General features: G+C 60.1%; 56 protein-coding genes (1 of these 56 cut by a window edge). 31 read left to right on the top strand and 25 right to left on the bottom strand.

Annotated elements, in window-relative coordinates; genetic code table 11:
• The 5 genes from JWU58_RS20660 to JWU58_RS20640 all read left to right on the top strand — a co-directional run.
• Positions 1-1,423, top strand: partial view of a phosphoethanolamine transferase gene (locus JWU58_RS20660; RefSeq protein ID WP_206420893.1) — the 3' portion only. It extends 227 nt beyond the left edge of the window; 1,423 of the gene's 1,650 nt are visible here — the last part of the coding sequence; its start codon lies off the left edge, out of view; the stop codon is at positions 1,421-1,423.
• 163 nt (positions 1,424-1,586) lie between these two features.
• Positions 1,587-2,720: a ribonuclease D gene (rnd, locus tag JWU58_RS20655; protein WP_024012017.1), complete on the top strand. Its 1,134-nt coding sequence runs from the start codon at positions 1,587-1,589 to the stop codon at positions 2,718-2,720.
• Positions 2,717-3,010 (top strand): YcgL domain-containing protein, encoded by a 294-nt coding sequence (locus JWU58_RS20650; protein WP_016771234.1) that lies wholly within the window; start codon positions 2,717-2,719, stop codon positions 3,008-3,010. Before rnd ends, JWU58_RS20650 begins: the two co-directional genes overlap by 4 nt.
• A 105-nt stretch (positions 3,011-3,115) precedes the next feature.
• Positions 3,116-4,048, top strand: a complete 933-nt coding sequence (locus JWU58_RS20645) for a D-2-hydroxyacid dehydrogenase (RefSeq protein WP_206420892.1) — start codon at positions 3,116-3,118, stop codon at positions 4,046-4,048.
• Between the two features lie 251 nt (positions 4,049-4,299).
• Positions 4,300-4,749: a YcgN family cysteine cluster protein gene (locus tag JWU58_RS20640; RefSeq protein WP_016771232.1), complete on the top strand. Its 450-nt coding sequence runs from the start codon at positions 4,300-4,302 to the stop codon at positions 4,747-4,749.
• A gap of 121 nt (positions 4,750-4,870) precedes the next feature.
• Here JWU58_RS20640 and JWU58_RS20635 read toward each other — a convergent pair whose 3' ends face one another.
• The 4 genes from JWU58_RS20635 to JWU58_RS20620 all read right to left on the bottom strand — a co-directional run bounded on the left by JWU58_RS20635 (position 4,871) and on the right by JWU58_RS20620 (position 7,077).
• Positions 4,871-5,248: a YgaP family membrane protein gene (locus JWU58_RS20635; RefSeq protein ID WP_016771231.1), complete on the bottom strand. Its 378-nt coding sequence runs from the start codon at positions 5,246-5,248 to the stop codon at positions 4,871-4,873.
• 81 nt (positions 5,249-5,329) lie between these two features.
• The gene (locus JWU58_RS20630; protein WP_046816778.1) at positions 5,330-5,800 is read right to left on the bottom strand and encodes an RNA methyltransferase; all 471 of its coding nucleotides are present in this window, start codon (positions 5,798-5,800) and stop codon (positions 5,330-5,332) included.
• A 169-nt stretch (positions 5,801-5,969) separates the two neighbouring features.
• Positions 5,970-6,341, bottom strand: a complete 372-nt coding sequence (locus JWU58_RS20625) for a YajD family HNH nuclease (protein ID WP_003222612.1) — start codon at positions 6,339-6,341, stop codon at positions 5,970-5,972.
• A 49-nt stretch (positions 6,342-6,390) separates the two neighbouring features.
• Entirely contained in the window at positions 6,391-7,077 is a 687-nt protein-coding gene (locus JWU58_RS20620) for a spermidine synthase (RefSeq protein WP_016771229.1), read from the bottom strand.
• A gap of 80 nt (positions 7,078-7,157) precedes the next feature.
• Here JWU58_RS20620 and JWU58_RS20615 point away from each other — a divergent pair, with 80 nt between their 5' ends.
• A complete protein-coding gene (locus tag JWU58_RS20615) occupies positions 7,158-7,442 on the top strand; it encodes a hypothetical protein (protein WP_016771228.1) in 285 nt (94 codons plus the stop codon).
• Here the strand turns inward: JWU58_RS20615 and JWU58_RS20610 are convergent.
• Both JWU58_RS20610 and JWU58_RS20605 read right to left on the bottom strand, forming a co-directional pair.
• Positions 7,439-7,912, bottom strand: a complete 474-nt coding sequence (locus JWU58_RS20610; RefSeq protein WP_016771227.1) for a cyclic nucleotide-binding domain-containing protein — start codon at positions 7,910-7,912, stop codon at positions 7,439-7,441. The two genes, JWU58_RS20615 and JWU58_RS20610, sit on opposite strands and share 4 nt — an antisense overlap.
• Positions 7,913-8,148: 236 nt before the next feature.
• Entirely contained in the window at positions 8,149-10,203 is a 2,055-nt protein-coding gene (locus JWU58_RS20605) for a S9 family peptidase (RefSeq protein ID WP_206420891.1), read from the bottom strand.
• A 234-nt stretch (positions 10,204-10,437) separates the two neighbouring features.
• Between JWU58_RS20605 and JWU58_RS20600 the strand changes: the two genes are divergently transcribed.
• The 3 genes from JWU58_RS20600 to JWU58_RS20590 are packed head-to-tail and all read left to right on the top strand — an operon-like array spanning position 10,438 to position 12,282.
• Positions 10,438-10,935, top strand: a complete 498-nt coding sequence (locus JWU58_RS20600; RefSeq protein ID WP_206420890.1) for an MFS transporter — start codon at positions 10,438-10,440, stop codon at positions 10,933-10,935.
• Between the two features lie 15 nt (positions 10,936-10,950).
• Positions 10,951-11,727, top strand: a complete 777-nt coding sequence (locus JWU58_RS20595; protein ID WP_041478844.1) for a class II glutamine amidotransferase — start codon at positions 10,951-10,953, stop codon at positions 11,725-11,727.
• Positions 11,728-11,739: 12 nt separating this feature from the next.
• Positions 11,740-12,282 (top strand): DUF2937 family protein, encoded by a 543-nt coding sequence (locus tag JWU58_RS20590; protein ID WP_016771223.1) that lies wholly within the window; start codon positions 11,740-11,742, stop codon positions 12,280-12,282.
• A 107-nt stretch (positions 12,283-12,389) separates the two neighbouring features.
• Here the strand turns inward: JWU58_RS20590 and JWU58_RS20585 are convergent, their stop codons facing one another.
• Complete coding sequence (locus JWU58_RS20585; RefSeq protein WP_123442906.1) at positions 12,390-13,304, bottom strand: LysR family transcriptional regulator; 915 nt, start codon at positions 13,302-13,304, stop codon at positions 12,390-12,392.
• 159 nt (positions 13,305-13,463) lie between these two features.
• On the opposite strand from JWU58_RS20585, the gene JWU58_RS20580 reads away from it, so the two are divergent.
• The 4 genes from JWU58_RS20580 (at position 13,464) to JWU58_RS20565 (ending at position 17,186) form a co-directional block, all read left to right on the top strand.
• Positions 13,464-14,750, top strand: a complete 1,287-nt coding sequence (locus JWU58_RS20580) for an MFS transporter (protein WP_071174695.1) — start codon at positions 13,464-13,466, stop codon at positions 14,748-14,750.
• A gap of 62 nt (positions 14,751-14,812) precedes the next feature.
• On the top strand, positions 14,813-15,565 hold the full coding sequence (locus JWU58_RS20575; RefSeq protein WP_206420889.1) for a 5-oxoprolinase subunit PxpA: 753 nt from the start codon (positions 14,813-14,815) through the stop codon (positions 15,563-15,565).
• Positions 15,562-16,266: a 5-oxoprolinase subunit B family protein gene (locus JWU58_RS20570; RefSeq protein WP_206420888.1), complete on the top strand. Its 705-nt coding sequence runs from the start codon at positions 15,562-15,564 to the stop codon at positions 16,264-16,266. The genes JWU58_RS20575 and JWU58_RS20570 overlap by 4 nt, the downstream gene beginning before the upstream one ends.
• The gene (locus JWU58_RS20565) at positions 16,263-17,186 is read left to right on the top strand and encodes a 5-oxoprolinase subunit C family protein (protein ID WP_206420887.1); all 924 of its coding nucleotides are present in this window, start codon (positions 16,263-16,265) and stop codon (positions 17,184-17,186) included. Before JWU58_RS20570 ends, JWU58_RS20565 begins: the two co-directional genes overlap by 4 nt.
• A 143-nt stretch (positions 17,187-17,329) precedes the next feature.
• On the opposite strand, the gene JWU58_RS20560 is transcribed toward JWU58_RS20565, so the two are convergent.
• Together JWU58_RS20560 and JWU58_RS20555 are read right to left on the bottom strand one after the other, a co-directional pair.
• On the bottom strand, positions 17,330-18,508 hold the full coding sequence (locus JWU58_RS20560) for a vWA domain-containing protein (protein ID WP_123442901.1): 1,179 nt from the start codon (positions 18,506-18,508) through the stop codon (positions 17,330-17,332).
• 12 nt (positions 18,509-18,520) lie between these two features.
• Positions 18,521-19,366, bottom strand: coding sequence for an AAA family ATPase (locus JWU58_RS20555; RefSeq protein ID WP_007911294.1), 846 nt, complete (start codon positions 19,364-19,366; stop codon positions 18,521-18,523).
• A gap of 226 nt (positions 19,367-19,592) precedes the next feature.
• Between JWU58_RS20555 and JWU58_RS20550 the strand changes: the two genes are divergently transcribed.
• Positions 19,593-20,090, top strand: a complete 498-nt coding sequence (locus JWU58_RS20550; protein ID WP_123442900.1) for a helix-turn-helix domain-containing protein — start codon at positions 19,593-19,595, stop codon at positions 20,088-20,090.
• Here the strand turns inward: JWU58_RS20550 and JWU58_RS20545 are convergent.
• Positions 20,087-21,163 (bottom strand): DUF748 domain-containing protein, encoded by a 1,077-nt coding sequence (locus JWU58_RS20545; RefSeq protein ID WP_206420886.1) that lies wholly within the window; start codon positions 21,161-21,163, stop codon positions 20,087-20,089. The two genes, JWU58_RS20550 and JWU58_RS20545, sit on opposite strands and share 4 nt — an antisense overlap.
• Before the next feature lie 141 nt (positions 21,164-21,304).
• Here JWU58_RS20545 and cysK point away from each other — a divergent pair, with 141 nt between their 5' ends.
• Together cysK and JWU58_RS20535 are read left to right on the top strand one after the other, a co-directional pair.
• Positions 21,305-22,279: a cysteine synthase A gene (gene cysK, locus JWU58_RS20540; protein WP_016771214.1), complete on the top strand. Its 975-nt coding sequence runs from the start codon at positions 21,305-21,307 to the stop codon at positions 22,277-22,279.
• Positions 22,280-22,463: 184 nt separating this feature from the next.
• A complete protein-coding gene (locus JWU58_RS20535; protein ID WP_041478836.1) occupies positions 22,464-23,402 on the top strand; it encodes an aspartyl/asparaginyl beta-hydroxylase domain-containing protein in 939 nt (312 codons plus the stop codon).
• 53 nt (positions 23,403-23,455) lie between these two features.
• Here JWU58_RS20535 and JWU58_RS20530 read toward each other — a convergent pair whose 3' ends face one another.
• On the bottom strand, positions 23,456-23,617 hold the full coding sequence (locus JWU58_RS20530; protein ID WP_016771212.1) for a hypothetical protein: 162 nt from the start codon (positions 23,615-23,617) through the stop codon (positions 23,456-23,458).
• Between the two features lie 35 nt (positions 23,618-23,652).
• Positions 23,653-24,075 (bottom strand): hypothetical protein, encoded by a 423-nt coding sequence (locus JWU58_RS20525; protein WP_338139253.1) that lies wholly within the window; start codon positions 24,073-24,075, stop codon positions 23,653-23,655.
• Between the two features lie 550 nt (positions 24,076-24,625).
• Here JWU58_RS20525 and JWU58_RS20520 point away from each other — a divergent pair.
• Positions 24,626-25,489 carry a DMT family transporter gene (locus JWU58_RS20520; protein WP_206420884.1) on the top strand — a complete coding sequence of 288 codons (864 nt, stop codon included), beginning with the start codon at positions 24,626-24,628 and terminating at the stop codon, positions 25,487-25,489.
• A gap of 113 nt (positions 25,490-25,602) precedes the next feature.
• Here the strand turns inward: JWU58_RS20520 and JWU58_RS20515 are convergent, their stop codons facing one another.
• Positions 25,603-26,511: a DMT family transporter gene (locus JWU58_RS20515; RefSeq protein ID WP_206420883.1), complete on the bottom strand. Its 909-nt coding sequence runs from the start codon at positions 26,509-26,511 to the stop codon at positions 25,603-25,605.
• 214 nt (positions 26,512-26,725) lie between these two features.
• On the opposite strand from JWU58_RS20515, the gene aceK reads away from it, so the two are divergent.
• From aceK to JWU58_RS20490, 5 genes are all read left to right on the top strand, one after another.
• A complete protein-coding gene (gene aceK / locus JWU58_RS20510) occupies positions 26,726-28,447 on the top strand; it encodes a bifunctional isocitrate dehydrogenase kinase/phosphatase (RefSeq protein ID WP_206420882.1) in 1,722 nt (573 codons plus the stop codon).
• Positions 28,448-28,586: 139 nt separating this feature from the next.
• A complete protein-coding gene (gene hrpA / locus JWU58_RS20505; RefSeq protein ID WP_206420881.1) occupies positions 28,587-32,498 on the top strand; it encodes an ATP-dependent RNA helicase HrpA in 3,912 nt (1,303 codons plus the stop codon).
• Positions 32,499-32,951: 453 nt separating this feature from the next.
• Positions 32,952-34,073, top strand: a complete 1,122-nt coding sequence (locus JWU58_RS20500; protein ID WP_016771207.1) for a beta-ketoacyl-ACP synthase III — start codon at positions 32,952-32,954, stop codon at positions 34,071-34,073.
• Between the two features lie 135 nt (positions 34,074-34,208).
• Entirely contained in the window at positions 34,209-34,820 is a 612-nt protein-coding gene (locus tag JWU58_RS20495) for an RNA polymerase sigma factor (protein ID WP_041478829.1), read from the top strand.
• Positions 34,814-35,050: an anti-sigma factor family protein gene (locus JWU58_RS20490; protein ID WP_130900119.1), complete on the top strand. Its 237-nt coding sequence runs from the start codon at positions 34,814-34,816 to the stop codon at positions 35,048-35,050. The genes JWU58_RS20495 and JWU58_RS20490 overlap by 7 nt, the downstream gene beginning before the upstream one ends.
• 143 nt (positions 35,051-35,193) lie before the next feature.
• Here JWU58_RS20490 and JWU58_RS20485 read toward each other — a convergent pair whose 3' ends face one another.
• On the bottom strand, positions 35,194-36,516 hold the full coding sequence (locus JWU58_RS20485) for a putative porin (protein ID WP_016771204.1): 1,323 nt from the start codon (positions 36,514-36,516) through the stop codon (positions 35,194-35,196).
• Between the two features lie 281 nt (positions 36,517-36,797).
• On the opposite strand from JWU58_RS20485, the gene JWU58_RS20480 reads away from it, so the two are divergent.
• A complete protein-coding gene (locus JWU58_RS20480) occupies positions 36,798-37,922 on the top strand; it encodes a GNAT family N-acetyltransferase (protein ID WP_206420880.1) in 1,125 nt (374 codons plus the stop codon).
• Positions 37,923-38,039: 117 nt separating this feature from the next.
• On the opposite strand, the gene JWU58_RS20475 is transcribed toward JWU58_RS20480, so the two are convergent.
• From JWU58_RS20475 to JWU58_RS20460, 4 genes are all read right to left on the bottom strand, one after another.
• Positions 38,040-39,872: an ABC transporter ATP-binding protein gene (locus JWU58_RS20475; RefSeq protein ID WP_206420879.1), complete on the bottom strand. Its 1,833-nt coding sequence runs from the start codon at positions 39,870-39,872 to the stop codon at positions 38,040-38,042.
• Between the two features lie 88 nt (positions 39,873-39,960).
• Complete coding sequence (locus JWU58_RS20470) at positions 39,961-40,524, bottom strand: peptidylprolyl isomerase (protein ID WP_016771201.1); 564 nt, start codon at positions 40,522-40,524, stop codon at positions 39,961-39,963.
• A gap of 3 nt (positions 40,525-40,527) precedes the next feature.
• Positions 40,528-41,331 (bottom strand): alpha/beta fold hydrolase, encoded by an 804-nt coding sequence (locus tag JWU58_RS20465; protein WP_206420878.1) that lies wholly within the window; start codon positions 41,329-41,331, stop codon positions 40,528-40,530.
• A 14-nt stretch (positions 41,332-41,345) separates the two neighbouring features.
• Entirely contained in the window at positions 41,346-42,269 is a 924-nt protein-coding gene (locus JWU58_RS20460) for a PA3225 family LysR-type transcriptional regulator (protein ID WP_016771199.1), read from the bottom strand.
• Positions 42,270-42,318: 49 nt separating this feature from the next.
• On the opposite strand from JWU58_RS20460, the gene JWU58_RS20455 reads away from it, so the two are divergent.
• The 3 genes from JWU58_RS20455 to JWU58_RS20445 all read left to right on the top strand — a co-directional run bounded on the left by JWU58_RS20455 (position 42,319) and on the right by JWU58_RS20445 (position 44,660).
• Entirely contained in the window at positions 42,319-42,633 is a 315-nt protein-coding gene (locus tag JWU58_RS20455) for a hypothetical protein (protein ID WP_016771198.1), read from the top strand.
• 232 nt (positions 42,634-42,865) lie between these two features.
• Positions 42,866-43,465, top strand: a complete 600-nt coding sequence (locus JWU58_RS20450; protein WP_024012038.1) for an FMN-dependent NADH-azoreductase — start codon at positions 42,866-42,868, stop codon at positions 43,463-43,465.
• Positions 43,466-43,793: 328 nt separating this feature from the next.
• The gene (locus JWU58_RS20445) at positions 43,794-44,660 is read left to right on the top strand and encodes a carboxylate/amino acid/amine transporter (protein ID WP_206420877.1); all 867 of its coding nucleotides are present in this window, start codon (positions 43,794-43,796) and stop codon (positions 44,658-44,660) included.
• Between the two features lie 106 nt (positions 44,661-44,766).
• Here JWU58_RS20445 and JWU58_RS20440 read toward each other — a convergent pair whose 3' ends face one another.
• Entirely contained in the window at positions 44,767-46,065 is a 1,299-nt protein-coding gene (locus JWU58_RS20440; RefSeq protein WP_056783642.1) for a mechanosensitive ion channel family protein, read from the bottom strand.
• Between the two features lie 191 nt (positions 46,066-46,256).
• Between JWU58_RS20440 and JWU58_RS20435 the strand changes: the two genes are divergently transcribed.
• A complete protein-coding gene (locus tag JWU58_RS20435) occupies positions 46,257-47,597 on the top strand; it encodes a DEAD/DEAH box helicase (RefSeq protein WP_024012040.1) in 1,341 nt (446 codons plus the stop codon).
• A gap of 51 nt (positions 47,598-47,648) precedes the next feature.
• Here JWU58_RS20435 and JWU58_RS20430 read toward each other — a convergent pair whose 3' ends face one another.
• Together JWU58_RS20430 and JWU58_RS20425 are read right to left on the bottom strand one after the other, a co-directional pair.
• Positions 47,649-47,924 (bottom strand): hypothetical protein, encoded by a 276-nt coding sequence (locus JWU58_RS20430; RefSeq protein WP_206420876.1) that lies wholly within the window; start codon positions 47,922-47,924, stop codon positions 47,649-47,651.
• Between the two features lie 88 nt (positions 47,925-48,012).
• Complete coding sequence (locus JWU58_RS20425; RefSeq protein WP_206420875.1) at positions 48,013-48,747, bottom strand: DUF899 domain-containing protein; 735 nt, start codon at positions 48,745-48,747, stop codon at positions 48,013-48,015.
• A gap of 172 nt (positions 48,748-48,919) precedes the next feature.
• Between JWU58_RS20425 and JWU58_RS20420 the strand changes: the two genes are divergently transcribed.
• Positions 48,920-49,312, top strand: coding sequence for a transcriptional regulator (locus JWU58_RS20420; RefSeq protein WP_122752047.1), 393 nt, complete (start codon positions 48,920-48,922; stop codon positions 49,310-49,312).
• A gap of 121 nt (positions 49,313-49,433) precedes the next feature.
• Here the strand turns inward: JWU58_RS20420 and JWU58_RS20415 are convergent, their stop codons facing one another.
• The 3 genes from JWU58_RS20415 to JWU58_RS20405 all read right to left on the bottom strand — a co-directional run bounded on the left by JWU58_RS20415 (position 49,434) and on the right by JWU58_RS20405 (position 51,489).
• Positions 49,434-50,303: a DUF6279 family lipoprotein gene (locus JWU58_RS20415; RefSeq protein WP_206420874.1), complete on the bottom strand. Its 870-nt coding sequence runs from the start codon at positions 50,301-50,303 to the stop codon at positions 49,434-49,436.
• 77 nt (positions 50,304-50,380) lie between these two features.
• Complete coding sequence (locus JWU58_RS20410) at positions 50,381-51,097, bottom strand: TorF family putative porin (RefSeq protein WP_136492168.1); 717 nt, start codon at positions 51,095-51,097, stop codon at positions 50,381-50,383.
• A 203-nt stretch (positions 51,098-51,300) separates the two neighbouring features.
• Positions 51,301-51,489 (bottom strand): hypothetical protein, encoded by a 189-nt coding sequence (locus JWU58_RS20405; protein ID WP_016985943.1) that lies wholly within the window; start codon positions 51,487-51,489, stop codon positions 51,301-51,303.
• Between the two features lie 338 nt (positions 51,490-51,827).
• On the opposite strand from JWU58_RS20405, the gene JWU58_RS20400 reads away from it, so the two are divergent.
• The 3 genes from JWU58_RS20400 (at position 51,828) to JWU58_RS20390 (ending at position 54,284) form a co-directional block, all read left to right on the top strand.
• Entirely contained in the window at positions 51,828-52,664 is an 837-nt protein-coding gene (locus JWU58_RS20400; protein ID WP_206420873.1) for a CvfB family protein, read from the top strand.
• 44 nt (positions 52,665-52,708) lie between these two features.
• A complete protein-coding gene (locus tag JWU58_RS20395; RefSeq protein WP_024012046.1) occupies positions 52,709-53,101 on the top strand; it encodes a DUF2177 family protein in 393 nt (130 codons plus the stop codon).
• A 253-nt stretch (positions 53,102-53,354) separates the two neighbouring features.
• Positions 53,355-54,284, top strand: coding sequence for a DMT family transporter (locus JWU58_RS20390; protein WP_041478962.1), 930 nt, complete (start codon positions 53,355-53,357; stop codon positions 54,282-54,284).
• On the opposite strand, the gene JWU58_RS20385 is transcribed toward JWU58_RS20390, so the two are convergent.
• Positions 54,232-55,413 (bottom strand): MFS transporter, encoded by a 1,182-nt coding sequence (locus tag JWU58_RS20385; RefSeq protein ID WP_206420872.1) that lies wholly within the window; start codon positions 55,411-55,413, stop codon positions 54,232-54,234. The two genes, JWU58_RS20390 and JWU58_RS20385, sit on opposite strands and share 53 nt — an antisense overlap.
• Positions 55,414-55,507 lie beyond the last annotated feature (94 nt).

The raw sequence follows: 55,507 nt of genomic DNA, 5'->3' as shown, positions 1-55,507 counted from the left end.
GTTGTTTTTAGTCAGCGCCGGCGTGGCTTATTTCATGAGCCAATATGGCGTGATGATCGATGCCGGCATGTTTCGCAACTTTGCCGAAACCAATGTGACGGAAGTGCGTGATCTGCTCTCGTTGAAGTTGTTCGCTTATATTCTCTTGCTGGGTGTTTTGCCGTGTTTGTTGTTGTGGAAAGTACCGGTAAGTTATCGGCGCTGGCATCGCGAGTTGTTCAGCAAAGTTATTGTCAGTGTTGCCTCGGCGGCGGTAATCGGTGTTGTGGCATTGGCCAACTATCAAGGTTTGTCGTCGCTGTTTCGCAATCACCACGAAATTCGCCTGATGCTGGTGCCGAGCAATTACATCGGCGCATCCATTGGTTATCTGCAAGAGCAAGTGGTTTCGGCGCAGCAGCCGTTCATCAAGATCGGCGAAGATGCCCAGCGCAATCCCGACCTGCAGCTACAGCCACGCAAATCCCTCACGGTGCTGGTGGTGGGGGAGAGTGCGCGGGCGCAGAACTTCGGCATTCTCGGTTATGACCGCGACACCACCCCGCAACTGGACAAAGAGGCTGGCCTGATCGCTTTTACTGACGTGCATTCCTGCGGCACGGAAACCGCAGTTTCGGTACCGTGCATGTTCTCCAATATGGGTCGCAAGGATTACAACGCCAGCAAGGCCAAGAATGAAGAAGGCTTGCTCGATGTGCTCAAGCGTGCCGGCATCGATGTGATCTGGCGCGATAACCAGTCCGGCTGCAAAGGCACTTGCGACCGCGTCAGGGTGCAGGATGTCAGCAAGTTGCAGGACCCTGCGTTATGCGCCAACAGCGAATGTCGCGATGAAATTCTCCTGCAAGGCCTGCAAAGTTTCATCGATCATCTGGACAAGGACACCGTGCTGGTTCTGCACCAGATGGGCAGTCATGGCCCGGACTACTTCAAGCGTTATCCCAAGGAGTACGAACACTTCACTCCGGTCTGTGAAAGTAACGCGCTGAACAATTGCAGCCGCGAAAGTATCGTCAACGGTTACGACAACACGCTGGTCTACACCGACCATGTGCTGGCGAGCCTGATCGATGTGCTGCGCAGCAATCAGGACAAAGTCGACACCGCCATGCTCTATCTGTCGGACCACGGCGAGTCGCTGGGCGAGTACAACCTGTTTCTGCACGGCACGCCGTACATGCTGGCGCCCGAGCAACAGAAGCATGTAGCGATGCTGGCGTGGTTCTCTGACAGCTATCAGAAGGCCTATTCGGTCGACACCCATTGCCTGCAACTGAGCCGGGACAAACCGCTGAGCCAGGACAATCTGTTTCACTCGATGCTCGGCCTGCTGGAAGTGCGCAGCAGCGTGTATCAGCCGGCGCTGGACATGTTTGCCGGTTGTCGCGGCGCGGTGATCGACGGCGTGTTGGCCAAGCAGTGAAGTGTTTCCTGCCCGTCGCGCCAATGCGACGGGCCTTTCTGTTTCTGCTGTCAGACTATTCTTGCTGACAGGCAAGACATTTCCTTACAGCTCTTGCCCTTCAAAGGCGCGTAAATCGTCGGTGGCGATATATACTGCGCGCCATTCTTCAAGGGAGAGCCGTGTGGCTATCGATATTCACTGGATTCGCGACAACGAAAGCCTCGCGCAGTTTTGCGCCGAGTGGCAGCAGCTGCCGTTCGTTGCCCTCGACACCGAATTCATGCGGGTCGACACCTTCTACCCGATTGCCGGCCTGTTGCAGATCGGCGACGGCAAACGCGCCTACCTGATCGATCCGCTGACCATCAACGCCTGGCAACCGCTGGCCGCGTTGCTGGAAAACCCGGCGGTGCTCAAAGTCCTGCACGCCTGCAGCGAAGACCTCGAAGTGCTGTTGCGCCTGACCGGCAGCCTGCCGGCGCCGCTGTTCGACACGCAACTGGCCGCCGCTTACCTGAACCTCGGTTTTTCGATGGGCTATTCGCGACTGGTGCAGGAAGTGCTCGGCATCGACCTGCCCAAGGGCGAGACCCGCTCCGACTGGTTGCAGCGTCCGCTGTCCGAAACCCAGATCAGCTATGCCGCCGAAGATGCCGTGCATCTGGCCGAGGTGTTCGTCGAGTTGCGGCCCAAGCTGTCCGACGACAAGTTCGCCTGGGTGCTGGAGGATGGCGCCGAACTGGTTGCCAACCTGCGCCGCGAGACCGATCCGTACGAGGTCTATCGCGAGGCGAAACTGGCGTGGAAGCTGTCCCGTGCGCAACTGGCCGTGCTGCGTGAACTGTGCGCCTGGCGCGAAAAAGAAGCCCGCGCCCGCGACCTGCCGCGCAACCGCATCGTCCGGGAACACTCGCTGTGGCCCCTGGCCCGCACGCAGCCGGATAACCTCGCGGCGCTGGGCAAGATCGAAGACATGCACCCGCGTACCGTACGTCAGGACGGTCAGTTTCTGCTTGATCTGATCAAGCGCTCTGGCAGTGTGGGGCCGGATCAATGGCCGCCGGCAGTGCCCGAGCCGTTGCCGATCGAAGCCGCTGCGTTGATCAAACAACTGCGCGCGCTGGGTCAGGCCGAGGCCGAACGCCTGGGTATTGCCCCGGAACTGATGCTGCGCAAGAAAACCCTCGAAGCGCTGGTCAAAAGCGGCTTCCCCGAGGGTCCTTACCAATTGCCCGATTCGCTGCGTGGCTGGCGCCGCGAATTGCTCGGCCAGAAGCTGCTCGACAGCCTGGCCACCGCCGGAGAACAGCCTTGAAACGTATTTGCTCCATCTACCAAAGCTCCAAGCGCAGCGGCATGTATCTCTACGTGCTCAAGAGCGATGCGCTCGAGCGCGTGCCGGATGCGCTGATGACGGCTTTCGGCAAAGCGAAGCATTCCTTCGATCTGGTGCTGTCGCCCGAGCGCAAGCTGGCCAGCGAAGACATCACCGTGGTTCTGGAAAACCTCGACAAGCAGGGCTATCACCTGCAGATGCCACCGGCCGAGGACGAGTACATCGAGCACTTGCCCGAAGAGTTGCTGCGACGCAACGACCCGGTCTGACCCGCGAGGCCCTGTCCTGGGCCTCGGTTAACCCTGGAACTGTTTTTACCGCGATGGCCGGCCCCAACCCGGCGGCTGTCTGCACGGTTTGCGAAAGGTTTGAAGATGCGCGTTCTGATTGCTGAACACGACCACGCGATATACGCCCGCCTGCTGCGTCAGGCACTGCCCGAGCTTGAAATCCTGACCAGCGGCGACTCCGCTGAACTGGCGCGGCAGGCCGCCGGTTGCCCGGTGTGGCTGGGCCAGCCGGATCTGCTCGCGACCCTGCTGCGCCAGGGCCATCAACCGCAATGGCTGCAATCGACCTGGGCCGGCATCACGCCGCTGCTCGCCGACGGCCTGCGCCGCGATTATCGCCTGACCCGCGCCGTGGGGATTTTCGGTCAGGTCATGGCCGAATACGTGCTGACCTACATCCTCGGCCACGAACGCGAAGTGCTGGCGCGGCTGGTCAGTCAGGTCGAGCGCAAGTGGGACAACCGCAGCGGCCAGAGTCTGGTCGGGCGCAAGGTGCTGATCGTCGGCACCGGTGACATCGGCCAGAGCGTTGCGCAGTTTCTGCGGCCGTTCGGCGTCGAGCTGTACGGTATCGCCAGCAGCGCCCGCGAACAGGCGCCGTTTGTCGAAGTCGGCGCGCTGGCGGATCTGCCGCGTCTGGTGGGCGAGGTGGACTACGTGGTCAATCTGCTGCCGAACACCGAACACACCCACGATATCTACGACGCGGCGCTGTTCAAGCAATTCAAACCGACCGGACTGTTCATCAACGCTGGACGCGGTGTGGCAGTGGTCGATGCCGATCTGGTTGAAGCTTTGAAAGAAGGGCACCTGGCCGGCGCGGTGATCGACGTCTGCCGCCAGGAACCATTGCCGCAACGCCATCCGTTCTGGACCGCGTGGGGCTTGCTCCTGACCGGCCACAGCTCGGCACCGACCTCGCCGGCGCTGATGGTGGATTTGTTTGTGCAGAATCTGAAAGCGTATGAGGCGGGTGAAGCGTTGCGCGGCGAGGTGGATTTCACCCGCGGTTACTGACTCACCCGATTTCGCTGTGGGAGCGAGCCTGCTCGCGAAGAGGGCGTGTCAGTCGACAACAGCGTGTCTGACACAGCGCTTTCGCGAGCAGGCTCGCTCCCACATTGGTTTCAAAGTGCAGCCACCAGTTTGCTCAGCGGGCGGCGCTGGCGCTGAAAGCGGATTTACCGACAGTCGCCAGCGCTTGGCCCTTGCGTCCGCTGGCACTAGACTGGCGGCCTTTTCACCACCTTGATGTTGATGCTTGAGCCATGGCCGCCATAGTCGAACCGTTCTGGAAACGCAAAACCCTCGATCAACTCGATCACGAGGAATGGGAATCGCTGTGCGACGGCTGCGGTCTGTGCTGCCTGCAAAAGCTCGAGGATGAAGAAGACAACAGCGTCTATTACACGCGCATCGCCTGCAAACTGCTGGATCTGAAAACCTGTCAGTGCAGCGATTATCCGAACCGGATCAAGTTTGTCCCGGACTGCATCCAGCTCACGCCGGGTCAGGCGGAAGAATTCAAATGGCTGCCGCCGACCTGCGGTTATCGTCTGGTCAGCGAGGGCAAGGATCTGCCGTTATGGCATCACCTGGTGTGTGGCGACCGCGATGCGGTGCACCATGAGCGGATTTCCCAGTCCGGGCGCATGCTTGCCGAAGGCAGCGTGCCGGAGGATGACTGGGAAGATCATCTGATTTTTCGCGCGGGCTGATGAGGTGGTGGGTTGTTGAACCCGTAAAGATCAAAAGACCGCAGCCTTCGGCAGCTCCTGCAATGGAAAACGTGATTCCGTGTAGGAGCTGCCGGAGGCTGCGATCTTTTGCTTTAAAGCCTCAGACGCCGGCCTTCGGCGAGACCAGCGAATCATTGCCGGTAACGGTTGCCGTTTCGGTGGCCACTTCGGCATTGGTCTTCAGCTTGCTCAGCTCTTCCCCGGCGCGTTCGATCTTCGCCCGCACATTGCTCATGTCCTGACGGCCTTTTTCCAGCAGGCTTTTCGCCGAGCAGTGCCCGGTAATGCCACGGGCCACGGCCATGCCGCCGAGCGCCACTTGAATCAGGCCGAACACGCCGCCACGGCGCAGGCCCTTGCCGACCATCAGCACGCCGCCGGTCAACGAGCCGACGCGCTCCCAACCATGCACGTTCTTGTGCGAAGGCGACTGGAACGGGGTGGATTCGATGCGTTCTACGCGTTTGAGCTCGCTCATGATCTATCTCCAGGCAGGGTGCGATTGATAGATAAGCTGACTGCCAGGGCGGTCAGCTTGTTCCATCGAATGTGCGACGCTTCAGCGGAATTTCGGCCCGGAGCGGGTGTTCAGGCCTTTGGCCATGCGGTCGTAGAGCACGACGTTGACGGTGGCGGCGAGGTTCATGCAGCCGGTGGTCGGGATGTACACGACGTCTTCGCACCAGTCGCGAATCTCTTTATCCAGCGAACCGTCCTCGGGGCCGAAGATGTACAGGGCTCGGTCGGGGTGGGTGTATTCGGGCAGCGGCCGGGCGCCGTCGACCAGTTCCACGGCGACCGGCACGCAGTTGAGCGGAAGGATTTTTTTCAGATCATCGATGCCGATCAGCGGGATGTCGTAGTGCACGCGCTTGGTGTCGGTGACGAAGTCGGCGGCGCGTTCATAACGCTTGCCGGTGTAGAACACCGACGCCACGCCGTAACAGCCTGCGGCGCGCATCACCGAACCGACGTTCTCCGGTGATTTGGGGTTATACAAACCAATGCAGCTGTACCGTTTGTCTGCCACGAGCGGGGTGCCTTCGGAAAAAGAGGGCGATTATACGGGGATTGGGGGAGGGCGGGCAGATTCGAGATTTGTGATGTCTGGCCGGCCGCTTTCGCGAGCAGGCTCGCTCCCACATCCCCTGTGGGAGCGAGCCTGCTCGCGAAAGGGCCAGCTCAGGCGATGAAGATCTTCAGTCTTCTTTTTTCATCAAGCCAGCGAGGGCCGCAAATGGATTATGCGTGGCCTTGGCGATCTTTGGTGTGCTCAGCGAGCCGTCGCCGAAATACTGCTGATCGGTATAACGCGAGTGTTCGTTGTCGTGGCAATACAGGCACAACAGCTCCCAGTTCGAGCCGTCCTGCGGGTTGTTGTCGTGGTTGTGGTCGCGGTGGTGCACGGTCAGTTCGCTCAGGCGCTTGCCGGAAAACTCGCGGGCGCAGCGGCCGCAGACGTGCGGGTACATTTTCAGGGCCTTGTCGCGGTAGCCCATTTCCTTGTCGCGCTGGTTGTCGGCGAGGATGCGGTCCAGCTTCGACGTGTTGGTGGGGGTGGACGAACTCATGGGTTCACCTTTGCAGAAAGACTGATGACGGTTATGCGCAGAGTTTAGCTCAGCCCTTGAGCTTCTCGGCAATCCAGATCGTGTGGCGGGTGCCCTTGTTGCCGTGGGCGAAGACCTGGACTTCTTCGGCCTTGAAACCGGCCTTCTTCAATTTGTCGGAAAACTGCCGGTCGGCGCTGGCCGACCACACCGCGAGCACGCCTTTGGGGCGCAGGGCCTTGGCGCAGGCATTCAGACCAGCGGCGGAGTACAGCCAACTGTTGGCCTTCTGGGTCAGACCTTCAGGGCCGTTGTCGACGTCGAGCATGATCGCGTCGAAACCGTTCGGCTCGCTTTGCAGCACGTTGGCCACATCTTCCATGCGGATCACCGTTCGCGGATCGAGCAATGGCCGACCGGATTTCTCCCCGAGCGGGCCGCGATTCCACTCGACCACGCCGGGCACCAGCTCAGCGACCACCACCTCGGCGGACTTGCCCAGATGCTTGAGTGCCGAGGCGAGGGTGAAACCCATGCCCAGGCCACCGATCAACACCCGCGAATTCGGCCGGCCGGCGACCTTGCGGCAGGGGATTTCCGCTAGTGCGTCCTCGGAACCGTGCATGCGCGTGTTCATCAACTGCCCGCCGTCGCCGCCCTGGATCTTGATGACGAAATCCTCGCCATACTCGAACAGGCACAGGGCACCGCCGTTTTCAGGGATCGGGGTGGTGTCGAGCAGAACGAAACGTTTCATGGAAATCTCTAAAGGGGGGAAGGCAAGCAGGCGCGTTGGGAGTAGCCTGAGCTCAGACTAAAGGCCAAACGGAGCCCTTGATGAAGCGCACCATTCTAACGGTCATTACCCTGGCCGCGCTTGCGATTACTGCAGTGCAGGCCCAGCAGAGCGTTCCGGTCAGCCCGACGCCGCAACCCGGTTCGCCCGGCACTGCGACGCCGACGCCGTATCCGCAGATCACCCCGATCACCCTGCCCAAGTCGGGCGCCGGCAGCGGCAGCCCGCCGCTGGTGCCGATCGAAATGCCCAGCCCGCCGAGCAAGGATCAACCGGTGCCGGGCATCGAGCCGAACGGCAACAAGGTCAAGTCCCCCGGCGGTTAAACCTGTTGTGCGGCGAGTTGGCCGTCGGCCATGCGCAGGCGTTTGGACAGCGAGACGGCGAGGGCGCGGATGATCTTTGCGGCGATTTTCGGTGCGTCGTTGAGCATTTTCTCCAGCGAGTCCTTGCCCAGGTTGAGCAACTGACAATTGCTCGCCGCGATACACGTGGCCGAACGGCGTTCGCCATCAAGCACGGCCATTTCACCGAAGGCCCGGCCGCTGCGCAGGGTGGCCATGGTGATCACCTGGCCGTCAGCGCCGGTTTTCTGCACGGCGACCTGGCCGGTGTGGATGATGCACATGAAACTGCCGGCATCACCCTCGCGAAAAATCGCCTCGCCCTCAGCCACGGTGCTGATGCTGAAGTAACCGGAAGCGGCCGCAAAGTCGGCCAGTTGCAATTGATCGAACAGGCCACAGTCCATCAGCCAGTCGCGAATTTCGTTGTTCAGAAAGGTCGGTTCAGACATGTCGATGCGGTCTTTTTGTTATCACATTTCAAGGCTATACACGGATCCCGTAGGAATGGGCTTTTGTGGCGAGGGGAATTATCCCCGCTCGGCTGCGCAGCAGTCGCAAATCCTGCCAACTCGGTGCTTCAGGAATACTGAGTTTGCAGGGTTTGGGGCCGCTTCGCAGCCCAACGGGGATAAATCCCCTCGCCACAAGGGTCTGCAGTTAAGACCCAAGCCACCCAAAGAGTTCCTCAGGCAATCTGCAAAACCTTGAACACAAATGCATATTCGAGCGCTACGTCACGTAATCCCTGATAGCGCCCGCTCATGCCGCCATGCCCGGCACCCAATTCAGTCTTGAGCAGCAGCACATTGTCGTCGGTCTTGGTCGCGCGCAATTTCGCCACCCACTTGGCCGCCTCCCAATACTGCACACGGCTGTCGTTGTAACCGGCGATCACCAGCAGTGGCGGATAAGCCTGCGCGGTGACGTTTTCGTACGGCGCGTAAGCCTTGATCCGATCATAGACGTCCGGTTCCTCCGGGTTGCCCCATTCGTCGTATTCAGTGACGGTCAGCGGCAGCTCGGGGTCGAGCATGGTGTTGAGTACGTCGACGAACGGCACTTCGGCAATCGCTACGCCGAACAGATCCGGGCGTTGATTGAGCACCGCGCCGATCAGCAGGCCACCGGCGCTGCCGCCGCTGATCGCCAGTTTTTCCGCCGTGGTGATGCCGTTGAGGATCAGAAACTCGGCGCAGGCGATAAAGTCGCTGAAGGTGTTGTGTTTGTGTTCCTGCTTGCCGGCGCGATACCAGGCTTCGCCCAATTCACCACCACCGCGTACGTGAGCGATGGCGAAGGCCATGCCGCGATCGAGCAGGCTCAGGCGTGCATGGGAAAACCATGGGTCGAGGCTGGAACCGTAGGCGCCGTAACCGTACAGATACAGCGGCACCGGTTTACCGACCATCTCGCGTTTCATCACCAGACTGATCGGCACTTGCGTGCCGTCGGGGGCGGTGGCCCATAGACGTTGGCTGACATAGGCGTCGGCATCAAATTGGCCGAGTACCGGGGTTTCCTTGAGCACCGTTTGCTCGCCGCTGGCGAGGATCAACTGACGCACCTGAGCCGGGCGATTCAACGCTTCGTAGCGCAAGCGAATGCGATCGCTCTCGAATTCCAGGCTGTTTTGCACATGCAGGCTGTAGGCCGCATCGGGCAATTGCACGCGATAAGACGCCAAGCCCTGCGGGTGAACCTCTATGATCGGCAGGCCACCTTCGCGCAAGCTCAAGGTCATCGCCTCTGCGTTGAGGCTGACGCCGTCGAGCATCACTTCTTCGTTGTGCGGGATCAGGTTCTGCCAGTCGGCCTCGCTCGGCGGCACGCCAGTGTCCGGGGCCTGATACAGAGCGAAGTTGATGCCGTCGCGGTTGGTGCGGATAAACCAGGTCCAGACGCCATCGAGCAGGCCGTGGTCGACGTCGTATTCGTGATCTTCGACCCGTGGCGCCAGGCAGCTGAACGGCAGATGCGGCTGATTGGCGTCCAGCGCCCAGACTTCACTGGTGGTCTTGCTGCCCAGCGACAGCAGCAATTGCTGTTCGGAGCTGGCGCGGTAGCAATGCAGGAAGAACCGCCCATCAGGCTCGTGAAAAACCTCTTCAGCGGCAGTGCCATCGAGGCGATAGCGGAACAGTTTATGCGGGCGATGGGTGTCGTCGAGCACGCCGAAAAACAGGGTCAGGCTGTCGTTGGCCCAGGTCATGCTGCCGTCGCAGTCCTCGAATTCCAGTTCGCTGACCCTGTCGTTGGACAGCTCTTTGACGAACAGCGTGTAGATCTCGTCGCCCGAAGCATCGACGCTGTAGGCCAGGCGCTGGTGATCGGGGCTGATGCTGAACGCACCGAGCGAGAAGAAACCGCCGTTGGCCAGCGCATTCGGGTCGAGCAGCAGCTGCTCGCGGCTTTCATCGAGGGTCAGGCTGTCGTCGGCAGGACGCGGGCAGCGGTAGTGCCGGGCGTATTCGTCACCGGCGGTGGTGCGCGTGTAATACAGATACGGGCCCCAAGGCGAGGGCAGGGACAGATCGGTCTCGAGAATCCGTCCCTTGATCTCATTGAACAGGCTTTCACGCAGTTCGGCCTGATCGGCGGTTTGCGCTTCCTGATAAGCGTTTTCAGCCTTGAGGTAGTCGAGCACCGCGTCGGTGTCGCGCTCCTGCAGCCAGGCATACGGGTCGGCGCCGGGCGCCCGCTGGGCAATCGGGGCAGTCATGACATTGGCGGATTCGGGCATGGGAGGCTCTCGGACAATATTCGGATAAAGGTTTCGCGTATTTTGAAACCGCCGCAGAGCCCTGTGGGAGCGAGCTTGCTCGCGAAGGCGTCCTGGCAGATGACTTTTGCTGCAATGACACACCGCATTCGCGAGCAAGCTCGCTCCCACAGGGATAACAGTGGCCGTCTGGTATTGGGACAAGCCGCATGGGCGAAAAGTCGTTACTATAAGCGCCTATTTGCCTGCCTTGCCATGGACACCATGACCGAGAACGACTATCTGATCGCCTGGGGCCTTTACGCCTTTGCCGCCGTGGGCTGCCTGCTGGTATGGATGCGCCTGACCACCTGGATGTGGCGCTGGCTGCGCGAGCCGCTGCGTGTGCTGATGGCGGTGTTGCTGTTCAGCCCGACCATCGTCGATCCGGTGAAAGCCAAAGTTGCACCGGCCATCGCCATCACCGCCCTGGACATGCTGTTCAAGGTCGGCAACAACGCCTGGCGCGCGGTTTCCGATCTGTTCATGTACGGCATGATCGCCTTCGGGGTGTATCTGGTTTTCGTCTTGATCCGCCTGCCGATCGAGCGCGCCTCGACAGCGCGGCGTGAACGCGCCGAGGCCGCCAAGGCCGCGGCCCGTGCCGAAGAGCGCGACGATGATCAACCGTTCGGCGGCGCCGGTAATGACCGCTACGGTCGCCCGCCAGTGCCGAACAATCCGCAGCGCATGCGGGTCGAGCCGCGTCTGTAACCCGAGAGTCCGCACATGTGTGAATTACTGGGCATGAGTGCCAACGTGCCGACTGACATCGTGTTCAGCTTCACCGGCCTGATGCAGCGCGGCGGCCGCACCGGACCGCACCGCGACGGCTGGGGCATTGCCTTCTACGAAGGGCGCGGTTTGCGTCTGTTTCAGGATCCGGCGGCGAGCAGCGAGTCGGAAGTGGCCAACCTGGTGCAGCGCTATCCGATCAAGAGCGAAGTGGTCATCGGCCACATCCGCCAGGCCAACGTCGGCAAGGTCTGCCTGTCCAACACCCACCCGTTCGTCCGCGAACTGTGGGGGCGCAATTGGTGTTTCGCGCACAACGGCCAGCTCGCCGATTTCACTGCGATCAAGAGTTTCTACCGCCCGGTCGGCGATACCGACAGCGAAGCGGCATTCTGCGACCTGCTCAACCGGGTACGCGCAGCCTTCCCCGAGCCGGTCGATATCGAAGTGCTGCTGCCGGATCTGGTCGCAGCGTGCGCCGAATATCGCAGCAAAGGCGTGTTCAATTGCCTGCTCAGCGACGGTGACTGGCTGTTCTGTTACTGCTCGACCAAACTCGCTCAGATCACCCGGCGCGCACCGTTCGGCCCGGCGCGGCTCAAGGATGTCGATGTGATTGTCGACTTCCAGGCCGAAACCACGCCCAACGATGTGGTCACGGTGATTGCCACCGAGCCTCTGACCGAAAACGAAACCTGGACCCGCTACGAACCGGGCCAATGGAGCCTGTGGCGACGCGGCGAATGCGTCAGCCAGGGCAAGACCGAATAAGGATTTGCATCCATGTTGCTCAGTTATCTACGGCTGGTGTTGTTTGCGGCGGGCCTGTTGATCGGTGTCCAGGTGCCGGGGTTCATCAACGATTACGCCCAGCGTGTCGAAGCGCACCTGATCGAAGCGCAGACCGGCCTGCGTGGTTTCCAGGGCACGGCCGATCAGTTTTTCAAAGGCGACATGCAGGCGCTGGTCGCACATTACCGTGCCAGCGAAGACCCGATTTTCCGCAGCGATGCCGACAGCCTGAACACCTTGCTCACCCGTCAGGTCGCGCTGGACAAGCAATTCCAGGCGATGCAAGGCCCGTGGTATGTGCGCTTCCTGCAAGTGGTCCTGGCTGCTGATCCGGACATTCGCAAGGAAACCTGGAACGGCTACAGCTACCAGATCCTGCTGACGCCAGAGGCGATGATCTGGGGCATGAGCGGCGCGTTGCTGCTGTCGTTCGGCATCGAATGCCTGTTCCGCCTGATCGACTGGGTCGTTCTCGGCGGCCGCCGCCTGCGCCAGAGCCGACCGATCGAAGATCGCGACGTCCGCGGCCTCTGATGATCGTTCCCACGCTCTGCGTGGGAATGCAGCCCGGGACGCTCTGCGTCCCCAAAGGCGAACGCAGAGCGTCCGTTGAGGCATTCCCACGCAGAGCGTGGGAACGATCATGACGTAAGGGAAATGTAATTTTTGCCGACTTTCTGCGCGTACTCTGCAAGCACCTGCTGACACAACGTCACAATCTCCTCGACCCACTCAACCCCGACCCGCCACGACACCACCACCGGCAGATTCGCCGGCCGCTGCTCGATGTCGAGCAAGATCAATTCGCCGCGCGCCAGCTCTTCGGCCACCAGCACCGGCGGCAGGGCGCCGACACCAAAGCCGTCACGCAATAACCGGGTGATCGCCGACACCGAATTTACACAATTCAAGCGGGGCGCCAGCACGCCGTTGGCTTGCATCAGGGCGACGATATCCTGATGCGGCCGTGAGTTTTTCGAGTAGGTGATGATCCGCTCCTGCGCCAGTTCGGCGAGGTCGGCGTAGTCGCGGTTGTAGATCGAATTGCTGGCGACAATCCAGCCCAGCGGATGGCTGGCCAACTCCAGGCTGCGCACGCTTTCGTGGCGGATCAGATCGGTTTGCAACACCAGATCGAGAAAGCCCTTTTGCAGCTGGTCGCAGAGGTTCAGCGCGGTATCTGCGACCAACTCGATCTCCACCCGTGGATACAGATCGGTCATCTGCGCCACCAGTGGGCTCAGCCAGGTATGAATCACCGTGTCCATCACGCCGATACGCACCCGGCCGACCTTGCTCGAACGGGTTTCGATCGATTGTTTCAGCGCCGCCATGGTGTCGAGCATCTGTTCAGCGTAATCGAGCACCTTCAAGCCTTCCGGGGTCAGGCTGACGCCGCGTGAATCGCGCAGGAACAGCTTCACGCCCAGCTCGCCTTCGAGCACTGCAATGCGGCTGGAAATCGACGCCTGGGTGGTGAACAGCTTGTCGGCGGTCAGGCGAAAACTCTTCAGGCGCGCGACCCAGACAAAGGTCTCGAGAAACTTCAGATTCATGGACAAGGCTCGGCTGACAAATTTTTCTTATGCCTAAGGCGGGTTTTTATTCGTTGGACGGCGCAGGGCAGGGCGACGAAAAATCGGCGCATCCGGTTCCCACGATAGGCGTCGTCGGAGCTTCGAACAAGACCAATAAAAGCCCTGCGGAGATTTGCCATGAGTGCTCCCGACACCCTCCCGTTATCCAAGCCTGTGACGCGCCCCGGGCCGTTCGACTGGTATCGCAACATCAACCAGCAGGAGCGCCGCACGTTCTGGAGCTGCAAGATCGGCTACGGTCTGGACGGCATGGACACGCAGATGCTCAGCTTCGTCGTGCCGACGCTGATCGCGATGTGGGGCATCACCACGGGCGAAGCGGGGCTGATTCACACCAGTACCCTGATCGCTTCGGCGATCGGCGGTTGGGTCGCCGGGATCCTCTCCGACCGCATCGGCCGCGTGCGCACCCTGCAACTGACGGTGCTGTGGTTCGCCTTCTTCACCTTCCTCTGCGGCTTCGCGCAAAACTACGAACAATTGCTGATCGCCCGCACCTTGATGGGCTTCGGTTTCGGCGGTGAATGGACCGCCGGCGCGGTGTTGATCGGTGAAGTGATCCGCGCCAAGGATCGCGGCAAAGCGGTGGGCATGGTGCAATCCGGTTGGGCGTTGGGCTGGGGCCTGACGGCGATTCTGTACGCGTTGCTGTTCTCGGTGCTGCCAGCGGAAGATGCCTGGCGGGCGCTGTTCATCCTCGGCATCGTGCCGGCGATATTCGTGATTTTCGTCCGTCGCCTGGTGAAAGATCCTGAGATTTATCGCGAAGCCAAAGCTGCGCAAACTCCGGAAAACCCGGCGAAGTTCTACGAGATCTTCGCACCGGGAATGCTCTTCACCACGTTTCGCGCTTCCTTGCTGACCACCGGTGCGCTGGGCGGCTACTACGCGATTACCTCCTGGCTGCCGACTTTCCTCAAGAACGAGCGCGGTTTGAGCGTGCTCGGCACCGGTGGTTATCTGGCGATGGTAATCGTCGGTTCCTACGTCGGCTATGTGATCAGCGCGTATCTGACCGACCTGCTGGGGCGGAAAAAGAACTTCATTTTGTTTGCCGTCGGCTCGTTCACCATCGTTCTGCTCTACACGCAGATGCCGGTCAGCAATGGCGTGATGCTCTGGCTGGGCTTTCCGCTGGGCTTCTTCGCCTCGGGGATTTTCAGCGGCATGGGCGCGTTTCTGACTGAATTGTTTCCTACGCGGATTCGCGGCTCGGGTCAGGGTTTCTGCTACAACATCGGCCGCGCACTGGCGGCGTTGTTCCCGCTGTTGATCGGCCTGCTCAGCCAGAAAGTGCCATTGAGCATGGGCATCGGCGCCTTCGCGGCGGTGTCTTACGGCGTGGTGATTCTGGCGGCGCTGAGCCTGCCGGAAACCCGTGGCAAGCAACTCGACGCGCAGTAACTGATACCCTGCGCAGAAGTCTCCTACAGATAAAAAGACCAGCAGCTACAGGAGTGTTCACCGTGAGCCGCCTGCTATTGAATTGCGACATTGGCGAGAGCTTCGGCAGCTGGACCATGGGTCTGGACGCCGAAGTCATGCCCTTCATCGATTGCGCCAACGTTGCCTGTGGTTTCCATGCCGGCGACCCGAGCATCATGCGCAAAACCGTGGCGCTGGCCCTCGAACACGGCGTGCAGATTGGCGCGCACCCGGCCTATCAGGATCTGGTCGGATTCGGCCGACGCTCCATGGCGTATTCCGCGCAAGAGCTGCAGGACATCCTGCATTACCAGATCGGCGCCCTCGACGGCATCTGCAAGGCGCAGGGCGGGCGTGTGAGTTACGTCAAACCCCACGGCGCGATGTACAACGACATGATGGCCAACCCGGCGCAGTTGCGCGCGGTGGTGCAGGCCGTGGCCGCGTATGACCGCAGCCTGCCGCTGATGTTGATGGCAACACGCGACAACGCTGCCGCGCAGCAGATCGGCGATGAATACGGCGTAACTCTATGGTTTGAAGCGTTCGCCGACCGTGCCTATGACAGTGGCGGTCGGCTGGTCTCACGGCAACTGCCGGACGCAGTGCATCACGATGCCGAAAAAATCATCGAGCAAGCGTTGACCATCGCCCGTGGCGGCGAACTCAGCGCCAGCGATGGCAGCGCCTTGATCCTGCGCGCCGACACCTTGTGCGTCCACGGCGACAACGCCAGTTCCGTGGCCGCCGTGCGGCGTATTCGTCAGGCCTTGCAGCAGTCGAGTGCGTCATGAATCCACGGGTTGAAGTGGTGGCGCTCGATTGCCTGATGCTGCGTCTGTTCGATGACATCGCCGAAGTCAACATGCCGTGGATGCTCGCCGCCAGCGAGCGCTTGCGCACGGCGTTTGGTGCACAACTGATCGATCTGGTGCCGTCCTATACGACGTTGATGGTGCATTACGATCTGACGCTGTTGAGTCCGGCGCAGGCGCGCGAATTGATCGCCGCAGCGCTGGTCGATCTGGCGCCGAATGCGCGAAGCGCTGGGCAGTGTCACGTCTTGCCGGTCTGGTACGACTTGAGTGTCGGCCCGGAACTGAGCCTGTTGGCCGAACGCAGCGGGCTGGCGGTGGAGGAGGTGATTCGTCGCCACAGTGCGCGGGAGTATCAGGTGTTCGCCCTTGGCTTTGCGCCGGGTTTTGCCTTCATGGGCCTGGTCGAAGAAATGCTCGCCGCGCCACGCTTGAGCACACCGCGCAAGAAAGTCGCCGCCGGCAGCGTCGGTATCGCCGAGCGGCAGACCGCGGCTTATCCGGTGGTCTCGCCCGGTGGCTGGAACCTGATCGGGCGCACCCCGGCGAAACTCTTCGATCGCCATCGCGACGGCTACAGTCTGATGCAACCCGGCGACACGGTGCGCTTCGAAGCGGTCGACCACGCCGAATTCATACGCTTGGGCGGCGATGACACACCACTGGAGGCGTTGGCATGAGTCGATTGACGATCGAAGCCAGCACACCGCTGTGCCTGTTGCAGGATGCCGGGCGGTTTGGCGTGCGACATATGGGCGTGACCCAGGGCGGCGCGGCGGATTGGTGCTCGATGAGCTGGGCCAATTGGCTGTTGGGTAATGAACTGAATGCGGCGGTGGTTGAAATCACCCTCGGCGGGTTTGCTGTGGTGGCTGAGGAGGATTGCCTGCTGGCGCTGGCAGGAGCGGATCTCGGCGCGCAGATCGACGGCCAGCCGCTGGCGCCGTGGCGCAGTTTCCGGTTGGCGAAAGGGCAGACATTGCGCTTCACCCAGCCTTTGCTCGGCGCCAGGGTTTATCTGGCCGCACCCGGTGGTTTTACTGCGCCCAAGGTACTGGGCAGCAGTGCCACGGTACTGCGAGAAGAATTGGGCGGACTTGATGGCATGGGCCTTCCGCTCGCCAAAGGGGCGGCGCTCGGTTACAGCGGCGAAGCGCCAGCGGTGCGCGAAATGCCTTCGGCGCTGCGGCCGGATTTCAAAATGCACGCGCCTTTGGACTTGGTGCTCGGCGCACAGATCGGCCAGTTCAGCGGGCAGAGCCTGTTTGATGTGTTCAACAGCACCTGGACCATCGACAGTCGCGCCGACCGCATGGGCATCCGCCTGCTCGGCGCGGCGTTGCAATATCAAGGCGCGCCGATGATCTCCGAGGGGATTCCGTTGGGGGCAGTGCAGGTGCCGCCGGACGGGCAGCCGATTGTGTTGCTCAACGATCGCCAGACCATTGGTGGCTATCCGCGCCTGGGCGCGTTGACGCCGCTGTCGTTGGCGCGGTTGGCGCAATGCCTGCCGGGAGCGAAGGTGAAATTGAGGCCGGTAGTGCAGGACGTCGCGCACCGCGAGCATGTCGAGTATTTGCAGCGCTTCAAAGATCGCTAAAAGCTTCGCGAGCAGGCTCGCTCCCACAGATGTTGATCGTTCCCACGCTCCGCGTGGGAATGCCGCCCGGGACGCTCCGCGTCCCTGTGACGCAGAGCGTGACTTGATGCATTCCCACGCGGAGCATGGGAACGGTCAGGTCGTCATTTGGAAAGAAACCGCATCCCTTCCTCAAGCCCGCGCAACGTCAGCGGATACATCTGATCCTCAATCAGATCGCGGACGATGTTGGTCGACGAGGTATAGCCCCACGTGTCCTTCGGATACGGATTGATCCAGATGAGCTTCTTGTATTTCTCCATGAAGCGCTGCATCCACACGTAACCCGGCTCTTCGTTCCAGTGCTCGACGCTGCCGCCAGCCTGGGTGATTTCGTACGGCGCCATGGCCGCGTCACCGATAAAGATAACTTTGTAGTCGGCGCCGTATTTGTGCAGCAGATCCTGGGTCGAAGTGCGTTCGGAAGTGCGGCGCATGTTGTTCTTCCACACTGATTCATAAATGAAGTTGTGGAAGTAGAAGTACTCCAGGTGCTTGAACTCGGTCTTGCAGGCCGAGAACAATTCCTCACAGATCTTCACGTGCGCGTCCATCGAGCCGCCGATGTCGAACAACAGCAGCAGCTTCACCGTGTTGCGCCGTTCCGGGCGCATCTGGATGTTCAGCAGGCCGGCGTCCTTGGCGGTGTGGTCGATGGTGCCGTCGATGTCGAGTTCTTCCGCCGCACCCTGGCGAGCGAACTTGCGCAGACGACGCAGGGCGACCTTGATATTGCGTGTGCCCAGTTCCACCGAATCGTCGAGGTTCTTGTACTCGCGCTGATCCCAGACCTTGACCGCTTTGCCCTGACGCTTGCCGGCGTCGCCAACCCGGATGCCTTCCGGGTTGAAACCGCCGGAACCGAACGGGCTGGTGCCGCCGGTGCCGATCCATTTGTTGCCGCCGGCGTGGCGTTCCTTCTGTTCTTCCAGACGCTTCTTGAATTCCTCGATGAGCTTGTCCAGCCCGCCAAGGGACTGGATCTGCGCGCGTTCTTCTTCGCTCAGCGAGCGCTCGAATTCCTTACGCAGCCAGTCTTCGGGAATCAGCGCCTGCAAGTGATCGTCGAGTTTCTCCAGGCCATTGAAATAGGCGCCGAACGCGCGGTCGAACTTGTCGAAATGGCGCTCGTCCTTCACCAGGATCGCCCGCGACAAGTAATAAAACTCGTCCATGTCGGCGAAGGTCACACGCTGTTTCAGCGCGTTGATCAGGTCGAGCAGCTCGCGCACCGACACCGGTACCTTGGCTGCACGCATTTCGTTGAACAGGTTGAGCAACATGGCAGCGGCCTCTTAGCGGGTGCCGCGCCGGCTCATGAACGCCAGGCGCTCAAGCAGTTGCACGTCCTGTTCGTTCTTCACCAGTGCACCTGCCAGTGGCGGAATGGCTTTGGTCGGATCGCGCTCGCGCAGCACCGCTTCGCCGATGTTGTCGGCCATCAACAGCTTCAGCCAGTCGACCAGCTCGGATGTCGAAGGCTTTTTCTTCAGGCCCGGTACCTTGCGCACGTCGAAGAACACATCGAGCGCTTCGCTGACCAGGTCCTTTTTGATGTCCGGGTAGTGCACGTCGACGATTTTCTGCAGGGTAGTGCGGTCGGGGAAGGCGATGTAGTGGAAGAAGCAGCGGCGCAGGAAGGCGTCCGGCAGCTCTTTCTCGTTGTTGGAGGTAATGATGATGATCGGGCGCTTCTTCGCCTTGATGGTCTCGTCGATTTCGTAAACGTAGAACTCCATCTTGTCGAGTTCTTGCAACAAGTCATTAGGGAACTCGATGTCGGCCTTGTCGATTTCGTCGATCAGCAGAATCACCCGCTCCTCGGACTCGAAGGCTTCCCAGAGCTTGCCTTTCTTCAGGTAATTGCGCACATCGTGGACTTTTTCATTGCCCAGCTGCGAGTCGCGCAAACGGCTGACCGCGTCGTACTCGTACAGACCCTGATGGGCCTTGGTGGTGGATTTGATGTGCCAGGTGATCAGCTTGGCACCGAACGACTCGGCCAGTTGCTCGGCGAGCATGGTCTTGCCGGTGCCCGGCTCACCCTTGACCAGCAGCGGCCGTTCCAGGGTGATGGCGGCGTTGACCGCCAGCTTCAGGTCATCGGTGGCGACGTAGGCCTGGGTGCCTTCGAACTTCATCTGCAAATCCTCGAACGGTAACGCTGACCTTACGGGCAGGGCGGGGCGAAATAATCGGATGCCCGACTATAACGCGCACGCCGGTCGACTGTGAACGCAGACGGCTTATTCAGTCTCTGAATGGAGCGTCACATGTTGACTCAGTCTCGGCGGATGGCCAGTATTCCGGTATCGCCGATTTGGCGATAGCCTTTCTTGCTCGGTTAGTAAAAAGGGCAGAAGATCGATGTTACCCATGAAACGGCCGCGTCTGCGATCTGCGCGCGTCCTGTCAGATTTCAGGTTGGCACTGACATTTATCAATGGTCAGGAACTGACAGTTGATTTGGGGACGGATATTCATACTTATCCAGGTCTGCGGCCACTGCTTGATCGCGAAGTCTTTGCGACTGCCGCAGTCGGGGACGAGGGTTGGATCGTTGAATGGATTGAACCCGACGTACAGATCGGTGCCGACACCTTGTATATGGATGCGCTAGCGCAAAATGCCCAGGATGAGAACACGCGCATTTTTATCGATTGGCGCGCCCGTACCGGACTTTCTCTCAATGATGCGGCCGAAGCGCTCGGTGTGAGCGCTCGCAGCATCAGCCGTTACAGCAATGGGCGTGAAGCAGTGCCACGTTCTTTGGCGTTGGCCTGTCTGGGCTGGGATTCGCTGCAACAGCGTTCATCGATAGCGGCCGAAGACACAGGTCGATATGTCGTCAACCGCAAAACTTAATCCTCATCTGGCTTCGGCCGTTCGTACCGCGCATTGAATGCCTGGATGAAGCCATTGCGCAAAATCTGCAAAAACGCTTCGAAGGCGTTGACGTTCTGCTGGTGAACATTGCCGCTGAGTTCGACGCGAGTGGCGAACTGGTTTTTGTTCTGGTTCTTCAGCACGGTCTCGGTGCCGCCGACCAGTGCTTCCCAGATTGAGCGGAACAGGCCTTTGTTCTTGTTTTCGACGTCTTGCTGCCAGTTGAATACGTCGACGTCGCGCAGCAGGGGTTTGATGTAGCCGGTGAGTCGGGCTTTCTCTGCCTTGGCTTCGATAACCACATCGCCGTGGCCGGCGTTGAAGTCGAATTTGCCGTAGGCGGCGGCGAAGTCGTTCATGCGTTTGAGCTCGATGTCACGGGCGCGCAGGCGGAATTCGAAGTCTTCGAAGTTGCTCAGTGGATCGAAGGTGGCGTTGGTTTCCAATGGCGCGTGCCCCAGCAGCAACGCCTTGCCTTCAAAGCGCGCGTCGCGTTTGCCTTCCTTGTCGACCACATTGGTCAGGTTGTAGATGCTGGCGTTGACGTTGCTGGCGTTCATGTTCACCGGCGGCTTGGAATTGAAGTTGCGGAAGGTGATACGGCCGTCGTTGATCTGCACCTCATCGAGGGTGATCGGCAGCAGCTTGCCCAACTGCTCACGCCAGTCGGTGCCCTGACCGGTCTGCGAGTTCTGCTTGTTGGGGCCGCCGTCGACGAAGTTGATTTCGGGGTTGAGGAATTGCACCTGCGCGACCACGGCATGGTCGTACCACAACGAATGCCAGCTCACCGACAGGTCGATCAACGGCGCATCGACGAACGGCACCGGTACTTTGCCGTCGACCTTGACGATCTTCAGGCCGTTGATTTTGTATGCGCCGCGCCACAGCGCGAGGTCGACATCGGTGATCTGGCCACGGTAATCGCCCATGTCCGCAAGTTTGTCATTGAGGTAGTCGCGTACCAGATAGGGCAGGGCGAAATGCAGGGCGACCAGCAGCACCACGACACCCGTCAGGGTCCAGAGCGGCCAGCTGTAACGACGTTTCATGCCATTGTTCCTTCAAGAGTGTGGCTTGACGATTCAAAGCGATTGACTCCGCGCGTTTGCAGACGTTCGACCCGACTGGACTGTGATCGGCAACGGGCTTACCTTGGAAGGCTGAATTCAACGCTGCATAAGGACCCAGCCATGAGCCGTATTTACGCTGACAATGCCCATTCCATCGGTAATACGCCGCTGGTCCAGATCAACCGCATCGCGCCGCGCGGCGTCACGATCCTGGCCAAGATCGAGGGGCGCAACCCCGGTTACTCGGTCAAATGCCGAATCGGCGCCAACATGATCTGGGACGCCGAAAGCAGCGGCAGACTCAAGCCGGGCATGACCATTGTCGAGCCGACTTCCGGTAACACCGGTATCGGTCTGGCCTTCGTTGCCGCTGCGCGTGGCTATAAATTGATGCTGACCATGCCGGCATCGATGAGCATCGAACGCCGCAAGGTTCTGAAAGCCTTGGGCGCGGAACTGGTATTGACCGAGCCGGCCAAGGGCATGAAGGGTGCCATCGAGAAAGCTGCGGAAATCGTCGCCAGCGATGCCGACAAATACTTCATGCCGGCGCAGTTCGATAACCCGGCCAACCCGGCAATTCATGAGAAGACCACCGGCCCGGAAATCTGGAACGACACCGACGGCGCCGTGGATGTGCTGGTGGCTGGCGTAGGTACCGGTGGAACCATTACTGGTGTCTCGCGGTATATCAAGAACACCGCCGGGAAACCGATTCTGTCGGTGGCCGTCGAGCCGGCGTCTTCGCCAGTGATTACGCAAGCGTTGGCCGGTGCCGAGATCAAGCCGAGCCCGCACAAGATTCAGGGCATTGGCGCCGGTTTTGTGCCGAAGAATCTTGATCTGTCGATGGTCGATCGCGTCGAACAGGTGACCGATGAAGAATCCAAGGCCATGGCTTTGCGCCTGATGCAGGAAGAGGGGATTTTGTGCGGGATTTCCTGCGGTGCTGCCATGGCGGTGGCGGTGCGTCTGGCGGAGAAACCAGAGATGCAGGGCAAAACCATCGTCGTGGTGCTGCCGGATTCGGGCGAGCGTTATCTGTCGAGCATGCTGTTCAGTGACCTGTTCACCGAGCAGGAGAACCAGCAGTAAGCCTGTTGATTCAGGTCAGCCGGGGTTCAGGCGCTGCATGTTAATAAAGGCTTTGTTGCGTAATGCTTAACACTGAATCTTGTGTCAGGCGGGTTTTTCCCGGAGCCGGTAGTGTTTATCATGGCCGGCTGCCATGCCGGGAAAAGGGCATTGCGCAGCGTTGTCTTTATTCAAGGAGTCGTTGATGACCGTTTCGTTTGCCGCCAAGGCGTTTGTGCTGTTGCTGTTTCTGGGCAGCACGCTCTATGTGCATTTGCGCGGCAAGGCGCGTTTGCCGGTATTGCGCCAGTTCGTCAACCACTCCGCACTCTTTGCTCCGTACAACGCGTTGATGTACCTGTTTTCCGCAGTGCCATCCAGACCGTATCTGGATCGCAGCAAGTTTCCGGAGCTGGATGTACTGCGCGACAACTGGGAAACCATTCGCGACGAAGCTATGCACCTGTTCGACGAAGGCTACATTCGCGCCGCCGAGAAGAACAACGATGCCGGTTTCGGTTCGTTCTTCAAGAAGGGCTGGAAGCGTTTTTATCTGAAGTGGTACGACAAACCGCTGCCATCGGCCGAAGCTCTTTGCCCGAAAACCGTGGCGCTGGTCAGTGCCATACCCAACGTCAAGGGCGCGATGTTCGCGCTGCTGCCGGGCGGCAGTCACCTCAATCCGCACCGTGACCCGTTCGCCGGCTCCCTGCGTTATCACCTCGGCCTGTCGACACCCAACTCCGATGATTGCCGGATCTTTGTCGACGGTCAGGTCTATGCCTGGCGCGACGGCGATGACGTGATGTTCGACGAGACCTACGTGCACTGGGTCAAGAATGAAACCGCTCAGACTCGGGTGATTCTGTTCTGTGACATCGAACGCCCGCTGAGCAACCGCCTGATGACCCGGATCAACCGCTTCATCAGCGGCTGGCTCGGCCGCGCCACCGCGCCGCAGAATCTTGATGATGAACGCGTTGGCGGCATCAACCAGGCTTATGCCTGGAGCAAGAACTTCAGCGACCGTTTCAGCGGCGTGGTCAAGCAGTGGAAGCGCCGGCATCCCAAGGCCTACAGGGTAATGCGCCCGGTGCTGGCGGTGCTGGTGCTGACGTTGCTGGGGTATTGGTTGTTTGGTTGACGCTGGCTCAGAAATAAAAAACCGCTCCTCAGGAGCGGTTTTTTTTGATGGGTTCAAGGACGGCCGGCGAGCAGGTTGGGCTCGGTCACGTCGGTTCCGTTTTCAAGGACCTGCAGAAAACGGCGCTGATTCGCGGATAACTCCAGTCGATCAAGCTTTTCCACCGGCTCGCGCAATTCCTTCTTGCTTGGGGATTTTCTTACGACTTTGCGCATACTCCCTCCCTCGCTGGTCATTAAATGAACAGATGTCACGATACTTTACTCTCCACTGGTAGAACAAGGCGACCTTGCACATCAAATGTGAAGCCGAGTTGTTGATAAACCGGAATGGCTCCCGGCATAGGTTCCTGAACTTCGATGACTTGGCTGCCAATAATTCGGGCGAATTCGTCGATGGCGAGCAATGCCAAAGCGGCTATTTGGTTTTTCAGCGGGTGAGCCTTTCCGGGTTTGCCCTCCAGTCGCACGATGCGAATCCGCTGGCGGCTATTGTTGGGATTTGCGAAGCATAGCCCGCAGAGCTCTTGTTCAAACCAGATTGCGATATCCAGAGACAGAGGTTCTCGAGCTTTCCAGACGACGACGTCTTCCCACGAGAAAATCGGGTCGTCCCAAGACTGATAAACTGCGAGTGCTTCAGCATCAATAGGCTCAAAGCGGACTTCAGACATGTCGGCTCCCGAAATGCATCGCATCTGCGCAGTCGCAACACCCGCCCGCTTCCTCGCCTCCGACCGATAAACCTGATACCGCAAATACGTCCGTTCCCTTGGCATATGATCTCTTGCATTCCATGTCTCCTGACAATCCGTTGCCGCGCCAATAACCCTAACCACCCGGCGCCAGACTGTCGCTACCGGCCCTTCGCCCAAGTCATTGCAATCTATGTCCCGGGCTGGTTATAGTCAGCCCGCGAGCCGCCTGGCTCGCGCGTTCATTTCCTCACTAAAGATCAGCATTCATGCCTGCATCCCTCATCAACGCGGTAGTCGATTCAGCGGTCAACGCTGGCGTCGTGCCGTGCGGGAATCGGCAGCCTGTGCAGATCAGTCATTACCCTCCACCTGTCAGTAGCACGCCGGTGTGCGCAGTCGTTTCGCCGCCGGGCGTTGGTGTGCGGGGTTGATCGGCAGTTTCTGCTGACCCCTGCGCCCGCCAGAACAACCTACTGAATTTCAGCTTCGGCTGAGTTGGCTTCTTGCCTGACTACAGGTGGTATTCATGTTTGTCCTTTCGAAACAATCCGCGCTCGCGGCGACGTCCACGAGCCTGTTCGTTCTGCTGTGGAGCAGCGGGGCGATTTTCTCCAAGTGGGGCCTCGCCCATGCTTCGCCCTTTGCCTTTCTGCTGATTCGCTTCGCCATCGCCCTGTGCGGGCTGGTGTTGCTGGCGCCGCTGCTGAGATTGAAGCTGCCCAAGGGTGGCAAGCCGATGCTGTTCGCGATCGCCACGGGACTGGTGTTGCTCGGGGCCTATCAGATCTTTTATCTGCTGGCGCTGGATTGCAAAGTCACGCCGGGGGTAATGGCGACGATCATGGGCGTTCAGCCGATCCTCACCGTGGTCTTGATGGAACGGCAGCGTTCGGCGAGCCGCCTGTTCGGCCTGGCGCTGGGCCTGGCCGGGCTGATCATGGTGGTTTATCAAGGGATCGGTCTGGCTGGAATGTCCTGGGCCGGCATGCTGTTCGGTTTGCTGGCGCTGGCGAGCATGACGCTCGGCTCGATCATGCAAAAACGCATCACCGACAATCCGCTCGGCACGCTGCCAGTGCAGTACCTGGCCGGCCTGTTGCTGTGCGCGATTTTCGTACCGTTCCAGCCGTTTCACTTCGAACACAGCGCAGGCTTCATTGTCCCGGTGTTATGGATGGGCCTGGTGGTTTCAATGCTGGCGACGCTGTTGCTGTATCGACTGATCGCGCGGGGCAATCTGGTGAATGTCACCAGCCTGTTCTATCTGGTGCCCGCGGTGACGGCAGTGATGGATTACCTGATTTTCGGTAATCGTCTGGCGGCGTTGGGTGTGCTGGGGATGCTGCTGATCATTGTTGGATTGGTATTTGTGTTCCGTAAAACCGGATAGCCGATAGGCAGGTGGCGCTTGTTGCGCCGCCGTTCGCGAGCAGGCTCGCTCCCACATTGGAATGTATTTTTCTGTCGGAGCGAGCCTGCTCGCGAATATCTGCGGCAGAAAATCTAACGGACTGACACCTTTGCAGGCTTCACCACCGCCGGCTTCAACACCAGCCACAACGCCGCCGCAATCAGCACCCCGCCGTAAATGTGCGCCATCGACAACGGCTCATCCAGCAACAACGCCCCCCACAACACGCCGAACGGCGGGATCATGAAGGTCACGGTCATCGACTTCACCGGGCCGATCGAGCTGAGCAGGCGGAAATAGATGATGTAGGCAAACGCCGTGCAGCCCAGGCCCAAGCCGAGCAGCGACAGCCAGACATGCCAGCCGCCCCAGCTGACCGGCGGCGCGGTAATGGTGCTGTAGGCGAACAGCGGCAGCAAAAACAACGTCGCCCCGAGCATGCTGCCCAATGCCGACAAACGGCTGTCCAGCCCGCCGGCCTGATCCAGCCAGCGCCGCGCGAGGAATCCGGCAAAGCCGTAGCAAGTGGTCGCCAGCAGGCAGGCGACCGCGCCCATCAGCAGTTGCAGATCGAAGGCTACGGGACCGGCGCGCGTCAGCACACCGACGCCGAACAGACCGAGGAACACGCCGCTGAGCTTGGCCGCTGTGAGTTTTTCGCTGAAGAACAAACCGCCAATCAACACGCCCATCAGCGGTGTCGTGGCGTTGAAGATCGCCGAATAGCCGGCCGGCAATACTTGCGCCGCCACCGAATACAACGTCGCCGGAATCCCCGAGTTGATCACGCCAAGCAGCATCACGGTTTTCAGCTTGCCCTTGAAGTCCCAGCTGATGCGCATCAGCCCGAGTATCACCAGCAGCCCGGCAGCCGCGATCGACACGCGAAAGAACCCGGTCGGGATCGTGCCGATCACCGGGGCAATGATGCGCATGAACAGAAAACTCGCGCCCCAGATAGCGGCCAGCGACAACATACGGAAAATATCGACAGGGCTCACGGCGGGCTCCTTGCTTGATCGGGACGAGAGTGTTGCCGAGCGTCCGGATCATGGCAACCGCTATTCGGGCTTTTAATTCTGCCTTGGGATTTACCTGCGCGAGAAACCCCGTCTACGGTCAACCCCGTATCGGTTTTGGCAGAAATTGCGCTTTTCCTGCGAGCGTTTCCGTGACTAAGCTCAGACCAACCGAATTCCCGCCGAGGTTTCATTTATGTCGCAGCAATGGCCAGCCACCGAGATCGCCCGGATGATCCTCGCCGGCTTCGACGATTACCGCGAGCATTTCCGCCGCATCACCGACGGCGCGCGGGAGCGCTTCGAACAGGCGCGCTGGCAGGAGGCGCAGGTCGTCTCGGCGGCGCGGATCAGTCTGTACGAAGAAAAGGTTGGCGAAACCGTCGCTCGCCTGCGCGAGTATTTCGACGAAGAAACCCTGAAGAACGTCAGCTGCTGGCCGCTGGTGAAAAGCGCCTACATCAGTGTGATCGACCTGCGCTTCGACGATGAGCTGTCCGAGACCTGGTACAACTCGATTTTCTGCGGGCTGTTCAGCCACGACCTGATCAGCGACGGCTGCATGTTCATCCACACCACGCGCCCGAGCCTGCGCCGGGCCCGCGCCGCGCAAACCCGCACATACAAGCCGCAGGGCCAGTTGTCCGGGATGCTCGCGAGTATTTTTTCCGATTACCGCTTCAGCGAGGATTACGCTGATCTGCCCGGCGACTTGCTGCGGCTCGAAGCGCAATTGCGTGAGAACCTGCCGGACTGGGTGTGCAAGGACCCGGAGCTGAGCGTCGAGCTATTTTCCTCGGTGCTCTACCGCAATAAAGGCGCGTATCTGGTCGGACGCATTTACACCCGCGATGAGCAATGGCCGCTGGTGATTCCGCTGTTGCACCGCGAAGGAAGGGGCATTCAGATCGATGCGTTGATCACCGACGAAGCCGATGTATCGATCATCTTCTCGTTTACCCGCTCGTATTTCATGGTCGATGTACCGGTGCCGGCGGAGTTCATCGGTTTTCTGCGACGCATTCTGCCGGGCAAGCACATCGCCGAGCTGTACACCTCGATCGGCTTCTACAAGCACGGCAAGTCGGAGTTCTACCGCGCGCTGATCAATCACCTGGCCAACACTGACGATCAGTTCATCATGGCCCCGGGCGTGCGCGGCATGGTCATGAGCGTGTTCACCCTGCCGGGTTTCAACACCGTATTCAAAATCATCAAGGACCGCTTTTCGCCGTCGAAAAACGTCGACCGCGCCACGGTGATCGAAAAGTATCGGCTGGTGAAAAGCGTCGATCGGGTCGGGCGCATGGCCGATACCCAGGAATTTGCCGACTTTCGTTTTCCGCTGAGCAAGTTCGATCCGGCGTGTCTGGAGGAACTGCTAGAGGTCGCGCCGTCGACGGTTTCGGTCGAAGGCGAAACCGTGCTGATTCGCCACTGCTGGACCGAGCGGCGGATGACCCCACTCAACCTTTATCTGGAAAATGCCAACGACGCCCAGGTACGTGAAGCGCTGGAAGATTACGGTCTGGCGATCAAGCAATTGGCGGCGGCGAATATTTTTCCCGGCGACATGCTGCTGAAAAACTTCGGCGTCACCCGTCACGGGCGCGTGGTGTTTTACGATTACGACGAAATCTGCTTCCTGACCGAAGCCAACTTCCGCCACATCCCGCAACCGCGCACGCCGGAGGATGAAATGGCCTCTGAGCCGTGGTACTCGATCGGACCGCTGGACGTGTTTCCCGAGGAGTTTCCGCCGTTCCTGTTTGCCGATGCCGGGCAGCGGAAATTGTTCGATCAATTGCATGGCGAGTTGTACAACGCCGATTACTGGAAGGGCTTGCAGGAGGCGATTCGGGCGGGGAAGGTCATCGACGTCTTCCCATACCGGCGCAAGGGCCTCGACAACGAATAACAAGACGCAGCTGCAAGCGGTAAGCTTCAAGCTGCAAGTTGAAAGCCGCAGTGACTTGCGGCTTGTAGCTTGGCGCTTGCAGCTGCTTTTCTGCGACAATCCGCCCCCCGCATAAATAGACGACCGAATTGCCTACCCGATGACCGACGAATCGCCCTCCATCGACAAACTGCTGAAAAACCTCGATCACGCCATGCTCGCCGACCGTCACCGGCTGCGGCGGCAGTTGCTTGAGCTGCGCAAGAAACCCGACGAGGCCAAACTGGCCCAGTGGGTGGCGCGGATGCAGGCGTCCTGTGATCAGGTACTGGCGCGTCGCGCGAGCCTGCCGGTGATTCGTTACGACGACAGTTTGCCGATCGCGGCCAAGCGCGACGAGATCAAAAAGGCCCTGGAGCAACATCAGGTGCTGATCATCGCCGGCGAAACCGGTTCGGGCAAAACCACCCAGTTGCCGAAGATCTGCCTGGAAATCGGTCGCGGCCAGCACGGTCTGATCGGCCATACCCAGCCGCGTCGGATCGCCGCGCGCAGTGTCGCCAGCCGTGTCGCCGAAGAGCTCGGCACGCCGCTCGGTGCGCTGGTCGGCTATCAGGTGCGCTTCGAGGATCAGAGCGATGCCAACACCCTGATCAAGCTGATGACCGACGGCATTCTGCTGGCGGAAACCCAGAACGATCGTTATCTGGAACGCTATGACACGATCATCGTCGACGAAGCCCACGAACGCAGCCTCAACATCGATTTCCTCCTCGGCTACCTGAAAACCCTGCTGCCACGCCGTCCGGACCTCAAGGTCATCATTACTTCGGCGACCATCGATCTGGAGCGCTTCTCCAAGCACTTCGATGACGCGCCGATCGTCGAAGTGTCGGGCCGTACTTTTCCTGTGGAAACCTGGTACCGGCCGCTGAGCCTGGAGCAGGACGAAGAGGGCAACCGGGTCGAGGACGACCTGACCGTCGATCAGGCGATTCTCGCCACCCTCGACGAAATCGCCGCCTACGAGCGCAGCGAACGGCGCAGCCCCGGCGATGTACTGGTGTTCCTGCCTGGCGAGCGCGAGATTCGCGACGCCGCCGACATGTTGCGCAAGGCCCAGCTCAAACACACCGAGATCCTGCCGCTGTACGCGCGCCTGTCGCCGGCTGAACAGCAGCGGATTTTCCAGTCGCATCCGGGCCGCCGCGTGGTGCTGGCGACCAACGTCGCTGAGACTTCGCTGACCGTCCCGGGCATTCGCTATGTGATCGACAGCGGCACCGCGCGCATCAGTCGTTACAGCTATCGGGCCAAGGTTCAGCGCTTGCCGATCGAAGCGATTTCCCAGGCCAGCGCCAATCAGCGTAAAGGTCGTTGCGGGCGGGTCGAGCCGGGTATCTGCGTGCGTTTGTACAGCGAAGAGGACTTCCTTGGGCGCCCGGAATTTACCGATCCGGAAATTCTGCGCACCAACCTCGCCGCCGTGATCCTGCAGATGCTCCATCTGCGCCTCGGCGAAATCACCGCGTTCCCGTTTATCGAACCGCCGGACGGCAAGGCAATCAGCGACGGTTTCAACCTGCTGCAAGAGCTTTCGGCGGTAGATCGCAACAGTCAGCTGACGCCGCTCGGTCGCCAGTTGGCGCGCTTGCCGGTCGACCCGCGCATGGGCCGCATGCTCCTCGAAGCGGCCAAGCTCGGCAGCTTGCAGGAAGTGCTGATCGTCGCCAGCGCCATGTCGATTCAGGACCCGCGCGAGCGTCCGCCGGAGCGTCAGCAAGCGGCGGATCAGGCCCATGCGCAATGGAAGGATCCGGATTCCGACTTCGCCGGGCTGGTCAATTTGTGGCGTGGTTTTGAAGAACAACGCCAAGCGCTGACCGCCAACCCGCTGCGTAACTGGTGCCGGAAGAACTTCCTCAATTACCTGCGCCTGCGCGAATGGCGTGATTCTCATCGCCAGTTGAGCCTGATCTGCCGCGACATGCAGCTGAGCCTGAACAAAGAGCCGGCGGATTACCCGAAGCTGCACAAAGCGGTGCTGGTCGGTTTGCTCAGCCAGATCGGCCAGAAAACCGAAGACGGCGATTACCTCGGCGCGCGGCAACGGCGCTTCTGGATTCATCCGTCGTCGGGCATCGGCAAGAAGCGCCCGCAGTGGCTGATGACTGCTGAGCTGGTGGAAACCACCAAACTCTACGCGCGGATGGTTGCCAAGATCGATGCCGACTGGATCGAGCCGCTGGCCGGGCACCTGATCAAGAAGAATCACTTCGAGCCGCATTGGGAGAAGAAGCGGGGCCAGGTCGTCGCCTACGAGCAGATCACCCTGTTCGGCCTGATCGTGGTCGGTCGCCGCCCGGTGCATTACGGCCCGGTCGATCCGGTGGTATCCCGTGAGCTGTTTATCCGCGAAGGCCTGGTGCGCGGCGAGATTCAGTCGCGGGCCAAATGCCTGAGCGCCAATCAGAAACTGCTCGAGCAGCTCGACGAACTGGAGGCCAAGGCTCGCCGTCGCGACATTCTCGCCGACGAAGAAACCCTCTACGCCTTCTACGATGCACGTCTGCCGGCCGAGATCCACCAGACCGCGACCTTCGACAGTTGGTACAAGGTCAACAGCCAGAAAGATCCGCAACTGCTGATCATGCGCGAAGAAGACGTGTTGGCCCGCGAGGCCAGCGAAGTCACCGCCCGTGATTACCCGGATACGTTGCACATTGGCGATCTGGAACTGGCGCTGACTTATCATTTCGAGCCCAATCACCCGCGCGACGGCGTGACCTTGCGCGTGCCGGCTCCGCTGCTGCCGATGCTGCCGCCGGAGCGTCTGGAATGGCTGGTGCCGGGGCTGATCGAGGCCAAGTGCATTGCTCTGGTGCGCAACCTGCCGAAAGCCCTGCGCAAGAACTTCGTGCCAGTGCCGGACTTCATCAAGGCCGCGTTGCAGCGCATGACTTTCGCCGAAGGTTCGCTGCCGCAAGCGCTCGGTCGCGAGCTGCTGCGCATGACCGGCGCGCGGGTCAGCGATGAAGCGTGGGCGGAAGCGGCGCAGCAGGTTGAGAGCCATCTGCGCATGAACCTGGAAATCGTCGATGGCCAGGGCAAGTTCCTTGGCGAGGGCCGCGATCTGGCTGAGCTGACCGCACGCTTCGCCGAAGCCAGCCAGGCCGCGCTGGCGGTGCCGCAGAGTGCGAAAAGTCAGCAACCGGTCGAGGCAAAAGTCTTTGCCCCAGTGGCGGAAAAGACCCAGCAGAAGATCGCCGGGCTGTCGATGACGGTGTACCCGGCGCTGGTGGAAGAGGGCGGCACGGTCAAGGAGGGACGCTTCTCTACCCCGGCCGAAGCCGAGTTCCAGCACCGTCGCGCCTTGCAGCGCTTGCTGATGCAGCAACTGGCCGAGCCGGCGAAATTCCTGCGCGGCAAGTTGCCCGGGCAGACTGAATTGGGCTTGCTGTATCGCGAACTGGGCCGGGTCGATGCGCTGGTCGAAGACATTCTGCTGGCCAGTCTCGACAGTTGCATTCTCGAAGGTGAAGACCCGTTGCCCCGCGATGGCGCCGGGTTGGCGGCATTGGCCGAACGCAAACGCGGCAACTGGACCGAGCACGCCGAGCGGGTTGCGCGGCTGACTCTGGAAATTCTCAAGATCTGGCACGGTCTGCAAAAACGCTTCAAGGGCAAGATCGATCTGGCGCAAGCGGTGGCACTCAACGACATCAAGCAACAGATCGGCAATCTGGTCTATCCGGGTTTCGTTCGCGAAACGCCGATGCAGTGGCTCAAAGAGTTGCCGCGTTACCTGAAAGCGGTCGAGCAGCGTTTCGAGAAACTCGGTGCGCAGGTGCAGAAAGATCGGGTCTGGAGCGGGGAACTCGCTGGCCTGTGGGCGCAATACCAGACCCGCGCGGCCAAGCATGCGCAGGAAGGCAAGCGTGATCCGCAGCTGGAGTTGTACCGCTGGTGGCTGGAGGAATACCGCGTGTCGCTGTTCGCCCAACAGTTGGGCACCAAAGTGCCGATCTCGGACAAGCGCCTGAGCAAACAGTGGAGCCAGGTCGAGCCCTGACCTGCCGCCATACACAATCCCTCTGTGGAAGCGGTCTTTGTGGCGAGGGGATTTATCCCCGTTGGGTGGCGAAGTCACCCCAAAACCTGCGACCTCGGTTCATCGATCGTTCCCATGCTCTGCGTGGGAATGCCTCTGGGGACGCTCCGCGTCCAGTGACGCGGAGCGTCACGGGCTGCATTCCCACGCGGAGCGTGGGAACGATCATCAAAAGATCGCAGCCTTCGGCAGCTCCTGCAGGGATCGAGTTGAGCAGGAGAAAGGCGCCAAAATCTCGGGTTTATGGCAAACTTCGCCACCATAACCCGCCGTTTCGCGACCCAGAGCCTTCGGCCGTGTCGCGCTGCGGAATAAAACGATGCCAGGTTTGCGTCCCCCGGATGGGAATAGACCCTTTGCGTGTTGGTACGACGGTTCCAGCACTTTCTGCCTGAACAGATTAGAGAAACGACCATGCATAACGTCGTCATCAGCGGCACCGGCCTGTACACACCGGCCAACAGCATCTCCAACGAAGAGCTGGTGCAGTCTTTCAATACCTACGTCGCCCAGTTCAACGCCGATAACGCCGAGGCGATTGCCAGCGGTGAAGTCCAGGCCCTGACCGAATCCAGCGCCGCGTTCATCGAAAAGGCCTCGGGCATCAAGAGCCGCTTTGTCATGGACAAGGACGGCATCCTCGATCCGCAACGCATGGCCCCGCGCCTGCCCGAGCGTTCCAACGATGAATGGTCGGTGCTCTGCCAGATGGCCGTTGGCGCTGCCGAACAAGCCCTGCAACGAGCCGGCAAAACCGCCGCCGATATCGACGGCGTGATCGTTGCCTGCTCCAACCTGCAACGCGCTTACCCGGCCATCGCCATCGAAGTCCAGGAAGCGCTGGGCATTGAAGGTTTCGGTTTCGACATGAACGTGGCGTGTTCTTCGGCCACCTTCGGCATCCAGGCCGCCGCCAACAGCGTACAGCTTGGCCAGGCGCGGGCGATCCTGATGGTCAACCCGGAGGTCTGCACCGGGCACCTGAACTTCCGTGATCGCGACAGCCACTTCATCTTCGGCGATGCCGCGACTGCGGTGATCATCGAACGCGCGGATCTGGCGACCTCCCCGTACCAGTTCGACGTGGTCAGCACCAAATTGCTGACCAAGTTCTCCAACAACATCCGCAACAACTTCGGCTTCCTAAACCGCGCGGCGGAAGAGGGCATCGGTGCCCGCGACAAGCTGTTCGTGCAGGAAGGCCGCAAGGTGTTCAAGGATGTCTGCCCGATGGTCGCCGAGCTGATTGGCGAGCATCTGGAAGAGAACCAGCTCAACGTCGGCGACGTGAAGCGTTTCTGGCTGCACCAGGCCAACCTGAGCATGAATCACCTGATCGTGCGCAAGCTGCTCGGCCGCGAAGCTACCGAAGAAGAAGCCCCGGTGATTCTCGACAGCTACGCCAACACCAGCTCGGCCGGTTCGGTCATTGCCTTCCACAAATACCAGGATGATCTGGCCTCGGGTTCGCTGGCGGTGCTCAGTTCGTTTGGTGCCGGTTATTCGATCGGTAGCGTGTTGCTGCGCAAGCGCTGAAACAGGTTAATTTCCCCTTAATCGCGTCGATCTTTCCTACATTCGAAGCGGCTGAAACGCTGTAATTTTTCGGACGTCGCGGCAGGTGCACACCTGCCGCGTTCATTTTCGAAGTCCGGACAAGGGGATTGATGGATGGCGGCTGACGACACCCAACTGCTCACGCGCTTGCTGGCGGGGGAGCAAAAGGCTTTCAAGGAACTGGTCACCACCTATCAGAGCGCCATGCGCGCGGTGGCTTACGCGATTGTCGGCCAGCGTCATGTCGAGGAAGTGGTGCAGGATGCCTGGCTGTCGGTGGTGCGCCATCTGGCCAGCTTCGAAGGCCGCTCCAGCCTCAAGACCTGGTTGCTGACCATCACCGCCAATTCGGCCAAGAGTCGCTACAAGCTCAATCGCCGGGAAGTGTTGCTCGATGACTTGCCATCACCTCACGGCACCATCGGTGACGATCGATTTTCCTCGAGCGACGGTCATTGGCTGGTCGCGCCATTTGCCTGGCATCAGGACACCCCCGAAGCGCTACTCACCGAAAACGAACTGCGCGAATGCCTCGAACACACCTTGCTGAGTCTGTCCGAGTTGCAGAGCAGTGTCCTGCTGTTGCGCGAACGCCAGGGCCTGGAGCTGGAAGAGATCTGTAATCTTCTGGAGATTTCGCTCTCCAATGTCCGCGTGCTGCTGCACCGGGCACGTTTGAAGGTCTTTGCGACCGTGGAACATTTTGAGGAGACAGGAGAATGTTGACCTGCAAGGAGCAAGTGGCACGATCCAGCGATTATCTCGATGGCCAACTGAGCTTTCGCGAGACGCTGATGGTGCGTCATCACCTGTTGTTCTGCCGCAACTGCCGGCGCTTCATGCGGCAGATGCGCGTGATGCAGGCAACCCTGAAGGCGCTGCCGGAACAACCGGAAGAGGGAGTGGATGCTTTGGCTGAGCGTCTGGCGACGCAGAGGCGCGACGACAGTCCTTGAAAGAGTCAGCCCGGGGCAGCGTCAGCGAACGGATGATGGGGATCGCTGGCATTGCACCGGGCTGCAGGACATCAGCTTCGAACGACAAGTCGCAAGGGGAGCGGTGACTTGCAGCTTGTCGCTCGAAGCTTGTAGCTGTTTTCTTAGAACTTCGCTTCAGCATCCAGCTGCAGGGTGTTGGCGTCTGCATCGCGCTGGCTGCGGCTGGCGAAGTCGGCCTTGGTCAGGAAGTACGTGGCGCCGACGGCGAAGTTCTTGTCGATGTCGTAACCGACCTTGAACTTGTGCCCGCGCGAACCGGTGGTGCCGTTGGCGAAGTCGGAGTCGGTGAAGGCGCCGACCACGGCATTGCGCTGCACGTCGCGATAGTTGTAATCGAGGTTGAAGCCGAACACTTTCGACTTGGCGCCGAGCAACCATGCGGTGTCCTGATCGGTCACGGCATCGTTGTTCTTCACGTACTGGCCGTAGAACGACAGCGGCATTGGCAGGCCGCCGATGTCGATCTGGCTGAACCCTTCATACAGACGGAATTCGTTATCGGCCGAGTTGCCGTTGACTGCCAGCGCGCACGGTGTCGAGGTGCCGGTGCAGCGGCTGTCATCGTCATTCTGGTAAGCGTAAACGCTGCCGCCGACGGTCATCTTCAGGTTGTCAGTGATGTTGAAACGGCTGCCCAACTGGCCAGCGGTCAGGCGCAGGTCGTGGCGGAATTGCACGCCGTCGCCGTCAACGTTGTCCTTGAGGTTGTAGTTACCCAGGCTGCCAAACAGTTCGGCGCTGCCGCCCAGTGGGTATTTGTAGGTAACGGCCAGACCTTCCGGGTTGATGTCGCTATCCCAGATCACGTCGCCCATGCTTACCCACGGTTGCAGCATCTTGCCGCCGATCACGTGCAGGTTCTTGATCTGATCCGGGTGGTAGTCGATGTAGCCGAGGTCGAGCCAGATCTGCTTCTTGTCGAAGTAGTTGTCCTGATCCTGGTTGGTCGAGCGCGCGTCGTCACCGCCGCCGGTGGCGATACGGATACCGGTGTCGACTTGCGGGTTGATCTCGGTATAGGCGCCCAGACGCGCACGGATGCGCTGGCGGTCCTTGTCGCGGCCGCCGTTGTTCGGCTCGCCGTCGATCTTGATGGTTTCCTGACGGATACGTACGTCGCCCTTGAACTGGGTCTTGGCCGCCCAGGCCAGTTTCTGATCGAACAGGCTCTGTTCGTTGGTCTTCTTCGCGACCGCCGCCACTTGTTCGTTGGTTTCCTGCTGCGCCTGTTGGGCGATTTGCTGAGCCTTCTGATCCTTGGCCAGTTCTGTTTGCAGCTCGATGTACTGCGCCTGGGAAATCGACCCGTTGGCCTTGAGCATGTCGAGCAGTTTGGCGTCGACTGCAGCACTGGCCGGAACGCTCATGGCCAGCAACAAGCCGCCGCACAGGGCCGCTGCAGTTTTCGTGGAAGCAAGACGCATAGCAATCTCCGAAGATGAAGGGGATGGCTGAACCATCCTGGGCACAACCGGCCTGAAGGCCGGAAAACTGTGTCCGGGTTAGAACCCGGCGCTCTAAAAACAGGCGCCAGTATCGCGATGGTTTATGACAGGGCGGTGGCACAGTGATGGCAGGTTGATGACGATGCGGATCAGGCGTGAACTATCGAGTTAGAGCGCTGTCGGCCGATTGAGCGTGTGCAACGGGGTCGCGATCAGCGATACTCGCCGGGCTTTGTCGCCAAGCTGTGGAGTGCCAGTGAATGCCGTTGCAACGCCTGCAAGACCTGTCAGAAATCGCCCCGGCAAGCTGGGATGCGCTGGTGCCGGACAACCAGCCGTTCCTGCGTCACGCCTTCCTCAGCGCGCTGGAAGACAGCGGCAGTGTCGGCCCGCATACAGGCTGGCAGCCGGAGCATTTGCTGCACATCGAAGATGATCGACTGATCGCCGCACTGCCCAGTTATCGCAAGTGGCACTCCTACGGCGAGTACGTCTTCGATCACGGCTGGGCCGATGCCTGCGCGCGTGCCGGCATCGATTACTACCCCAAACTGTTGACCGCCGTGCCGTTCAGTCCGGTCAGCGGTCCGCGCTTGCTGGCGGCAACAGTGGAGGACGGTTTCGAACTGCTGAAAAGCCTGCCGGGCTATTTGCAGATCGAAGAACTGTCCAGCGCGCACATCAACTTCACCGATCCGTTTACCGATGCGGCGATGGCCGAGCAACCGGGCTGGCTGCAGCGTATCGGCTGTCAATATCACTGGCAGAACCGTGAGTACCGCGACTTTCAGGACTTCCTCGACGCCCTCAGCTCTCGCAAGCGCAAGCAGATGCGCAAGGAACGCGAGCAGGTGGCGGGGCAGGGCTTTGAGTTCGAGTGGTTGGAGGGGCGTGAGCTGGGCGAGGCGCAGTGGGATTTCGTGTACGCCTGCTATGCCAACACCTACGCGGTGCGGCGTCAGGCGCCATATCTGACGCGCGAGTTCTTCAGTCTGCTGGCTGAACGCATGCCCGAAGCGATTCGCGTGGTCTTGGCCAAACAGGGCTCACGGCCGGTGGCGATGGCGTTCAGCCTGGTCGGTGGCGACAGTTTCTACGGGCGTTATTGGGGCTGCCTGGCCGAGTTTGATCGGCTGCATTTCGAGACGTGTTTCTACCAGGGCATGGATTACGCGATTGCCCAAGGCATCCAGCGTTTCGATGCCGGGGCACAGGGCGAGCACAAGTTGATTCGCGGCTTCGAACCGGTGATCACCCATTCCTGGCATTACCTGCGCCATCCGGGGCTGAAAGCGGCGGTGAAGGATTTCCTCCAGCAAGAGCGCGCCGGGGTTCTGGCCTATGCCGAAGAGGCCCGAACGGCGTTGCCCTATCGCCACACCTGACCATGATCGTTCCCACGCTCTGCGTGGGAATGCAGGCCGTGACGCTCCGCGTCACTGGACGCGGAGCGGCCCTTGAGGCATTCCCATGCGGAGCGTGGGAACGATCATATCGCGCGATCAGTCGATGCCGACAAAGCCTCCGGTCTGGTGCGCCCACAACCGTGCATACAAGCCTCGATGGGCGAGCAGTTCGGCGTGGGTGCCGCTCTCGGCGATCTTGCCGTTTTCCAGCACCACCAGACGGTCCATGCGCGCGATGGTCGAGAGACGGTGGGCGATGGCGATTACGGTTTTGCCCTGCATCAAGGTCTCGAGGCTTTCCTGAATCGCTGCTTCGACTTCCGAATCCAGTGCCGAGGTCGCTTCGTCCATGATCAGGATCGGCGCGTCCTTGAGCAGCACCCGCGCAATCGCGATGCGCTGGCGCTGACCGCCCGACAGTTTCACCCCGCGCTCGCCGACATGCGCGTCGAAACCGCTGCGGCCTTCAGCGTCGGACAGCAGTGGAATGAACTCATCGGCGCGAGCCTTGTGCACCGCCTCCCACAGTTCGGCGTCGGTGGCGTCGGGTTTGCCGTAAAGCAAGTTGTCACGGATCGAGCGGTGCAACAGCGAGGTGTCCTGAGTGATCATGCCGATCCGCGCACGCAGGCTTTCCTGGCCGACTTCGGCAATGTTCTGCCCATCGATCAGGATGCGCCCGCCCTCGACGTCGTACAGGCGCAGCAGCAGGTTGACCAAGGTTGATTTGCCGGCGCCGGACGGGCCGATCAAGCCGATTTTTTCCCCCGGTTTTATCGTCATATTGAGGTCGCCGATGATGCCTTTCTTCTTGCCGTAGTGAAAATCCACGTGCTCGAAGCGCACTTCGCCCGAGGCCACGGCCAGCGGTTTGGCCTGCTCGCGGTCGGTGACGCTGACCGGTTGCGAAATGGTGCGCAGACCGTCCTGGACCATGCCGATGTTTTCGAAAATGCCGGTGACTACCCACATGATCCAGCCGGACATGTTGACGATACGAATCACCAGGCCGGTGGCCAGGGCAATCGCGCCGACGGTGATCAGCGACTGCGTCCACAGCCACAACGCCAGCGCCGTGGTGCCGACGATCAGCAGGCCGTTCATGGTAGTGATCGCCACGTCCATGCTGGTCACCACGCGACCGGCCATCTGCGCTTTGACGGTCTGTTCTTCGATGGCTTCCTTGGCGTAGTGCTGTTCGAAGTTGGTGTGGGCAAACAATTTCAGCGTGGCGATGTTGGTGTAGCCATCGACGATGCGCCCCATCAGTTTCGAGCGCGCGTCAGAGGCTTCCACCGAGCGCTCCTTCACCCGTGGCACGAAGTAATACAGCGCGCCGATGTAGGCGACGATCCAGGTCAGCAAAGGGATCATCAGGCGCCAGTCGGCCTCGGCGAACAGCACCAGCGAGCTGATCGCATAGATCACCACGTGCCACAGCGCGTCGACCGCTTGCACGGCAGAATCGCGCAGCGAGTTGCCGGTCTGCATGATGCGCTGGGCGATGCGCCCGGCGAAGTCGTTCTGGAAGAAATTCAGGCTCTGCTTGAGCACGTAACTGTGGTTCTGCCAGCGGATCATGCTGGTCATGCCGGGGCTCAGGGTCTGATGCACCAGCAGATCGTGCAGGCCGAAGAAAATCGGTCGCAACACCAGGGCGACCACCAGCATCCAGGTCAATTCGAGGGCGTGGTCGCTGAAGAAATTCGGGTTGGGCGTGCCTTGGGCCAGATCGATGATGCGGCTCAGGTAACTGAACAGCGCTACTTCGATCAACGCGGCGAACAGGCCAACCACGAGCAGGGCGGCGAAGCTCGGCCAGACCTGCTTCAGGTAATAGGTATAGAAGGGCCAGACGCGGTCCGGCGGGGACGCCGTCGGGGCGTCGCGGAAGATATCGATCAGTTGTTCGAAACGGCGATAGAGCATCAGATAACCGCCCGGAATCCGGGCTCTCCTTTTATCAGTGCGAGCGGCGCAGGCTCAGCCCCACGCCGCTCGATATGCCCGGCGAAACTCAGTCGATGCGCTTGGCCGACTTGATGATCACAGGGTCGACAGGCACGTTCTGCATGCCTTGTTTGGTGGTGGTCTGCGAGTTGACGATGATGTCCACGACGTCCATGCCCTTGACCACTTTGGCGAACACCGCGTAACCGGCGTCGCGACCCGGGTCGAGGAACGCGTTGTCGGCGACGTTGATGAAGAACTGGCTGGTCGCCGAGTCAGGGTTGGAAGTACGCGCCATCGACAGGGTGCCGCGAACGTTGTGCAGGCCATTGCTGGCCTCGTTCTTGATCGGCGCCTTGGTTTCTTTCTGTTGCATCTGCTGGGTGAAGCCGCCGCCCTGAGCCATGAAGCCCGGGATCACGCGGTGGAAAATGGTGTTGTTGTAGAAACCGCTGTCGACGTATTCAAGGAAGTTCTTCGTGCTGATCGGTGCCTTGACCGGGTCCAGTTCGATTTCGATCTGGCCGTTGGTGGTGTCCAGCAGCACGTGGGGCGCCTTGGCCGGGGTAGCAGCCATCAGGTTGGCGGCAAACAGTACGGAGCCGGCGGCGAGGGCGAGTTTTTTCAGCATGGGTCAGTGATCCTGAGAGTGAAGGTCGGCTGTGGCGAGAAAATCCAGCAGCGTGTGATTGAAGCGTTCGGGTTGATCGAGCGGGGTGGCATGGCGCGAGTCGTCAATGACCACCAGCCGCGCATCCGGCAGCAGTTTTACATAGGTTTCCTTTAACGCCACCGGTGTGTAGTCACGGTCGGCGCTGATGACGAGCGTTGGACAGGACACCCGGGAAAGTCGTTCCTGAACGCCCCAGCCCACGATCGCATCGAAGCTGGCGAGATAAGCACGTTTGTCGTTTTTTGCCCAGCGTTCGGCCATTTTCCGTCGCAGATCGGCCTGTTCCGGATTGGGGAAAAGTTTGCTGCCGAGGGCTGTGCCGATGGTTTCCAGGCTGAGCAGGCGCATCAGGCTCCAGCGTTTGAACCACTGCCAGTAGTCGTCGCGGGTGCGCAATTTGACCTGTGGCGCGCTGTTGACGATGGTCAGGCTCTTGAGCGCCTGAGGCTGATCGACGGCCAGCTGAAAGCCGATCATCCCGCCCATCGACAGCCCGACGTAGTGCACCGGGCCGAGGCGCAGGTGCTCGATCAAGGCCAGCAGGTCGGCGCTGAACCCGGCAATACTGTAGCGTTCGCGGGGTTTGTCCGAGCGCCCGTGGCCGCGAATGTCCGGGACGATCACCCGGTAGTGCGCGGCTAGCGCCGGGATCTGCATTTCCCAGTCCAGGGTGCTCGAGCCGAGCCCGTGAACCAGCAGCAACGGCGCACCGTGGCCATATTCCTCGTAGTGCAGGTTGCAACCTTCGTGCTCGAAATACGCCATCGGTGAACTCCGTGTCAGGCTTGTTCGGGGGCGGCAAACGGTGCGTCCAGCGGCAAGGTGTCGAAGGTGCGCAACAATTCGATAAGGATTTGCGTGGCCGGGCCCAGGGGTTTGTCCTTGTTCGAATACAGATAGAAACTCGAATTGCGGCTGCCGCCTCGGTCCAACGGTAGCAGCTTGAGCGAACCATCCTTGAGTTCGCGGTCGATCATGTGCCGCGGTAGCCAGGCAAAACCCAAGCCGCTGCTGACAAAGGTCGCGGCGGTGGCGAGGCTGCCGACGGTCCAGCGCTGCTCGGCGCCGAGCCAGCCGACATCGCGCGGCTGCTGGCGGCCGGAGTCGCGGATCACCACTTGCATCTGGGTTTCCAGATCCTGAAAGCTCAGCTCGCGGTTGAGCCGATGCAGCGGGTGATCAGGATGGGCAACGGCGACGAACTCGACATCGCTCAACTCCGCACCCAGGTAGCCCGGAATGCTCAGGCCGGTGATGGCCAGATCCGCCACGCCTTCGAGCAGCACTTCCTCGACCCCCGACAACACTTCCTCGCGCAGACGCACGCGGCAGCCGCGACTCTGCGGCATGAACGCGGTCAGGGCGCGGACGATCCGCGCGCTCGGGTAGGCGGCGTCGACCACCAGCCGCACTTCCGCTTCCCAGCCTTGCTCCATGTGATGGGCAAGGTCTTCGAGTTGGCTGGCCTGTTTGACCAATTGCCGCGAACGGCGCAGCAATACGCCGCCGGCTTCGGTGAGCACAGCTTTGCGCCCGTCGATGCGCAGCAATGGCACGCCGAGCTGATCCTGCATGCGGGCGACGGTGTAGCTCACCGACGATTGCGAACGGTGCAGGGCCTCGGCGGCCTGGGCGAATCCGCCGTGGTCGACCACGGCCTGCAACGTTCGCCATTGATCAAGGGTCACGCGGGGCGCTTTCATCAATAGCTCCTCTTGTCCTAAGCTGGCCGTCCCTCATGGAGACTGCCGAATGAAAAAATTCTGTTGTGTGGTGCTGGCGCTGCTGCCGTTGACCGCGTTTGCCTATCCGATCGACGTGCAAAAGGATCTCAACGGCATGAAGATCGACTACGAGACTTACGACACGGACAACGACATCGGCTCGATCCGCGTGGCCAACTACGGTGATGTCGATGCGACCTGCCGTGCGGTGTTCAGCAACGGCCCGGAAGCACCACGCACGCGCAGCATCGATGTCCCGGCAGGCAAGCATAAAAACGCCACGGCCAAGTTCACCCGCGAGATCATCAAGCTGCGCATCAAACTGACCTGCACCCCGAAATAGCACCGCGAACCCTTGTGGGAGCGAGCTTGCTCGCGAAGGCGGTATGTCATTCAACAATGATGTCGACTGATACGGCCAATTCGCGAGCAAGCTCGCTCCCACAGGGTATGTGTCAGCATCTAAACTAATTATTCGATGCTTTGCAGCAATTATTTGCGCTTTTTCATCGATTCGACTCTGTTTAACCTTCACTCCATCGACTTACAACATATTCGGATGGAGGCTACACACCATGTCCCGCGTTCTGATCATCGAAAGCAGTGCCCGCCAGCAAGACTCGGTTTCCCGTCAACTGACCCAGACCTTCATCGCTCAGTGGAAAGCCGCGCACCCTGCCGATCAGATCACCGTGCGTGACCTCGCCGCGAACCCGGTGCCGCATCTGGACGCCAACTTGCTGGGTGGCTGGATGAAGCCCGCCGAACAGCGCAACGACAGCGAACAGGCGTCGCTGGACCGCTCCAACCTATTGACTGATGAGCTGCTTGCCGCCGACGTGTTGGTGCTGGCGGCACCGATGTACAACTTTGCGATCCCGAGCACGCTCAAGGCCTGGCTGGATCATGTGCTGCGCGCCGGGGTGACCTTCAAGTACACCGAAACCGGTCCGCAAGGTCTGCTCAACGGCAAGCGTGCCTTTGTCCTGACTGCTCGCGGTGGTGTGTATGCCGGTGGCCCGGCGGATCATCAGGAACCGTACCTGCGTCAGGTGATGGGTTTCATCGGGATCAACGACGTGACCTTTATCCATGCTGAGGGCATGAACCTGGGCGGTGACTTCCAGGAGAAGGGCCTGAATCAGGCCAACGCCAAACTGTCTCAGGTCGCTTGATCGGTTAATCGCCAGATAATCGCTGGATGGTCTAGTGACTTGGCGCAACCCCTTCAAGGTTCCACGCGCATCGAACCTCCCTTTGCACTTTTGCTCCTGAGTGCTGTAGCCCGATTGAACGCTTTAGCGAGATCGGGCTTTTTTTTGTCTGCGATATTTTCTGCTTCAAACAATCCCTCTGTAGGAGCTGCCGCAGGCTGCGATCTTTTGATTTTAAAAAAACAAGATCAAAAGATCGCAGCCTGCGGCAGCTCCTACATGGGGATTTGTGTTGGTTCCAGAAAGTAAAAACCGCTATCGTCGCCGCCATTCGATTTTCGAGGCGAACATGGGCTATCTACTTTTTGTCACGCTGATCCAGGCGTTTTCCTTCAGTCTGATCGGCGAATACCTGGCCGGGCATGTCGACAGTTACTTCGCGGTGCTGGTGCGTGTGGTGCTGGCGGGGCTGGTGTTTATACCGTTGACACGCTGGCGTTCGGTGGAGCCGGCGTTCATGCGTGGCATGTTGCTGATCGGCGCGTTGCAGTTCGGTGTGACTTACGTCTGCCTTTACCTGAGCTTCCGTGTGCTGACGGTGCCGGAGGTGTTGCTGTTCACCATTCTCACGCCGCTGCACGTGACGTTGATCGAAGACGCGCTGAACCGCCGCTTTAATCCGTGGGCATTGGTTGCTGCGCTGGTGGCCGTGGGCGGTGCGGCGGTGATTCGCTTCGACAGCATCAGTCCCTACTTTTTCATGGGCTTCCTGCTGCTGCAACTGGCCAACTTCACTTATGCCGCCGGGCAAGTGTTGTACAAGCATCTGGTGGCCAAGCATCCGAGCGATCTGCCGCATTACCGCCGCTTCGGTTATTTCTACCTGGGCGCACTGGCGGTGGTGCTGCCGGCGTTCCTGTTGTTCGGCAAGTCGAACTTCCTGCCGGAAGCGCCGCTGCAATGGGCGGTGTTGCTGTTTCTCGGGCTGGTGTCGACGGCGCTGGGTCTGTACTGGTGGAACAAAGGTGCATGCATGGTCAACGGCGGCACCCTGGCGGTGATGAACAACCTGCATGTGCCGGTGGGATTGTTGTTGAATCTGCTGATCTGGAATCAGCATGAGGAACTGGGGCGGTTGTTCCTCGGCGGGGGTGTGATTCTGGCGGCTGTGTGGATCAGCCGGTCGGGTATCCGCAAATCCCCGGCCGCCGCATAACCCCTGTGGGAGCGAGCCTGCTCGCGAAGGCGCTGGGTCAGATAAGTATGGGTCGACTGACACATTGCATTCGCGAACAGGCTCGCTCCCACATTTGATCTTTGGGTTACATCAGGTGTTTTTCCGGCTCCGGAATACTCGCCGAGCCCAACACCGCCGGCAGCAACCCCGCACGCAAATCCCCGCCACTCGGCTGTTGATACAGACTCAAGCCAAACTCCGGCAACACCGCCAGCAGGTAATCGAAAATATCCCCCTGAATCCGCTCGTAATCGGCCCACACCGTGGTGCGGGTGAAGCAGTAGATTTCCAGCGGAATGCCCTGCGCGGTGGTCTGCATCTGCCGGACCATGCAGGTCATGTTCGGCTGAATCTCCGGGTGGCTCTTCAGATACGCCAGCGCATAGGCGCGGAAGGTGCCGATGTTGGTCATGCGGCGGCGGTTGGCCGACATCGCCGCGACATTGCCCTGGGCCTCATTCCAGGCCTTGAGCTCGGCTTTCTTGCGGCCCATGTAGTCGGTCAGCAGGTGCACCTGCGAGAGCTTTTCTTCCTCGTCGTCGCGGATGAAGCGCACGCCGCTGGCATCGATGAACAGGCTGCGCTTGATCCGCCGACCGCCGGACTGCTGCATGCCGCGCCAGTTCTTGAACGACTCGGACATCAGCCGCCAGGTCGGGATCGAGACGATCGTCTTGTCGAAATTCTGCACCTTGACCGTGTGCAACGTGATGTCGACCACGTCGCCATCGGCGCCGACTTGCGGCATCTCGATCCAGTCACCGACGCGCAGCATGTCGTTGCTGGTCAGCTGCACGCTGGCGACGAACGACAGCAGCGTGTCCTTGTAGACCAACAGGATCACCGCCGACATCGCACCCAGACCCGACAGCAGCAACAGCGGCGAACGGTCGATCAATGTAGCGACGATGATGATCGCGCCGAACACGTACAAAACCATTTTCGCCAGTTGCACGTAGCCTTTGATCGAGCGTGTACGCGCATGCTCGGTGCGCGCGTAGATGTCGAGCAGGGCGTTGAGCAGGGCGCTGACCGCCAGCAGCAGGAACAGAATGGTGAACGCCAGCGCGACGTTGCCGAGGAAATTCATCGCGGTCTTGCTCAGCTCCGGCACCAGGTGCAGGCCGAACTGGATCACCAGCGACGGCGTCATCTGCGCCAGCCGTTGAAACACCTTGTTGTGGCGAAAATCGTTGATCCAGTGCAGCGCCGGCTGGCGGCCGAGCATGCGGCTGGCGTGCAGGATCAGGTATCGCGCCACCCGTCCGAGCACCAGCGCGATGACCAGCAGCACCAGCAGCGCCAGTCCCGATTGCAGAAGTGGGTGCTCTTCGAGCGTGCCCCAGAGGCCTTGGGCTTTGAGCCAGAGCTGTTTGATATCCATGAGCGAAACATTTCTTCTGTAAGACGCGAGGGCCGATTAGAGCATTTAAGACGCTGTGTATTGCAGCGAGTGACAAATCGGGCAACAAAAAAACCACTGATTGTCGGCGTTTGCACAAAGAAACTCGGCCTGAGCGCTCGAAACCGGTAACCTATGCAGCTGTTTTTTTGCATATCTTCGAGGTAGCACCCGTGTTTTCCCAATTCGCCCTGCACGAACGCCTGCTCAAAGCCGTGGCCGAGCTGAAATTTGTCGAGCCAACGCCTGTGCAAGCCGCGGCCATCCCGCTGGCGCTCCAGGGGCGTGATCTGCGGGTGACGGCGCAAACCGGTAGCGGCAAAACCGCCGCTTTCGTCCTGCCGATCCTCAATCGCCTGATCGGCCCGGCGAAGATCCGAGTCAGCATCAAGACGCTGATCCTGCTGCCGACCCGTGAGCTGGCCCAGCAGACCTTGAAGGAAGTGGAACGCTTCTCGCAGTTCACCTTCATCAAGTCCGGCCTGATCACCGGCGGCGAAGACTTCAAGGTACAGGCCGCGATGCTGCGCAAAGTGCCGGACATCCTCATCGGCACCCCGGGGCGGATGATCGAGCAGCTCAACGCTGGCAACCTCGACCTGAAAGAAGTCGAAGTGCTGGTGCTCGACGAAGCCGACCGCATGCTCGACATGGGTTTTGCCGAAGACGTGCAGCGTCTGGTCGATGAGTGCCCGAACCGTCAGCAGACCATGCTGTTCTCCGCCACCACCGGCGGTTCCGGTCTGCGTGAGATGATCGCCAAGGTCCTGAACAACCCGGAGCACCTGCAGCTCAACGCGGTCAGCCAGCTCAACTCGACGACTCGTCAGCAAATCATCACCGCTGACCACAACCAGCACAAAGAGCAGATTGTGAACTGGCTGCTGGCCAACGAGACCTACCAAAAGGCCATCGTCTTCACCAACACCCGCGCCATGGCCGACCGCATCTACGGTCGCCTCGTGGCCCAGGAATACAAAGCGTTCGTGCTGCACGGCGAGAAAGACCAGAAGGATCGCAAACTGGCGATCGATCGCCTGAAGCAGGGCGGTGTGAAGATCCTCGTCGCTACCGACGTTGCTGCCCGTGGTCTGGACGTCGACGGTCTGGATCTGGTGATCAACTTCGACATGCCACGCAGCGGCGACGAATACGTACACCGCATCGGTCGTACCGGCCGTGCCGGTAACGATGGCCTGGCGATCTCGCTGATCTGCCACGGCGACTGGAACCTGATGTCGAGCATCGAGCGCTACCTGAAGCAGAGCTTCGAGCGCCGCACGATCAAGGAAGTCAAAGGCACCTACGGGGGGCCGAAAAAGGTCAAGGCTTCGGGTAAAGCCGTCGGCGTGAAGAAGAAAAAGACTGACGCCAAGGGCGACAAAAAGAAAACCGCCGCCAAGACGCCGACCAAGCGCAAGAGCGTCAACCGTCCAAAGCCGGATTCTCTGGTGAGCAGCGACGGCATGGCCCCGCTCAAGCGCCGCAAGCCAGCCGAGCCTGCGGCTGAGTAAGCTATAGAACGCGCATAAAAAAACCGGACATTGTCCGGTTTTTTTTCGTCCTTAACTGTCGGCTTTCTTCTGCGCCGACCCCAGTTCCTTCAAACGCTGATCGATCAACTGGCATTTGTCTGGGAGATCCGCACTGGCCGTGCCCAGATCCATTTTCTGCAACTCGGCGTTGATCTCCTTGGCCTTTTCCGGATTCTGCTCGGTGAGCTTGGAGACTTCCTTGGCCAGTTGTTCGCGTTTGATCGTCGCCTCTTCCGGCGTGCAGGCCCAGACGGGCAGGGCGCAGACAAGGGTAGCGGCGAGGGACAGCTTGATCAGGGTTTTCATGGGCAGGCCTCAGTTCCGGTTAAGGCAGGTAAGCGGTTGAGGCCTGAAGCCTGGCAAAAGTTCAGAAACTGTGGGGGCAGGGTTGCGCTCAATCGGCATGGCAGCAGCCTGACTTTGGCGCACCGTCATAGCGATCATGATGCCGAACCCATTCCATGATCTCGTCTTCATTCCTGCCCTTGGGCGTCAGATCCAGATAGTGGTAAGCGCCAACCAGCATGTCCAGACCGCGCGCGTATGTGGAATAGGTGTGGAAAATCTCGCCTTCGTCATTGCGATAAAACACGCTCAGCCCCGGCATTTCTTCCTCGGCGCTGTCGGTTTTTTCGTAGTTGTAGGTAGCCTTTCCCGCCGCGACGTCTTCAGCCCGGGCGCAGACGCCGAAGTCGTAATTGAAATCGCAACCTTCTGACGAGACCCAGGCGAATTTCCAGCCCATTCGCTGTTTGAATGCCTGAAATTCCTCGAACGGCGCGTGGGAAACTGCGAAGACCGAAACATCGTGATGGGCCAGGTGCTGGTTGGCGCCGTCGATGTGGTCGCTGAGGAACGAGCAGCCCTGGCAGCCTTGCTCCCAGCCTTTGGCGAACATGAAATGGTAGATGATCAACTGGCTGTTGTTGCCAAACAGGTCGTTGAGCTTGAGCTCGCCGTTCGGCCCTTGAAAATGATAGTCCTTGTCGACTTTCACCCACGGCAGGGCGCGGCGCTCGGCGCTGAGGCGATCGCGGTCTCGGGTGAAGGCTTTTTCGCGGGCCAAATGCTGCTGACGGGCGGCGAGCCATTCTTCGCGTGATACCACCGGATGGTTTGTAACGTTCATGACGATGTCTCCTGCGGGTTGAACCGGCTGTTTCAGCCTAGTCGTTCATCGTGCGAGGGAATCGACAGCCGCCGGTCGGTCGGGTCCGGAAATACTGCTGAACGGCTGCGCAGCGCTTCGGTCACAACCTTGAAAGCGGCACAAAATCACCCGCACCGGAGGTTGGATCAGGATGACGACTTATAACTGGGATTTGATTGAACGTTTGCTGCATGAAGTGCAGAACAGCGCTGGCCACAGCTTCGCTCCCCGGGCTTATGCCGAAGACTACGCGGCCGAGAAAGCCAGCGCCGGCGAGCCGATCGACAATCTCGATCACTTGAAAACCCTGGCCTGTGATTATGAAAAGCTCTTGCTGGAGCGCGGATTCATCGAGCCACGGCCGGATCACGAGGGCAGTACTGGCAACAACTTCATTCTGACCCCGCGCGGCTCCAGCCTGCTGAGCCTGATCGACAGCAGCATCCCCGGCAACGACCATCCGCGTCAGGTGCTGGATGAGCAGGAGGATGCGCTGAATGAGGTGACGTTTGATGAAGTCGCTTCAAAGGCTCAAATCGCCTGAACCAGCGAAATCCCCCTGTGGGAGCGAGCCTGCTCGCGAATACGGTCTGTCAGTGACATCTGATCTGTCTGATATTCCGCTTTCGAGAGCAGGCTCGCTCCCACATTGGATTCCAGTGATTTCAAGGTTTCTTCGCGGCCTTCAGGCACTTGAGGTCATTGAAGTCCTTACGCACTCCCTCGATTTTCTTCAACAAACGCTCACGCTGTTGCGGCGTGCTCTCGGCCATCAAGTCGACAAACAGCGAGCGCGCCTGGGCTTCGGTGTTGGCGTAGGCCTTGCGGTAATCCGCTGTCCATAAGCGCTCGCGGTTGACCAGAAGCGTCTCGATGCGTTGTGGGAATTCCGCGCTTTGGCGTTGCGCAACGGCGGCGCTGAACTGTTGCTGCCAGTGCGCGCGGTTGGCGATCCATTGGGTGTTCTGGTCGCCCAAGGCATTGGTCCAGGCCACGACGCGTTGTTTCTGTGTATCACTGAGCGGGCCTAGCCAATCGTTCAGGCGTTTTTCCATGCGCTCGCCGCGTTCCTTGATCTGCTGGGCCAGCGGTGGTTTCACGTATTCCTGCTGACGTTTGCGCAAATCCTTGGCAAACGCTTCGTTCATTTCTGCCACCTGTTTATCGTCCAGTCCTTGCAGCAACTCGATGGCCGAAGGGGTTATTTCCCGGGCGGTTTCGGCGATGGCCTGTTTGGCTTCGGCGGTGCGCTCCTGCAGCGCGGCGTCGTTGACCTGATTGCTCTCGACCATGACCTGCAAACGGTCCAGCCAGTCGAGGTAACCCGGTAACTGCGTGGTGCAGTGCCAGCTCAGGTGTTCCTTGAGGCGTTCATTGAGCCAGTCTTTCTGCTCGCCGTTCATGTCCACGTAATCGCTCAGTGACCACGGAATGATTACGTCGAGGTTGCGGTAGGCCAGGCCCACGCGGCTGCAAGCGCCGAGGGCGAGGGTGAAGATCAGCAGGGCGGCAATCTGTTTGAACCAGCGAGACATGGGCAAATCCTTGCGAGAGCCTGGCGTCGGAAATCTGATTCTTATGTGATGCAGGATGCACGCGGCAGTTCAGCCGATCAATAGAACGTGCGTACAGCCTTAAGGGTGACGAGGCCGTCGCACTCGCTGTTGTGCCCGGAATAGGCCGAGCAATCACTGCCGCTGAGGCTGGAGTCGCTGTAGATCAGATCAAGATCGACGCCCATGAACGGCCGCGACAGTTTCACCGACCAATCAGTGAAACTGCTGATATAGCCACCGTCCACCGCCGCCGGTGTATTCAACTGGTGCGTGGTGTATTTCATGCTCACGCCAATGCCGAACGGCTGATTGCCAGTGAGGTCGGCAAACAAGGTGTTGTTCTGTTTATCCGGGTCGTTGCTCAGGGCAATGCCGAAGCGACTGCCGAGCAGAGTCAGGCCACCAAACAGCTCCTGGCTGTCGAGGGTGTCCACGCGTGGGTAGCTGTAATGGATCATCCCGACTTCATAGCCGAGCACCTGATCGAACGGCTGCTTGAAGCCGACGTAGGAATCGATCTCGAGGTTCTTGCCCGGGCTGATGCCCATGCTCGGCGCGTACTGGCCGAAATACACGCCGCTGTCGTGGCTCAGATCAAGGCCACCGTGGAACGAGCCGACCGCCGCCGGTTTGACCAGACCCTGGGCCATGCTGCGGCTGGGCGTAGTGCCGAGCTTGAGATTGAAGTCGCCCAGTTCACCCTGAAAAACCTGCGCGTGCGCGGTCGTGCCTGACAGCAGGCTGACGAACAATAAACAGGGAAATGGGCGCATGCGTCACTCCATGAACCGCGAGCGCAGGGCGAAGGCCTGCTGAAACGCTTGATCTAGACGCGTGCAAGGATACCGGCGAATGCCCGGCATTGATGGCCGTTCGTCGATTTTCGGGAAGTTTTGTTTAAAGCGAAGGGGGATGGCGCGGTGCCAGTCCAGGCGCTTCGAAGCTCAAAGCGCCTCTGGACGGGGTGAAACCGGTATTACTTCTTGCCCAGGCTGATCTGCTTGGACGGGCCGAATGTCTGGCCGCTGACGCCTTTGGCAATTTGCTGGATCTCGCCGCCGGACTTGAGGAATGCTGCGATCTGATCGTTGATCGATTCGCTGGTTTCAACGGCTGGAGCTGGCTTTGCTTTGCTGGTGGATGCTTTTACACGCATGGCGGCCATTAACCTTTAGAAAAGTAACTCGGCCAGGCATCGTACAGGAATAACTTGACAATAGCTTGGTAAATATCCCCCGGATTAACCAACCGTAACGCTGCATTATTACCGGCCGCCCCCTCGTAATAACCAGCTAACCTGCTGTTTTAAATAAGAACATTTAATTGAAGTGAGGCAAATCAGCACGGCTGTGAAGCGTCGGACCGGCTGACGAGCGGCACCCCGTAGGGCAGTGATCAAGCAAAATCAACAGGTTGACGCAGATTTTCCGCTGCGAGGATCTGTCGCCCGACGTCTGCGGCAAAAACGGGTAGAATGCCGCCCACGTATTGAGGGTTTCGGAAATGGCTTTAGTCGGGCGTTACAACAGTTTGCAAGTGGTTAAACACACTAACTTCGGTTTATATCTGGACGGCGGTGCCGACGGCGAAATTCTTTTGCCCAACCGTTATATCCCCAAAGATATTCCCAGCGAAGATGAAGACTGGCTCAACGTATTCATCTATCTGGACAGCGAAGACAAACTTCTCGCCACCACGGAAAAACCGAAAGTTCAGGTCGGCGAATTTGCCAGCCTGAAAGTGGTTGAAGTCAACAGCATCGGCGTGTTCCTCGACTGGGGCCTGCCGAAAGATCTGCTGCTGCCGTACTCGGAAGAAAAGCGCCAGATGACTGCTGGCGAATACTGCGTGGTGCACGTCTACCTCGACAAACACACGCGCCGCATCACCGCCACCGCGCGCCTCGATCGTTACCTGGACAAGACCCCGGCCATCTACAGCCCGGGCCAGGAAGTTGATCTGCTGGTAGCCGAAGCCACCGACATGGGCTTCAAGGCGATCATCAACAACAAGCACTGGGGCCTGATCCACAAGAACGAGATCTTCAAGTTCATGCGTTCGGGCATGCGCGAGAAAGGCTTCATCAAGGAAGTGCGCGCCGACGGCAAGATCAGCCTGAGCCTGCAACCGGTTGGTCAGGAAGCGGCGAGCAGTCTGAGTTCGAAGATCCTCGGCAAGTTGCGCGAAAACGACGGCACCCTGGCGGTCAGTGACAAGAGTGATCCGGCGTTGATCAGCAGCCTGTTCGGTGTCAGCAAGGGCAACTTCAAGAAAGCCATCGGTTCGCTGTACAAGGAAGGCAAGATCGTCATTCACGCCGATCGCATTGAACTAACCTGAGCCTTGAGTGGCCCATGTTGCAGGCCACACAAGAGGTTGGATCGATGAAAAAGGCGCTGATCGCTTACGTCGCAACGCTGCTGACGTTTCTGCTGCTCGACGGCATCTGGCTCGGGCTGCTGATGGCGCCGACCTATCGCGAACTGCTCGGTTCGCTGATGCTGGAAAAACCGCTGCTGTTGCCCGCAGCGGTTTTTTATTGCCTGTACGTTATTGGCTGCGTGGTGTTTGTCGTGTTGCCGGCGCTGAGCTGGCAGAGGGCGGCGAAGCTGGGTGCGCTGTTGGGGCTGGTGGCCTACGGCACTTATGACCTGACCAATTGGGCGACCTTGCGCGACTGGTCGGTGCAGGTGAGTTTAATGGACTGGGCGTGGGGGACAGTGGCGACAGCGGTTGCCTGCACGGTGGGTTATTTGATGGCGAAGCGATTTACGTGAGCTGATCCGGCAGTTGTGTTGGCAATGCTGGCCTCTTCGCGAGCAGGCTCGCTCCCACATGTTCACCGAACCCTCTGTGGGAGCGGGCTTGCTCGCGAATGACGGCGCAGCCGTCAACCATTCAGCGCTGACGCCACTGACCAACTTAATGTCTTTTCCAGACGGCTTTTTTCGCGCGACTGATTGATAATCCCCGACACTGTTTTCTGACCATTGGATGGCCTGCCATGTTGTGTGTGTTCGAGGTGTTGCGGTGAGTGCCGAGCGGCGCAATGCCGACGGTTTTGCCCTGCAAGTGATGATCGGCCTGTGCCTGATCTGGGGTGTGCAGCAAGTCCTGATCAAGTGGGCGGCAACGGACATCGCGCCAGTGATGCAAGCGGCGGGGCGCTCGGGAATTTCTGCGTTGCTGGTCGGTTTGCTGATCTGCTGGAAGGGCGGTTGGGATCAGGTCGGCAGCACCTGGCGCGGCGGCTTGCTGGCCGGTGCGCTGTTTGGTCTGGAATTTCTGTTCATTGCCGAAGGTCTGCAACTGACCACCGCCGCGCATATGTCGGTGTTCTTGTATACCGCGCCGATCTTCACCGCACTCGGCGTGCATTTCCTGCTGGCCAGCGAGCGGTTGCGCCCGTTGCAATGGCTGGGGATTCTGCTGGCGTTCATCGGCATCGCGATTGCCTTCGCCGGCGGTGTGTCGTGGGACAACCTTGATCGGCGCATGCTGTTGGGCGATGCCTTCGGCGTATTGGCCGGCGCCTGTTGGGGCGCGACCACTGTGGTGGTGCGCGCCTCGCGACTGTCGGAAGCGCCGGTGACATTGACCCTGTTCTATCAGTTGCTGGTCGGTTTCATCGGTCTGCTGTTGATCGCGTTGTTCAGCGGCCAGATCACCCACGTCAGCCTGACTACCGTGGCGGTAGCCAGTGTGCTGTTCCAGGGCCTGGTGGTGTCGTTCTTCAGCTACCTGGTGTGGTTCTGGCTGCTGCGCCGTTATCTGGCGGCCAACCTTGCGGTGTTCTCGTTCATGACGCCGTTGTTCGGCGTGACCTTCGGCGTGCTGCTGCTCGGCGAACAGTTGAGCCTGAACTTCGTCATCGGCGCCGTGCTGGTGCTGCTCGGCATCACTTTCGTCAGCGCCGAACAGTGGCTGCGTCGGCGTTTGCGCAAGGCGCTGGGCCAGTAGCCTTGGCCTGCATCGCCAGCGCGCCGGCCAGCAACAGGCCGGCACCGGCGATCAGCAGCGCCGGCTGCAAGCCGCCGCTGAAATGGCTGCTCAGCGCCGCCAGCAGCGGGCCGCTCAGTTGGCCGACAGCGAAGCACGCCGTGAGCATCCCGGCGTTGCGCTGAGTGTCGAGGGGCGCCAGCTCTCGCGAACGCTGCATGACCAGTTGCATGCAGGCCAGAAACGGCGTGCCGCAGAGGATCACCCCCAACGCCAGGCCGACGCCGCTGCCCAGCAGACAGGCGAACACTCCGGCCGCTTGCAGCCACAACGTCGCCATCAGCCAGTGCCGCGTGGTCTCGGGATCATGTCGGCGCAGACTCACCAACCACACACCGATTGCCGCGCCGAGGCCAAAGCACGGCCAGAACAGATCCGCCTGCCACTGGCCGTGAAACTGCGCATTGGCCATCTGCGACAGGAACGTTGCCGGAATGATGTAGCCGATGCCGTACAGCGCATACACCAGCGCCAGCCTGCCAATGCCTCGGTTCGCTGATGTCGCCGGGACGACCGCCGACTTCGTTACCTCTGCGGGCTGCGGCAACAACCGCCAGACGCCAAGCATCATCAGCAACCCGGCGGCTGCGTAAATCAGCCACAGAGTTGCCGATGTCTGCTGCAAGCGGTGTGAGACCAGCGCCAGCAAGCCTGTGAGAAAAATCCCCAGACCCGGCCCGGCAAAAACCAGAGCACCCCAGCGCGGGCGACCCGCTGCCGCCGCCAGCGGCTGACTGAGTGAAGTAATCATCACCAGCACCCAGGCACTCGCCACCCCGGTACCAAAGCGCAACAGCAAGTGCGACCAGAAACCGTTGGCCCAGAACGACGCCAGGGTCAGCAGCACGCACAGCCACAGCCCGCCATGCAGGCGACGCTGCACCTGCTGCGGCCGCTGGGCGAACATCGCATCCACAGCACCAAGCAGATAGCCAAAGTAGTTGGCTGCCGCGATCAGCCCGGCGGCGGTGAGGTCGATCTGCCCTTCGCCGAGCAGGTGCGGCATCTGAGGTGTCAGGGCGAAACGGCCAATGCCCATGGCCATCATCAGGGCAACGAAACAGGCGGATAAACGTATCAGCGGCGACATGGTCGGGCTTCCTTCAAGGCAGCAATGACCGTCAGGCTAGGATCGATTGACTTTCTTTAAAATTGAATAATAGTGAGTAACTTGTTCTGTTCAG

Source organism: Pseudomonas atacamensis, from assembly GCF_017167965.1.
Taxonomy (GTDB): domain Bacteria; phylum Pseudomonadota; class Gammaproteobacteria; order Pseudomonadales; family Pseudomonadaceae; genus Aquipseudomonas; species Aquipseudomonas atacamensis.
This window is presented reverse-complemented; position numbering and strand designations above follow the sequence as displayed.

Excerpts from the sequence above, each read along its gene's own strand:
- JWU58_RS20385 (WP_206420872.1), bottom strand. The coding sequence starts at position 55,413 with ATGTCGCCGCTGATACGTTTATCCGCCTGTTTCGTTGCCCTGATGATG.
- JWU58_RS20485 (WP_016771204.1), bottom strand. The coding sequence starts at position 36,516 with ATGCGTCTTGCTTCCACGAAAACTGCAGCGGCCCTGTGCGGCGGCTTG.
- JWU58_RS20440 (WP_056783642.1), bottom strand. The coding sequence starts at position 46,065 with ATGGATATCAAACAGCTCTGGCTCAAAGCCCAAGGCCTCTGGGGCACG.
- JWU58_RS20405 (WP_016985943.1), bottom strand. The coding sequence starts at position 51,489 with ATGGCCGCCATGCGTGTAAAAGCATCCACCAGCAAAGCAAAGCCAGCT.
- JWU58_RS20550 (WP_123442900.1), top strand. The coding sequence starts at position 19,593 with ATGTTACCCATGAAACGGCCGCGTCTGCGATCTGCGCGCGTCCTGTCA.
- JWU58_RS20460 (WP_016771199.1), bottom strand. The coding sequence starts at position 42,269 with ATGAAAGCGCCCCGCGTGACCCTTGATCAATGGCGAACGTTGCAGGCC.
- JWU58_RS20555 (WP_007911294.1), bottom strand. The coding sequence starts at position 19,366 with ATGAAGTTCGAAGGCACCCAGGCCTACGTCGCCACCGATGACCTGAAG.
- JWU58_RS20490 (WP_130900119.1), top strand. The coding sequence starts at position 34,814 with ATGTTGACCTGCAAGGAGCAAGTGGCACGATCCAGCGATTATCTCGAT.
- JWU58_RS20580 (WP_071174695.1), top strand. The coding sequence starts at position 13,464 with ATGAGTGCTCCCGACACCCTCCCGTTATCCAAGCCTGTGACGCGCCCC.
- JWU58_RS20420 (WP_122752047.1), top strand. The coding sequence starts at position 48,920 with ATGACGACTTATAACTGGGATTTGATTGAACGTTTGCTGCATGAAGTG.
- JWU58_RS20445 (WP_206420877.1), top strand. The coding sequence starts at position 43,794 with ATGGGCTATCTACTTTTTGTCACGCTGATCCAGGCGTTTTCCTTCAGT.
- JWU58_RS20595 (WP_041478844.1), top strand. The coding sequence starts at position 10,951 with ATGTGTGAATTACTGGGCATGAGTGCCAACGTGCCGACTGACATCGTG.
- JWU58_RS20500 (WP_016771207.1), top strand. The coding sequence starts at position 32,952 with ATGCATAACGTCGTCATCAGCGGCACCGGCCTGTACACACCGGCCAAC.
- JWU58_RS20425 (WP_206420875.1), bottom strand. The coding sequence starts at position 48,747 with ATGAACGTTACAAACCATCCGGTGGTATCACGCGAAGAATGGCTCGCC.
- JWU58_RS20560 (WP_123442901.1), bottom strand. The coding sequence starts at position 18,508 with ATGTTGCTCAACCTGTTCAACGAAATGCGTGCAGCCAAGGTACCGGTG.
- JWU58_RS20570 (WP_206420888.1), top strand. The coding sequence starts at position 15,562 with ATGAATCCACGGGTTGAAGTGGTGGCGCTCGATTGCCTGATGCTGCGT.
- JWU58_RS20415 (WP_206420874.1), bottom strand. The coding sequence starts at position 50,303 with ATGTCTCGCTGGTTCAAACAGATTGCCGCCCTGCTGATCTTCACCCTC.
- JWU58_RS20535 (WP_041478836.1), top strand. The coding sequence starts at position 22,464 with ATGACCGTTTCGTTTGCCGCCAAGGCGTTTGTGCTGTTGCTGTTTCTG.
- JWU58_RS20400 (WP_206420873.1), top strand. The coding sequence starts at position 51,828 with ATGGCTTTAGTCGGGCGTTACAACAGTTTGCAAGTGGTTAAACACACT.
- aceK (WP_206420882.1), top strand. The coding sequence starts at position 26,726 with ATGTCGCAGCAATGGCCAGCCACCGAGATCGCCCGGATGATCCTCGCC.
- cysK (WP_016771214.1), top strand. The coding sequence starts at position 21,305 with ATGAGCCGTATTTACGCTGACAATGCCCATTCCATCGGTAATACGCCG.
- JWU58_RS20615 (WP_016771228.1), top strand. The coding sequence starts at position 7,158 with ATGAAGCGCACCATTCTAACGGTCATTACCCTGGCCGCGCTTGCGATT.
- JWU58_RS20475 (WP_206420879.1), bottom strand. The coding sequence starts at position 39,872 with ATGCTCTATCGCCGTTTCGAACAACTGATCGATATCTTCCGCGACGCC.
- JWU58_RS20430 (WP_206420876.1), bottom strand. The coding sequence starts at position 47,924 with ATGAAAACCCTGATCAAGCTGTCCCTCGCCGCTACCCTTGTCTGCGCC.
- JWU58_RS20625 (WP_003222612.1), bottom strand. The coding sequence starts at position 6,341 with ATGAGTTCGTCCACCCCCACCAACACGTCGAAGCTGGACCGCATCCTC.
- JWU58_RS20520 (WP_206420884.1), top strand. The coding sequence starts at position 24,626 with ATGTTTGTCCTTTCGAAACAATCCGCGCTCGCGGCGACGTCCACGAGC.
- JWU58_RS20585 (WP_123442906.1), bottom strand. The coding sequence starts at position 13,304 with ATGAATCTGAAGTTTCTCGAGACCTTTGTCTGGGTCGCGCGCCTGAAG.
- JWU58_RS20620 (WP_016771229.1), bottom strand. The coding sequence starts at position 7,077 with ATGAAACGTTTCGTTCTGCTCGACACCACCCCGATCCCTGAAAACGGC.
- JWU58_RS20480 (WP_206420880.1), top strand. The coding sequence starts at position 36,798 with ATGCCGTTGCAACGCCTGCAAGACCTGTCAGAAATCGCCCCGGCAAGC.
- JWU58_RS20635 (WP_016771231.1), bottom strand. The coding sequence starts at position 5,248 with ATGAGCGAGCTCAAACGCGTAGAACGCATCGAATCCACCCCGTTCCAG.
- JWU58_RS20640 (WP_016771232.1), top strand. The coding sequence starts at position 4,300 with ATGGCCGCCATAGTCGAACCGTTCTGGAAACGCAAAACCCTCGATCAA.
- JWU58_RS20525 (WP_338139253.1), bottom strand. The coding sequence starts at position 24,075 with ATGTCTGAAGTCCGCTTTGAGCCTATTGATGCTGAAGCACTCGCAGTT.
- JWU58_RS20565 (WP_206420887.1), top strand. The coding sequence starts at position 16,263 with ATGAGTCGATTGACGATCGAAGCCAGCACACCGCTGTGCCTGTTGCAG.
- hrpA (WP_206420881.1), top strand. The coding sequence starts at position 28,587 with ATGACCGACGAATCGCCCTCCATCGACAAACTGCTGAAAAACCTCGAT.
- JWU58_RS20465 (WP_206420878.1), bottom strand. The coding sequence starts at position 41,331 with ATGGCGTATTTCGAGCACGAAGGTTGCAACCTGCACTACGAGGAATAT.
- JWU58_RS20450 (WP_024012038.1), top strand. The coding sequence starts at position 42,866 with ATGTCCCGCGTTCTGATCATCGAAAGCAGTGCCCGCCAGCAAGACTCG.
- JWU58_RS20410 (WP_136492168.1), bottom strand. The coding sequence starts at position 51,097 with ATGCGCCCATTTCCCTGTTTATTGTTCGTCAGCCTGCTGTCAGGCACG.
- JWU58_RS20600 (WP_206420890.1), top strand. The coding sequence starts at position 10,438 with ATGGACACCATGACCGAGAACGACTATCTGATCGCCTGGGGCCTTTAC.
- JWU58_RS20610 (WP_016771227.1), bottom strand. The coding sequence starts at position 7,912 with ATGTCTGAACCGACCTTTCTGAACAACGAAATTCGCGACTGGCTGATG.
- JWU58_RS20530 (WP_016771212.1), bottom strand. The coding sequence starts at position 23,617 with ATGCGCAAAGTCGTAAGAAAATCCCCAAGCAAGAAGGAATTGCGCGAG.
- JWU58_RS20590 (WP_016771223.1), top strand. The coding sequence starts at position 11,740 with ATGTTGCTCAGTTATCTACGGCTGGTGTTGTTTGCGGCGGGCCTGTTG.
- JWU58_RS20470 (WP_016771201.1), bottom strand. The coding sequence starts at position 40,524 with ATGCTGAAAAAACTCGCCCTCGCCGCCGGCTCCGTACTGTTTGCCGCC.
- JWU58_RS20645 (WP_206420892.1), top strand. The coding sequence starts at position 3,116 with ATGCGCGTTCTGATTGCTGAACACGACCACGCGATATACGCCCGCCTG.
- JWU58_RS20605 (WP_206420891.1), bottom strand. The coding sequence starts at position 10,203 with ATGCCCGAATCCGCCAATGTCATGACTGCCCCGATTGCCCAGCGGGCG.
- JWU58_RS20545 (WP_206420886.1), bottom strand. The coding sequence starts at position 21,163 with ATGAAACGTCGTTACAGCTGGCCGCTCTGGACCCTGACGGGTGTCGTG.
- JWU58_RS20455 (WP_016771198.1), top strand. The coding sequence starts at position 42,319 with ATGAAAAAATTCTGTTGTGTGGTGCTGGCGCTGCTGCCGTTGACCGCG.
- JWU58_RS20495 (WP_041478829.1), top strand. The coding sequence starts at position 34,209 with ATGGCGGCTGACGACACCCAACTGCTCACGCGCTTGCTGGCGGGGGAG.
- JWU58_RS20395 (WP_024012046.1), top strand. The coding sequence starts at position 52,709 with ATGAAAAAGGCGCTGATCGCTTACGTCGCAACGCTGCTGACGTTTCTG.